This window comes from Streptomyces sp. NPDC057287 (assembly GCF_042667905.1).
In the GTDB taxonomy this organism is placed as follows: Bacteria; Actinomycetota; Actinomycetes; order Streptomycetales; family Streptomycetaceae; genus Streptomyces.
Genome location: NZ_JBHUYV010000008.1, coordinates 221,808 through 277,180 on the forward strand (window position 1 = coordinate 221,808; position 55,373 = coordinate 277,180).

Sequence of the window (55,373 nt, forward strand, 5' to 3'; positions counted from 1 at the left end):
CTCCGTGACTGCTCCCAGAGGCAGCGACCTACACCGTCCGTGCCGCGGTCTGATCGGGGCCGGGACGGGGTGTCCCACCCCGTTCGAGGCCGTAGGACCGCTGTCCGGCGCCACCCGGCCGCGCGGAGACTTGTGCCGGGTTCGCCGTGCTGGGTATAGGTGATCAGCCGGTGATACCCGGCAGCTGACACCGTCTTCCACGCAGCTGCGTAGAGGGCAGAGCAGGCGTTGGGGGTGCCGTCAGTGGCCACGCGGGTGACTTCCAAGGTGAAGCCGTCCCACAGGGCGCGCGCGACGGGTCGCCCCGCGGTCGCGACTCCGACTACTTGGCCGCCCGGAGTTGTAACACCCCATCCGAACTTCCAGCCCTGTGGACGGCTGTGGTGGCGGTGCAACCTGTCGATCACCGTGCACGCCTCATCGAATGACAGCGGAACAATGAACAGACGGGATTGAGGCATGGCTACCTCCTGTCAGTTGTGGAAGCGGCTGGATGTGGGGTGTTGGTCGCACCAGTCCTCGGCGCACACCTTGTGGACCGGTTCGCGGTCGTGGGAGCGCATGGGGGTGGGTTTGCCGCAGAGCGCGCACGGCAGGTTCCGGGAGGCGTCGAAGTGGCGGGCGTCGCGCCAGTCCAGGAGCGGCACGGCTGTCAGCCGTTGAAGCGGTTGCGCTTGAAGACGGCTTTCTTGATGTTCACCGTCGTCCCGGCCGACCCGGCTCCGCGGTTGCTGGGTCGGCCGGCCAGGAGCAGGGCGGCCAGGACGGCGAGGACTGCGATGGACATGGCGGCCTGGCCGAGTGCGGCGAGGATGTCGTCGATGGCGGCGAGGCCGGGGGCGGCGGCGCCGATGCCGTATCCGGCGAGCGCGATGAACCCGCCGGAGGACAGGGCCAGTGCCCCGTACTGCCACACCCACCCCGGCACTCCGGCCGAGGGAGCCTGCGGGGCGGGTGCCGTGGGGCCGGTGAAGGCGGCGGGCGCCGGCGCCGGGTGGGCGGCCGGGGTGGTGATGCCGGTGCGGGCTTCCTCTTCGCGGCGGATCAGGGACCAGACGCGGGCCATGTACAGCTCGTCGGAGAGCAGTTCGCGCGCCTCGGCCGGATCGATCGGCGTACGCGCGGCCACGGGCTGCGGGACCGCGGGGGCCGGGGTGATCGCGGTCTCGGTGGGGTGGGTCCAGTTGGTGGGGACGAAGTCGGAGTTGATGGTCATGGCGGGGCTCCTTCGAACGGGTCAGGCGGTGATCTGAGCGAGGAGGGAGGCGAGGCTGCGGATGGCGGAGTTGATGGTGGGCGCGATGCCGGTGGATGCGGCGAAGAAGCCGAGCAGGGCGGCGGCGAGCGCGGGGCCGATGCGGAGGTAGCCGGTGCGCAGCATGATGGCGACGATGATCAGGAGGAGGACGACAGCGGAGACGGTCACGGCCATGGGGCACCCTCGGGTCGAGTTTCGGTGACTGACTGTGGCGGTGCGGGCGGTGTCGTGTGGGACTCCCACGCCCCCAGCAGGAGAGCGCCCGGGGGCGCTTCTGGTGGGGCTGGGGGCGGGTTTCGTGGGGGTGTTCTGTGGGACTCCCACGCCCACCACGCGCAGGTCAGGGAGTCCCACAGGGCGTGTGGGACTCCCACAGGGCGTGGTGGGGTGTGTGGTGGGCTGGTTGTGGTGGGCCCACCACACCCGGGCTGTTTACTGTCCGTGGCGCAGGTTGTAGGCGCGCATCGCGGCAGCGAGAGTCTCGGCGGTGTATCCGGGCTTGGACTCGCTGTCCTTTCCGGCGCGGACGGTGCCCTTGCCGGGGCGCTCGATGCTCACCTCGCGCAGCAGCTTGCCGAGCTCGGTGCCCAGCACGAGCGGCTCCATCTGGAGCAGGGCGGCGAGGTCCGCGGTGTGCATGCGGCCCCCGGCGGCCACGACCGCGTTGTGCGCGTCGGCCAGGAGCTGGGGGACAGGGTTGGGGCGGTTCTGCGGTGTGCCGGCCTGCTGGATGACGCGCCCGAAGTCGGCCTGAATGACGGTGGAGTCGTCCAGGCTCGGAGCGGGTGCAGGGCGTGCGGCGTTGAGCATGGTCGCCAGGAGATCGCTGCCCACCCGCACCTGCGGCCCGTCCGATGCGGCCGGAGCGGTCGCGGTGCTGGCTGCGACGACGCGGGGTCCGCCGTTGCCGTCTTCGTCGTCCTCGGTGCTGCTGGTGATCGGGATGCCGGTGAACTCGTTGACCGGCGGATACAGGACGTCCATGTCGGTGTACGCGATCGTCGTGGGGGCGAGCTGCTTGGCTTTGTAGATGCGCGGCAGGATCCGGCCCCAGCGGCTGGCGTAGTAGAGCGCCGGTTCGGTGTCCAGGAACACCGGCTCCAGCTGCGGGCGCCGGTCGGCGTAGGCGACGCTCAGGGCCCGGATCTGCTTGGGCTTGATCCGGTATCCCTTGAACGCCGTGGGGTCGGATACGACGTCGTCCTCGTCGGGCGAGGAGTAGAACCCGCACCCCTTGTAGGGGGCCGACTTGGGGTTGATGCGCCCGCCACCTGTCGGGAACAGGTGGGAGAGCTCTTCAGGGTCGGAGACACGCATACCGACCCGCACCCGGGACTGCTTCTTCATCGCGGCGGTGATGACGTCCTGGGTGGCCCGCAGTCCGCAGACCAGCACCCGGACGCGAACGGCGCGGCCGGTGTTGACGATGGTGTCCAGCTTGCGCAGCAGACCCGGGGTGAGTTCGGCGATCTCGTCGACCGCGACCAGGATTTCGGGCAGGTCGTGGGTGACGGTGAGCTTGTCGTCCTCGGTGAGCAGGTCCTGGTGCCCGGCCTTGCGGGCGCCGATTCCGGCGATGACGGTGTCGCAGAGGATGTGGGCCTCTTCGATCGTGTCGGCGGTCCAGTCGATCAGCGGCACCCTCGCGGTGCCGTCGACGGCCCAGGAGTGCAGCCAGGGGAGGCTGATTCCGGCGCCGGTGACGTCGATGTGCATGACCACCGTGTTGTCCGTGCGAAGCGCCCCGGCGTTGGCGGTGTTGACCGTGTTTGTCTTGCCGGAGCCGGTCTGCCCGACGACCAGGGCGCACTCGTCGACGACTGCGATCCGGGCCTCTTCCCCGTCGGGCTTGAGGCCGAGCGGGAGACCGTCGTAGATGCTGGTGACGGTGGTGTCCTCCGGGGCGTCGGGCAGGTCGACGACCTTCGCGAGGACGTCGACAGCGGTGACCCGGATGAGGGTCTGTCCGTAGACCTCGCCGTCCATGATCTGAATGCCGCCGCCCTTGGGCAGGCGCAGGTCGACGGCGAGCTTGCGCACCGCATCGGCCGGGAGCTCCGGGGTGTCGGACGGCATCAGGACGCGGACGGTGTATCCGACGTCGCCCTTCCACGCCCGGACGCCCTGGACCTCGTGGCCTTCCAGGCGGAAGAGGCGCTCCAGGCGCTCGTGCCATTCACCGGCCTGCTTGTTCGCCCACTTCTGCAGGCGGCGCTCGGTGCGCTCGGTACGGGCGGTGGCCTCGGCCCGGACCAGGCCGCGGGCCAGGGTCATGCCGGCAGCGGTCCCGGCCGCCCACCATCCGGCGGCGCCCCACGTCAGGGCGGTGTGGCTTTCCAGCACGGTCGCGGTCCAGCCCCCGGCCGTGAGCCAGGCCGCGCACCGGGCGGCGGTGTGGCCGGTGGGGCGGTGCTGGTAGAGGTCGGCGCCGACCTGGGCGACGGCCCCGGCTCCGGCGACGAGCAGGGCGTACGAGGCGGGGAGGCCGGTGACGGTTCCGGCGGTCGCGACGGTGTAGGCGCCACCGGCGACCAGGGCGGCAGAGGTGGCGGGTGAGTGGTTCCAGCCCCAGTCCAGGGCAGAACCAGCGGACTTGGCAGCCATCAACGGCTCCTTCGTAAGCAGCAGAACTGGGCGGGACGGACGCGGGCCGCACACCGGGTGGGTGTGCGGCCCGCAGGGGCGGTCTGGGAGTGCTGGTCAGACGTCCCACATGCCTTCGGCTTCCTCGCCGTTGCGGGGGGCTTCGTGGCGGGAGATGTCCGGGGCGTGCAGACGCCGGAAGTTCGGCATCAGCTCCTGAGCGGCCGACGCGGCGGCCATCAGGAGCTGATGCACGTCGGCGATCGCGTCGACGATCTGCTTGTCGACGGGGTAGCGGTCGTTGGAACGGACCTGGAGCAGGTTGATCGCGGCGGCGACGTTCTCGATGCCGGCCGGAACACCCTCGTACTCGGCGGCGACCTGGTTCATGTGGCCGGGCTCGTACCGGGAGTAGACATGGGCGACGTCCTGAGCGACCGCGACGAACCGCGAGGGCTGACGCTGGTCGAACCCACCGTCCTGGCGGCGCTCAAGGATGTTCCACATGTGCTCGCCCGGCCGCGGCTCCTCGTAGCGGCGCAGGTCGTGCTCGTGGACCTTCGCGAACAGCGGCCCGACCTCGGCCGCCTTCTGGGATGCCTGGTGGAGCAGGGCGTAGACCTGGGCGACCAGGTCCGCCATCCTCGCGTCGGCCGGGTACTTGTCGGCGGTGTTCACCGCGAGCTGCCGCACCGCCTCCGCAGCCGACGTCAGCCCCTCAGGCAGGCCCCAGTACTCGGCCGCGACCGCGAGCATCATCGGCGGGTCGTACGTGGCGTACGCCTCGCGCACAGCCTCGGTCTCCTGCTGGAACACAGACACCAGGTTTCCTCCGAAATAGTCGGTGCCGAACCCGTCGTCCGCCTTGGCCGGGCGGGTGTGGCCGGGCTCGTCGAAGTCGGTCAGAACATCCGGGCGCGTGGCCTTGATCCACGCGTCCTTGGCCCGGCGCATCAGCCGCGAGTGCACGGCCTTGGCCGCTTGGATGCTCCAGCGGGTGAACCGGGCACCCCACTGGACACCGTTACGAGGCGCGAGCCGCAGGAACCGCAGAACGCCCCCGGCAGTCGCTGCGAGACCTCGCAGCAGCAGGCCGGGCACCAGGGCCAGGGCTCCGACTGCACCGGCGGCGACCTTGGCCGCAGCGCTGCGCAGCAGGTAGCGCATACCGGCCTTGCCCTTCTTCAACGCCTCACGGCGAGCCGTGCGGATCCGCTCCCGCATCGACTGCGTGGTGGGGGAATCGGCGACCTTGCGGCCCAGACCCCGGGCCGCAGCAACACCGCGCATGCCGGTGCGGGCGACCTTGCGGGTCCAGGCGGCGAGCGTCGAACGCGCACGCCCACCACCCTTGCCCTCCCGGCCGTTGGAGCCGTTCGGGCCCTGATTCCTCTCGGCCCTTCCGCTCCCGCCGGAGCTGCGGCGCTGGCGCAGGCGCTGCAATATCCCAGCGCGCCCACCAGCAGCCTCGCGGCCACCGGCCCCAGTACCCGCAGACCTCCCGGAAGCCGCACTCCGACCGGCAGACCCACCGCCCGTGGCGGTGGAAGCACTGGTGAACGGCTTCTTCGGCAGGGACCCGCCGCTTCCGTGTGCGGGCGAACGGCGGGGGTTGGTGCGGGGCGAGGACGCGCCGGAGCTGGTCGCACCGAGCCCGGAGGAACGACCGCGGCCACCACCAGAACGGCCGCTTCCACCTGCTCGCCCCAACCCGGAGCGGCCCCCGCCGGTGCTGCCGAGCGTCGAGCGGTGCCCGGAACCGCGAAGGGCCCGGCCGCCGGTTCCTGCTGCCTTGGACTTGCGTGCGCGGCGGGCTGCGGTGGCAACGGCGAGCACGCCGCCGCCGGCGGCGACACCGGCGGCGGTGAGCATCCCGGCCGTTCCGGTCGCGGCGTAGAGCGCGGACGCCCCGGTTGATGCGGCCTCGGTGCCGAACAGGGCCAGGGGCCACGCCCGCAGCGCACTGCTCGGCCCCTTGGTGGTCGCGGCGGTGTCGGCGCCGTCGGTGGTCTGGTTGAGGGTGATCTCGATCGGCAGGCTCTGCCCGTCCGGGCCATCGGCCACCGTGGTCACGGTCGTGGCTGCGGTGTCCGGTGATGCCTGCGGAGTTGTGGTGTCGGACACGGGTCTGACTCCTTGTTTCAGGCGGCTGATTCGGTCGGGTAGGCGCAGGTCACGCACATGCCGAGCGAGGTCGGGATGACGTATCCGGCGTCCCTCTGGCAGGTGGGGCAGGTGCGGCGGGCGAGCATCGCCAACGCCAGGGCGCCCCACTTCCGTGAGGTCATCGGGCGTACGGGCTTGGCCTGGTCGATGCGGTAGAGGTAGGCGACCTGGACGCCGCCGCGGCGGCGGTTGTTGCGCATGAGCTGGGCGGCGATCGGTTGCCCGCCCGGCCGCAGCCCGCGGGCCCGTAACTGTCGGCGGGTCGCGTGGCCGTCGGGGGCGAGGCGCCAGGGGAAGGTCGGTATCCCGTAGCGGGCACCGGAGGGGTCGAAGCACCGGCCGAAGGTGGGAGACATCAGCATCACCCACCCACGACGGACAGCGCGGGGCCGTCCTGCGGCGGGTTGGCGAGGCGGCCGTAGACCTTGTGGACGTAGGAGGTGGACCGGGTGGATTTCACCGCAGCCTCGGCGATCGTGTCCCCGTCTTCGAAGCACTGCCGGATGACCTCGGCGGCCTCTTCGGTACTCAGCCGGGACCCGGTCTGCTGCTCCTCGTCGTCCGGGGTGGACGCCGGGGGGACAGACAGGGGATGCACCCGCTGTGCACCGCAGATGACCAGCCGCTTCACGATCGGAGCGGGCAGCGCGGCCGGTCCCGGCTGAGCGACGGGGGCCGGGGTGAGCGTGGGGGTGGATGCGGGGTGGACGGCCGGGGCTTCCACCCGTTCCACCACCGGGTCCACCTGGTCACGCAGGACGGCGATTCGATCAAGGATCGCGCGCCGGTAGAAGGTGATCGCCTCAGCGAGAACGATCAGGAGGACCGGGGGGATGGAGTGGAGGACGAGACCGGCCGGGTCCACGTCCCGGGGGACACCGAACTCACTGCCGGCGGGCCACAGGGCGCTCCAGCAGTTCATCAGCCAGGTGCCCAGACCGGCGAACCAGCGGAGCCCAGTGGCCCAGCCGGACGGCTTCACCCCGTGCTCGGACAAGCGACCGTCCACGATCAGAACGGCCCCGAGGGCGACCGCGACCATCGGGTCGAGCAACCACGCGATCCAGGGGCTGATGTGGTGGTCGATGGCGAACAGGGTCACGTTCGTCGCGGTGAACGCCAACGCGACCACCGCAACTGTCACCAGCACTTTCGTGAGCCCGGACTGGAGGGACTGCAACGCTGCGATCTGCTGGTCAGGCCGCGCGGGGCGTTTCATTCCGCACCCCCACCGGGCGGACGTCGACTGCACCCAGCAGCCGCACCCTGTCCGTGGGCCCGGAGGGAAGTTCCTGCCACTCCCACTCCGCTCCGGTGGCCCGCTCGAAGCCGAGGGCGGCTAGGGCCTGCACCCGCTCGTCCAGAGTGGGCACGGGCATCGTTCGGTTGAAAAGGTGTTCCGGCCAGTCCGCGGTCGGCCCGTCCGTGACGATGTAGAGCTCCCACAGGTCGCCGAAGGCGTTGTTCAGACGCGCGCTGAGCGTCGGCAGGTCACTCATGCGGCCACCGCCGAACCGGCGCCGGCCGCCTTCGCCGGGCGGCGGACGGTGCGGCGGGGGCGCCAGCCACTCGTCTGCGTCCTCAGCGGGAGCGTCCGCAGCAGGCTGGCGGCGTAGGCCGCGGTCTCCGGGTCGCTCTCCCGCAGGTCCGCGAGGACCTCATGGGCGACGTCCAGGCGAGCGGCCCGCTCCATCGCGGACTCCGTGGCCGGACCGGTGAACAGCTCCAGGTCGATGCCCAGAGCCAGCTCAATGAACTCGGTCGCGGTAACAGGCTCGCGACCAGCAACGATGTTCTTCATGGGTCGTTTTCTCCTTGAACGGTGGGACGGCCCGAAGCACCCTCGGAGCGGCTACTCCGGGGGTGCGGCCGTTATTGGGGTGGATCAAGGGCGGGACAGGACGACAGCCGTCGTGGCGGTCAGTGCGTCGGCCGCGGCTACGGCCGACTCCCGAAACGACGCCAGCGCCTGCTCGTTCGCGGCGCCGCGCATCGCATACGCCGCACGACCGCCGCTTCAACCTCCAGGCGGACCTGGGGCAGCAGCACTGTCAGGGCCACCTGCGGGGCCGTGACAGCAGACCGGGTGACGTGGCTCGCCTCACGAGCCACGGCCACGTCGGCCGGGGCCGCACCGGACAAGCGCAGGTCTTCGCGGGACCACATCGCCCGGCGGTGGTCCGCGAGCGCGGTGCTCAGCTCGGACAAGGCAGTCAGGGCCCGATCACGCAGCGCCTGACGACGCTGGGAACGAGCCGCGTAGTACTGCTGAACGCCCACGACGCCGGCGCCCAGCAGCGTGCCGACGACCGCGACGACAGCGGCAGCGATCTCCATCGAACTCCCCCTTCGGGGCCGGGCTCTCCGGCTCCCCTCGGCCCCGCCCGTACGACCCGAGAGCCGGACGGGCGGGGGAGGCAACCGGCCGCAGCCTGAGCTGCGGAGTTGAGGTGGTGCGATATCTCCTTCGCGGGAGCAGCGCCCGTATCAGGTAGCGCTGCATGACCGCGTTGTAGGCGTATGGAGACGTGACCTTGCGGTCTAAGCCATCCGGTCAATGACAAGGCGCCGGTGCACCTCGGCCCGATCTGTCCCGGGCCCCTTGGCGACGCATCCGAAGACGTGACGCCCAGTCGTGCAGGTCGAAGCAGCCCAAAGGAGGGCCCTTCTCACCGCTCCTGCCGTGCAGCTGATGCGATACCTGTATTACAGGTTCTGCATGGTGGTGCCGTCAAGCAGGGCAGTGGACTTTCGTGTCTTCGCGCCGTGGACTTCCTGGCGCACCATCAGCATCGCTGCAGGCCAGGGGCGTTGGTTACCCCATCCGTGGACAGCTCAGATTCATCTCGCTACCTTCAAGAGGTCCCAAGACGTCCCACCGGGGGTTGCGATGTCCAACGAACGCTTACGGTCGGCCCTGCTCGCGCAGGGCATGACTGTGCAGGATCTGGCCGAGTCGATCGAGGTCAACCCGAAGACGGTCGAACGCTGGATCACTCAGGGCAAGGTTCCGTATCGGCGCCATCAGTACGCCACGGCGTCATTGCTCAAAGTGGATGTGACGACCCTGTGGGACGACTCCCGTGCAGTTGAGACCGCAGCTGACTTGAGCAAGGCAGAGATCGTCACGATCTACCCGCACCGCCACATGGTGCCCAACACCTTGTGGCGCGACATCTACGAACGGGCAGAGTCGCGCATCGACGTTCTCGTCTACTCCGGTCTGTGGCTGTCGGAGGACCCGCTCTTCCACGAGCTGCTGAAGAGGAAGGTGCAGGGGACGACTCAGGTCAGGATTCTGCTGGGAGATCCTGGCTGTGATGCTGTGCGACAACGTGGCATAGACGAGGGGCACCGCATCATGGACGGCAAGATTCGCAACGCCCTCGTGAACTACCGCCCGCTCTTCGCCAGCCATCCTGACATCGGCTTTCGCCTGCACGATGGGACGCTGTACAACTCCCTCTTCCGGTCCGACGACGAGATGCTCGTGAACACTCACGTCTACGGGATTGGGGCGTACATGGCGCCGGTCCTGCACCTGCGACGGCTCCCTGGAGGCGGGCTCTTCGACACCTACGCGAATAGCATCGAACAGACCTGGGGCAGTGCACGCCCGGTCGAGGATCACGACATCACGGGAGCTTGAGCATGGGACGCATCGACTACCTTCACGATCCCGCCGCCCCGCCGGCCAATTCGGTTCTTCCGTCTGTCGTGGCCTTTGTGCAGAACGACGCCGGGGCTGTCTTGCTGATCCAGCGTTCGGATAACGGTCGCTGGGCCCTGCCGGGTGGTGGCCACGACGTAGGCGAATCCATCAGCGACACCGTCGTGCGTGAGGTGTGGGAAGAGACGGGGATCAAAGCCGAGGTCATCAACATGTCGGGGATCTACACCGACCCCGGTCACGTGATGCTGTACGACGACGGTGAGGCCCGGCAGCAATTCAGCATCTGCTTCCGTGCACGACCGGTCGGTGGCGATGTCCGTACGAGCGACGAAACGACTCAGGTCCGCTGGGTGTCCCCAGCGGACCTGAACGATTTCGATGTCCACCCCACGATGCGGCTCAGGATCGAGCACGCGATGGACCAGGGACGGACAGCCCCCTACATCGGCTGACGTTTGGCGGCGGCGAGTCGCTCGATGACCCGCGCGGTACTGGCGAGGATCTCAGGCTCGGCACGGCGGATAAACGTACCGATCAGGCTGTCCGGTCCGTAGCGTCCAGCGATCTCATTCACCCGGTCCACCGGATTCGTCGGAGTGCCGTCCGGTGTCGTGTTCATGTCGCAGTAGCAGAGCGCATCTGCGAGGTGGGGGTGCGACCGCGGGAAGTCGTTCTCCAGCACCTCGCGCAGTCCACGCGCATCGGCTTCCATCCACGCGCACGAGTGGTGAGCAACGAGACGCACCACCCGTTCGTCGGCGTGGGCCATGTCCCGGAGGTACCGCGCCCCGTCCAGGGGATGAAAGCCGGTCTTGGCCAGGTCAGGCGCGTACCCAATGTCGTGCAGCACTGCCGCGGCCTCCATCAGGTCGGCATCCTTCCCTAGGATCGAGGCGATCGTGCGTGCCCGCTCCGCGACACCCTGGGAGTGGGCCCACCGGCGAGGCAGGGGCTCGGCAAGCAGTGACTCTGCGAGGGGGTAGGCCCACTCGGTTAGTTCCGTAGTGCTCAAGGCTTGGAACCCTCCTCTTGGTTCGGCAGGGCCAACACGGTTCGTTGCTTTCCCTGCTTCCCTTCCGAAAGCAATCCAGCGGCTTGCAACTTGTCGAGCGCCTTGCTGATCGTCGGCCGCGAGACGTCGAAGCGTGCGCTGAGCTTTGCCGCACTCGGGAAGGCTGCCCCGACGGAAAGTTCGTCGTCCGTGATCACGTCAGCGAGGCGTTCGGCCAATGGCCGGCGGTCGACCGACTGGCCACGTCGAATCACCCGCCAACGTCCACCGGGCACTGGTTCAGCGATGCCCTCCTTCTGGAGTGCACCGAACACCCGGAGCGCGACGCCACGAGAGACCCCGTGGTCGCGCATCAAGTTGGCGGCCGACGGGAGCTCAACCATCTCGTCGTTGGCTTCGATCTGTCCCCGAACAACATCAGCAATCCTCAGGAAGGTTCCTCGAGGGCTGGCCTGCTGCGACACCCGCACTTCCTCTCTCCGTAGGTGCCTCAAGCCTGCCATGTTCCTCTCGTCGACAACCCCGTCCGGCAGAGGTGCGATCGGTCCTCGAGGGACGGAAGCCCACACCAGGGGGCGCGCTCGGAGGTCAGCAGGCAAGCAGGTGAAGCCGCGTTGCCCCCATCTGCGGTGGCGGCGCTCCCCGGCACCCCAGTCCGGGCCGCAGGTGGCGCACGGACGGCTGGTCGGCCTGTAGTCCTCGGACGTTAAGCACACGTTCCGACTGGGCGGGTTTCTGTTTGTAAGCGCCCAGGCCCTCTCACCCACTCCAGCGGGGCAGCTGTGGCAGACACTGGGCGGCCTTGCGTGACTTACGGGAAGTCCAGGTAAAACCCACGGTGGATGCGGCATGATGATGCTGCGTGCGTCTATTCATGACTGAAAAGGGGTGTCTAAGAATGCGTCTCCATACGCTTACTTTGAATGGATACAAGAGGTTTCGCAAGCTCACTGAGATCCACTTGGATGAACCAGTGATCGCTCTAGTAGGGTCGAACGAAGCCGGAAAGACAACCATCCTTCAAGCCCTCCTTTCCCTAAATAACAATGATGCCTTGGATCCATCGCATTCCTCTCGGGGAGGTTATGCGCGAGCAGCTGACCCGATTTCTGCCAAGTATTTGCTAGAAGACAAGGACCTGAGCCTTGTTGAGGATATTGCACTACCGACCGAACCAAAATGGCTCACTATTTCCAAATCTTGGAAGGGATTGCTGACGGTAACCGTGATGCCCCCCATCACGCGGGATAGGTCCTATCTGGAAAAAGCGAACGCCAAGCTTGCCGAGTTCATGGATGGCCTACCAGAGCATTATCCTGTGGGTGACGCAGCGGTCTTGGATAGGTCCAAAAGATCTCAAGTCTTCCTCCGTGCAATTGAGAATATTCAGGACAGTGCAAAGTTTGACGCTGCGGCAACATCGAAGGATTTCGCAAGCGTTATTGGTGATCTGCAACGCTTCTTGAATCGATTCTTCCCGAAGGGAGGAGCGTCCACCGACGCAGAGTTCAAGGGAAACGCCATGGCCGCAAGAAGCGCACTGCAAGATCTCCTTGAGTACATGGAAAAGCCTCCTCTGGAAATCGAAGCGGCTCGAAGGCTTTACCCGTCCGTCCCCCGGTATCTATCGTTTAGCGAGGAGGCCAGGGAAGTCCCGGCGAGCCTAAATATCGCGGTCGAGGTGCCGGAGGTGCCGATTGGCCTTAGCAATCTGCTTGGGATGGCAGGATTGAACCTAATCTCCCTCCAAAGGGCTCTGAAGAGAGAGGACTGGGCCCAGTTGGAGTTCATGCTCGGCAGCGGCAACGATCGCCTGAGTGAGGTCATGTCGTCTTGGTCCCAAGAGCAGGTAGCTGTTCGCTTTAGAGTGGATAACGCAACCCTGCGCGTCTTCTTCTCCAGTTCCGGACAGAGCGCCTTTACGGAAATAGCTGAGAGGAGTGACGGGTTGCGCTCATACGTAGCACTGATGGGTAGCATTTACGCCAAGGTCAAGTCGGACGTCGATGAAAGCGCGCTCGGGCCGACTGGGGCGAAGACTCAGCAGGATCTACGTCAAGCGAAAGTCGCACCGCGTGTAAAGACGAAAAATGAACGCCCTGTGATTTTGCTCGTAGATGAGGCAGAGAATCATTTGCACTATGATGCTCAAGCTGACCTAGTAAATGTATTCACCTCGCAAAGGCTGGCCCAGCAAGTCATTTACTCCACCCACTCTGCCGGGTGTCTACCTGAAGATCTCGGCGCTGGGATCCGAGTGGTTAGCCCCATTCCCAAAACAGAGCAAAGCGAAGTGTCAAATTGGTTCTGGCAAGCAGGACCCGGGTTCAGTCCAATTCTCCTAGGGATGGGCGCTACGAGCTTGGCGTTCTCTTCTGTGCGTTCGGTGGCCATTACTGAAGGTGCGACCGAGCTCATTCTTCTCCCCACTCTAATTCGCGAAGCGATCCAGAATAAGAAAGTAGGATTCCAGGTAGCCCCTGGGCTTTCAGAGGTGCATTCAAAAAGAATCGGTGAACTCGAGTTGGAAGGAGCCAGAGTTTGCTACATCGTCGACGGCGATAAGGGGGGAGAAGCGATTGGCAAGAAGCTAGAGCGCGCCGGTATCCAGGGCGACCGCATCTTCTCGGTGTCAGGTGCTTTTGACGGCAAAGTAACCGAGGATCTACTTGATGAGCAGGTGTATCGTCGTGTGATCAATCGGCTGCTTGTTTCCTCGCACGGAGATCCAGCTGCCATTCCCGATTCGCATCACTTGGGTGATGTTAATAGGCCTAGTGGCGTGACCGCTTGGTGCGATAAAGTCGCTGTTTCCTCACCGAGTAAAAGAACGGTAGCGCAAGAGCTGGTCAGAGAGGCCCGGGTTTCGTCAATTTTGAGCACCGACGGAAATCTTCTGATCCAAAAACTGCACAAAGAGGTTCTGCGAGGATTCGAGCTCTAGCCTGAAGATCAGGGCGCGAGCAGCGAACTCAGGACAGTGTCCGAAGGGGTCCCGCCACCCTCGGGTTGTCCTGTTCTTTGTTCAGTTTGCTCGTGCCCGCCGGGGTTCGCCGCCATCCACCAGCCCTCGCTGAGCTGCCGAGTGGTCGTACACGAACGCTCGCCAACAGCCACTCGCACAGTTGGAAAGCGTGTTGGCGAAGTGGCGGCGAGGCCAGCCGGCGGCCAGGCGTGGGCCATGCGCGGGCCAGACCGTATGCCAGGGGAGAGATTTTAGGGGGAAGCGCAGGTCAGCGCGGTTTCCGTTGCTCGGGCAGCGCGGTCTTGAAAACCGTCGTGGCAGCGATGTCACCGTGGGTTCAAATCCCACACCCACCGCATGAGAACGGCCCCTGACCAGAACATCGGTCAGGGGCCGTTGTGCTGCTCATCGTCCGCAGGTCACCGTCGTTTCCCGGTGCTCCCCGCCCTGTCGGGCACGTGCACGGCTGCTTGCGCGGCAGGTCGGCAACCAGCGGCTCCGGGAGTGTCAGTGACGGGTGGCAGACTCCGTCGGCATGAGTGATCAGGTGCGCTTGAGAGACGTCGAAGCGGTCGATCTGGAGGAGTTCTTCGCGCAGGAGCACGATCCTGAGGCTGTGCGGCGGTCGAAGTTCCCGCCCCGGGAGCGGGAAGCCTTCATGACTCACTGGACGACGAAGGTGCTTGGGGATCCCGCCAACTTCGTGCAGGCCGTCACCGTCGACGGAGAACTGGCGGGCAACGTGGTGGCGTGGTGGGACGAGGGGCGACGCTTCATCGGGTACTGGCTCGGCAGGCAGTACTGGGGCCGGGGGATCGGCACGCGGGCGCTGGCGCTGTTCCTGGAGCGGGAAGAGGCCCGTCCCCTGCACGCCGACCCCTTCGTCGGGAACGCCGGCTCGGTGCGGCTGCTGGAGAAGCACGGCTTCCGGCGTACCGAGACGGTCCGGCATGGCGAGCATGAGCACATCATGCTGGTGCTCGACGACAACCCCGCCTGAGCCCGCCGGCCGCAGGGTCAGGGGTTCCGTCGCGGGCTGGTCAGGCGGGCGGCGGAGGCGATCGCGGCGCGGGCCTCCTGTTCGGTGAGGCCGGTGCCGATCGCCGCGTCGGTGAGGGCGTCCGCGAGGTCGTCGCCGAAGCCGTGCTCGTACGCACGGCAGGCCGCCCAGAACAGGCGGGTGTTGCGCTGGCCCTCGTGTGCGGCCCGTACGAACCGCACCAGACCCTGGCCCTGCCGGGCAGGCGAGGTCCGGCCGGCGGGGTGGTGGGGGCGCGGCGGTGGTGTGAGCAGGCGCAGGAGGGCGCGGGGGCAGGGAGCCGGTGCCAGGTGGGCCGTGCCGGGGGCGAGCCGGTACCTGCCGTGGGTGGTGACCGAGCCGGGTCCGACCAGGTAGCCGCCCGCTCCGCGTACGTCGATGCCGGGGGCGAGCCGGCCTGCGGAGTTGGGCACGGAGACCCCGGCCGGGCCGGTCAGCCAGAGGTGGCGGCCGCCGCTGGGCGTGAGCACCGTGACGGTGGCCGGAATGGTGAACAGGTGCTGGAGGGCCAGGTGCTGGAGCGCGGCGACGGAGTCGTTGCCGTGAGTGGTGTCGATGTCGAGGTCGATGCCCACGAGGCGGTGGGGCTGCCGCCCGCAGGCGATCCCGTACCCCGTGGCCCTGGGGGCGGCGGCGAAGAGCGCGCGGACGGCGGCCGGGTCGGTGGTGGCGTCGTGGACCCCGTGCCCGGGCAGTCCGCAGGCGCCCCGGCAGTGCACGGGTGGGGTGTCGTCGCGGTGGGGTGAGCGCAGGGCCGGGAGCTTGGTGGCGGACAGCGGGAAGACGGGGAGCCCGCGCTCGGCGGCGGAGAGCGCGTGGGCCAGGGCCAGGGTGGCGGACTGCCGGTCAGTGGTGGCCATGGAGCTATTTTCGTACATGCGTTCGAAGAAGGGAAGGGGGAGGTGTTCGCTCCGGACGGATGCTTCCTCCGGCGCGGGAGGTTTGACCGGTGTTCCTCATACGTGCGGGGGAATCGCGAACCCCGGGCGGTTCGCCGGGGGCGCGGTGGGCAGTTCTGCTCCCGCGACGTCGTGAACAGCACCGGGGTGGTCGGCCGACCGCTTCGGAACAGCCTCGTTTTCGGTTCCTGGAGGAAATTGACATGGCACGTATCCGCACTGCTCGCGCCCTCGCCGCCGTCGCCGCCCTGCCTCTGGCTGCCGCCCTGTTCGGAGGGGTCGCCGCAGCCGACAACGGTGCGTTCGCGAACGACGGATCGAACGCGGGGGTGGCGACCATCGGGTCGGGCGGTGTCGGCGGTGACAACTCCGGCAACTCGTCCACGTCGCAGCAGCAGGCCGTCGGCGCCGGTGCCTCCAACCACAGCAACACGGTCCAGGTGAGTGGATCGCCCTTCACGTACATCGACCAGTCCACGTACAACTTCTATGTGATCTTCCCGCCGCTCTGGGTGAACTGAGCGCGGGCCCGTGCGGCGGTGTCCCCGCCGCACGGGCCGCGTTCGCGGGTTCTCGCGGGTGAGGGGGAGGCCGTCCCGGGGGTGAGGACCCTGAGGGCGGGGGCCCTCCCCTCCACCTTCAGGAGGTGGAGCCCGCCCGGCCCCTACACCCTGAGGCGGACGTGGCTTCGGGACCTGGGGCCGATCCCCTCGTCGTCGCCCGCTCCTAGCGTGGAGTGATGACCACGCCAGTCTGCACCGGCGCCTCCAGGGCGGCCGCTGCCTCCGCCGGACACCGCCGTTATCCGTCGTTCTCGTCGTACGTGCGGGCCCGGGGGCCCGTGCTGCTGCGCACCGCGCGTTCCCTCACCGCGAACCCGAGCGATGCGGAGGACCTGCTGCAGACGGCCCTCACCAAGACGTACGTCGCCTGGGAGCGGATCGAGGACCACCGGGCGCTCGACGGGTACGTCCGCCGCGCCCTTGTGAACACCCGTACCTCGCAGTGGCGCAAGCGCAAGGTCGACGAGTTCGCCTGCGAGGAGCTGCCCGAGAAGGAGGCCGCGCCCGCGCCGGACCCGGCCGAGCAGCAGTCGCTGCACGACGCGATGTGGCGCGCCGTGCTCAAGCTCCCGGACCGGCAGCGGGCGATGGTCGTCCTGAGGTACTACGAGGACCTCAGCGAGACCCAGACCGCCGAGGTGATGGGGGTCTCCGTGGGCACGGTCAAGAGTGCCGTCTCCCGGGCGCTCGGGAAGCTCCGCGAAGATCCGGAGCTCGGTCCGGTCCGGTGACGTGGGTCACCTGTGCCCCTTTCCCGGCGCTCCCGGGTCCCGACCGACACCTGGGACGTACGTCGGTCCGGGCCCCGCGTGCGGGCGCCCGAGCCGTTTCCGCAGGCGATCCGGGCCACCCGTACGGCCCGAGCCGCTGACCGGTTCTGCCGGTCGGCACCGATTGATACTCCCGGAAGTAGTGACATACCGCGTGGTATGTGAGCAGAATCAGCGCACCCTTACTGCCGCGTAGCGCCCACCGGGAGGACGCCGTGCTGAGCACCATGCAGGACGTACCGCTGACTGTCACCCGCATCCTGACCCATGGGATGACCATCCACGGGAAGTCGCAGGTGACGACCTGGACCGGCGAGCCGGAGCCGCACCGGCGCAGTTTCGCCGACATCGGCAGGCGCGCCTCACAACTGGCGCACGCCCTGCGCGACGAGCTGGGCGTCGAGGGCGACCAGCGGGTCGCCACCCTCATGTGGAACAACGCCGAGCACGTCGAGGCGTATCTGGCGATCCCCTCGATGGGCGCCGTGCTGCACACGCTCAACCTGCGGCTCCCCGCCGAGCAGCTGGTCTGGATCGTCGGCCACGCCGACGACAAGGTCGTCATCGTCAACGGTTCGCTGCTGCCGCTGCTCGCCCCTCTGCTCCCCCACCTGCCCTCCATCGAGCACGTGGTGGTGTCCGGTCCCGGTGACCGCACGGTGCTCGACGGCGCCGTGCCCCGGGTGCACGAGTACGAGGAGCTGATCGCCGGCCGCCCCACCTCCTACGACTGGCCCGAGCTGGACGAACGCCAGGCCGCCGCCATGTGCTACACCTCCGGGACCACGGGCGACCCCAAGGGCGTCGTCTACTCCCACCGCTCCATCTACCTGCACTCCATGCAGGTCAACATGGCCGAGTCGATGGGGCTGACCGACAAGGACACGACCCTGGTCGTCGTGCCCCAGTTCCATGTGAACGCCTGGGGGCTTCCGCACGCGACGTTCATGACCGGCGTCAACATGCTCATGCCGGACCGCTTCCTGCAGCCCGCTCCGCTCGCCGACATGATCGAGCGGGAGCGGCCGTCCCACGCGGCGGCCGTCCCCACCATCTGGCAGGGGCTGCTGGCCGAGGTCACCGCCAAGCCGCGCGACCTCTCCTCCATGGCCAGCGTCACCATCGGCGGTGCCGCCTGTCCGCCTTCCCTGATGGAGGCGTACGACAAGCTCGGTGTCCGCCTCTGCCACGCCTGGGGCATGACGGAGACCTCGCCGCTCGGCACCATGTCCAACCCGCCCGCCGGACTGACCGACGAGCAGGAGTGGCCGTACCGCATCACCCAGGGCCGGTTCCCTGCCGGTGTCGAGGCGCGTCTGACCGGTCCCGGGGGCGAACACCTGCCGTGGGACGGCGAGTCCGCGGGTGAGCTGGAGGTCCGGGGCCCCTGGATCGCCGGTGCGTACTACGGCGGTGCGGAGGGCGGGGACCTGCGTCCCGACGACAAGTTCAGCGAGGACGGCTGGCTGAAGACCGGCGACGTCGGCGTGATCAGCGACGAGGGCTACCTCACGCTGACCGACCGGGCCAAGGACGTCATCAAGTCCGGCGGCGAGTGGATCTCCAGCGTGGACCTGGAGAATGCGATCATGGCGCACCCGGACGTGGCCGAGGCCGCGGTCGTCGCCGTCCCCGACGAGAAGTGGGGCGAGCGCCCCCTGGCGACCGTCGTCCTCAAGGAGGGCGCGACCGCGGACTACGCGGCGCTCAGGACCTTCCTCGCCCAGTCCGTCGCCAAGTGGCAGCTGCCCGAGCGCTGGACGATCGTGCCCGCGGTGCCGAAGACGAGCGTGGGCAAGTTCGACAAGAAGGTGATCCGCAGGCAGTACGCCGACGGCGAGCTGGACATCACACAGCTCTGAGGCGGGACGGTCCTGCGCCCGCAGGGCCGGACGTACGACGGGGGCGGTACGGGTCTTCCCGTGCCGCCCCCGTCGTACGCGTCCTGTGACGTCCGGCCGTCAGTTCGTCCCTATCTTCGCCAGCAGGTCGACGATCCGGGACTGCACCTCGTCGCTCGTCGAGCGCTCGGCGAGGAAGAGCACCGTCTCACCGGAGGCGAGCCCGGGCAGGTCGGCCTCGTCCATGCCGGCCGAGGTGTAGACGACCAGCGGGGTGTGGTTCAGCGAGCCGTTCGCCCGGAGCCAGTCGATGATCCCGGCACGCCGGCGGCGTACCTGCATCAGGTCCATCACCACCAGGTTCGGCCGCATCCGGGTGGCGAGGTCGACCGCCTCGCTGTCACCCGACGCCCGCGCGACCTGCATGCCGCGCCGCTCCAGCGTCTCCGTCAGCGCCAGCGCGATCTCCTCGTGCTCCTCGATCACCAGAACCCTCGGCGGATGCTGGTCGCTGTCGCGCGGGGCGAGCGCCTTGAGGAGCACGGCGGGGTCGGCACCGTAGGCGGCCTCCCGGGTCGCCTGCCCCAGGCCGGCCGTCACCAGCACCGGGACCTCCGCCGCCACGGCCGCCTGACGGAGCGACTGCAGCGCCGTACGGGTGATCGGACCGGTCAGCGGGTCGACGAACAGTGCGGCGGGGAACGCCGCGATCTGGGCGTCGACCTCCTCGCGGGAGTGCACGATCACCGGCCGGTAGCCACGGTCGCTGAGGGCCTGCTGCGTGGAGACGTCCGGAGCGGGCCAGACCAGCAGCCGGCGCGGGTTGTCCAGCGGCTCCGGGGGCAGTTCGTCGTCGACGGGCTGCGGCTGGGGGCGGTTGGCCACCTCTACGGCGCCACCGGGGCCGTCGAGCGGTTCCGGGCCCTCGGCGCCCTCGTCGGGTGCCCCTATCGCGTACGCGCGCCCCTCGGAAGCGGGCGAGGACATGAGCCGGCCCGAGCCGGAACCCTGCACGGTGCCGCCCTGGGTGCCGCCGGGCTGCGGCGGAACAGGGGCCGGGGCGGGCTGCGGCGGCACGGGTGCCACGGCGGGCGGGGCCGGACGCTCGGCCTCCGGCGGGGCGGCGAGCTTGCGGCGCCGTCCGGCACCGCCGAGCGTCTGGTTCTGCTGGTGCGCGAGGTGCTGCGCGAAGGGCACGCCCTGCCCCAGGGTCCGCACGCTGAACGCACGGCCCTGCGTCGAATCCGAGGACGCCGGCATCGGCGCCTCCGCGGGCAGCGGCTGGCGCCGTGCGTCCGGGACGGGGGCCGGAGCGTCGCCGTCGGCAGGATGCTGTTCCGGTGCCGGCGTGGGTTCCGGTGCCGGTGCGGGACCGGCCGGGGTTGCGGCGCCCGTGGTGTGCGTGGTGGTGCCGGGGCCCGCCCAGGGCTCGTCGCCGGCCGGGCTCACGTCGTCGTCCGGCACCGCCGCGATCTGCCCCAGGTCGCCGCTCTCCGCCCAGTCGGGCTGCGGCGGAACCGCGGGCAGTGGCTGCCCGGGAACCGGATGGCCGGGCCGCGCCTGCGGCTCCGGCGCCTCCGAGGCCCGAGCCCTCCGGCGGCCGGACGGCACGGGATGCGGCTGCGGCGGGGTGTGGTCCACGTCCGGCGCGGTGCGTACGGCGTCGTGGCGCTCGGGCAGCGGGCCGTCCTCGGCCGGGACCGGCTGTGCACCGGGCGCTGCCGGGCGGGGGGCGGCCGGGACCGGCTGCGGGGCATGGGAGGACGGAGAGACGACGGAAGGCGGTGCCAGGACGGGCGAGCCCGGGGCCGTCGGCGGGATCCGGTCCGCCGCGGCCGGGGGCAGCGCGAAGGCGGTGCGGGGGCCCGAGGGCTCGGCCGCCGCGGCGCGTTCCTGCGCCGCGGCGAGAGCCCGCCGGGCACGCCTGCCTCCGGGCTGCTGCGCCGACTGCTCCTGCCGTGACTGCTCCTGCTGGGAGGGGGCTTCGGACGAGGCGAGGGCCGGCAGAGCCGGCCGGCCGCTCCCCTGGCGCCCGGGAGCGTTCTGCGGCACGCCCTGGGGCGGCACCGTCTGCCCGCGCTGCGTGCGGCCGCCCCCCTGCGCGCCCTCGGCCGCCGTCACGACGGCTCCCTCCGAGGGAGCCGAGGCCCCCGCGGGGAGCGCCAGGGCCTGCCGGGGCCGGTCCGCCGCCGTCGCCGTGCCCGTCTCCGCGGGGCTGGGCCGGCCGCGCCTGCGACCCGAACCCTCACTCCGCTGAGGCGGGGTCAGCTCCTGCTCCTGCTGCTGCTCCTGCGGGCCTGTCGACTCACGGCGTGCCCTGCGCCGCCCCGTCGGCTCCGCGGCAGCGGTGTCACCGGACTCCGGACCGGCCGCCCCGCCGTCGACGGGACTGTCCAGGAAGGCATCCGTGGACGCCCTGCGCGCCCGGCGCCGGCCTCCCTGGGCCGACTGGGGCGCGGGCTCCGGTACGACGGCTTCCTCGGGCACCGGGAGCGGTTCGGGAGCGATGGCCCCGGCGCCCGTCCCGAGCGGCACCTCCAGGACGTACGCGCTGCCGCTCATCCCCGGCATCTCGTGCGTCTGGAGCACGCCGCCGTGCGCCTGCACGATCCCGCGCACGATCGGCACGTGCACCGGGTCGCCACCGGCGAACGGACCGCGCACCTCGATCCGTACGACGTCACCGCGTTGCGCCGCGGCCACGACCACCGTGGAGTCGACGTAGCCGCCGCCCGGCACCGGACGCGCCTTGCCGGTCGAGTCGACACCGGCCACGTCCGCGACGAGGTGGGCGAGCGCCGTGATCAGCCGGCCCGCGTCGACCTCGGCCTCGATCGGCGGCGCGTGGACCGCGAACTGCGCCCGTCCGGGACCGATCAGCTCGACCGCCCCGTCGATGCCGGCGGTCACCACGGCGTCGAGCAGCACCGGCTGCTTCACGAGCTCCTCGGCGCCGGTGTCCAGGCGCTGGTAGCTCAGTACGTTGTCGACGAGCGTCGTCATGCGGGCATAGCCCGCGGCGAGGTGGTGCAGGATCTGGTTGGCCTCGGGCCAGAGCTGGCCGGCCGGGTCGGCGGCGAGGCTCGAGAGCTCGCCCCGCAGCTCCTCCAGCGGACCGCGCAGGGACTCGCCCAGCACGGCGGTCAGCTGTGTGTGCCGTGCGCCGAGGCCCGTGAGGCGCTCCGCCTGCTCCTCCAGCTCGGAGGCGTACCGCTCGGTCCGGTCCGCGGACTCCGCCGCGTGCTGCTCGGTGAGCGCGGCGACCTCGGCGCGGCGGCTCTCGGTGAGCGCGGCGACCTCGGCACGGTGGCTCTCCGTGAGCTCGGCGATCTCCGCCGCGTGCCGTTCGGTCAGCCCGGACACCTCGTCGGTGTGCTGCTGCGTCAGTTCCTCGTAGGGCCTGCGGTCGGTGAACGTCATGACGGCGCCGACCAGCTGGTCCCCGTCGCGCACAGGCGCGGTGGTCAGATCGACCGGTACCTGCGCACCGCTCTTGGACCAGAGGACCTGTCCGCGCACCCGGTGCTTGCGCCCCGACTTCAGGGTGTCGGCGAGCGGAGACTCCTCGTACGGGAAGTCCCCGCCCTCCGCCCGCGAGTGCAGGATCAGCGGGTGGAGCTCCTTGCCGCCGAGGTCGCTGGCGCGGAATCCGAGGATCTGGGCGGCCGCGGGATTGACCAGGACGACCCGGCCGTCCGTGTCGGTGCCGACGACACCCTCGGAGGCGGCGCGCAGGATCATCTCGGTCTGCCGCTGCGAACGGGCCAGCTCGGCCTCGGTGTCGACGGTGCCCGAGAGGTCCCGCACGACGAGCATGAGCAGCTCGTCGCCCGTGTAGCTGGAGTGGATGTCGTTGTAACCGGCCTGGCCGCTGTCGAGGGAGGCGCTGGTGACCTCGACGGGGTAGTCGGTGCCGTCGGTCCGGCGCGCGGTCATCCGCGTCGGCTTGGTCCTGCCCTGCTCGTCCGCGGACTCCGGCCTGCGCATCGAACCCGGGATCAGCCTGGAGTCGAACTCCGGAAGCAGATCGAGCAGCCCGCGGCCCACGAGCGCGGTGCCCGGGGTCTCGAACATCTCGAGGGCGATGGTGTTGGCGTTGACGACCGTGCCGTTGCAGTTGACGAGCAGGAGCCCGTCCGGGAGGGCGTCGAGTATGGCTGCGAGGCGAGCAGCGCCTCGGGATGGCCTGCTGCTCACGAGACGCTTCCTCCCTGAATACCGCACCTTGCCGACAGCGGGCCCCATCCTGCCCCTCGGGCCTCAGGCTGTCACTGGAGGAGTCTAAAGGCAGGGAGCGCATGGCGGGCGGCGGATGAGGGGGAGCTCTCACCAAGGTTCTGTGCACACGGTGTACGCCGGTGCTTCATGACGTGACCGCGAGCGCCCCCTCTGACGTGCACCGATGCCGTCCGGTGTGGGTCCGGAGGCTGCCTGAAGTGCCCCCGGAACAGGGCCTTCAGGCCTTTCGAACGGCCGCCGCGCGCCCCTGCGCGCGCCCTCCCGCTCGGCCGGAGTCTCCCGGCGCACGCCCCGCCGAACCGGCTACCTCGCGGAGGGAAGCACCGGCACGAGGTTGTTCCAGCGCGAGATCTCGCACCCGTTGGCCCGGCTGAACCGCGCGTCGACGTCCTCCCCCTGCCAGGTGCCCTGGACCCGGGCGGCGGCCGGGCCGCCGGCCTGCTGGGTGCACATGGCGTTGCGGTCGGTCGCGACGAAGGGGTTGTCCCCCGACTCGGCGGCCTCGTCCAGCAGGTCGCAGGCCCGCTGGGCGGCGGGGTGGCTGCCGCCCGCCGGACCGCACTCCAGCTCGAAGACTCCGTCGGCCGACGGATTGCCGGACTCCGAGACCGTCACGGTGAGGCGGGTCCGCGTGTCCTGGGCCTCCGGCCAGTCCCCCTGGAGCAGGGGGAGCGGAGGCAGCGGGAAGAGGGGGGACGCGGCCGTGGCGGCGGGTGCGGCGGCGGACAGCGCGGCGAGGGACGCGACAGCGGCAAGGGTGAGACGGCGCAGCATGCGGGGCTCCTGATGTTCTGGCGCGCACGTGGGTGACGGACGGAGGGCGGAGCCCTCGTCCTCTCTAACGCTCCTTGCGCCCGCACGTTGCGCAACTCATGGGGGGCCGACCGGAACAACCGTCCGGACGGCCGACCCGCCCGCCCTCGGACGGTCGGCCCCCCGACACCCCCCGACGCGCTTTGCCTCGCCGCCCACCTGCCTAGTACCGTGGGCGGCGATTGGTGACAGCGCGCTCGACTGTGTCATCATCTGCACGCACCACTCGCGTTCGCGCGGGGTGTGCTGGAGGCGTCGCCTAGTCCGGTCTATGGCGCCGCACTGCTAATGCGGTTTGGGTCTTAAAGCCCATCGAGGGTTCAAATCCCTCCGCCTCCGCAGGAAACCGAAGCCCCGTGCCCCAGGCACGGGGCTTCGGTCGTATCCGGCTGCCGAAAATCCGCGTCGGAACGGTGTTTTCGCAGGTCAGATGCGGTTTGCCTAATGGATTTCGCGTCACGGCGCAGGTCATGTAATGTTGTTCTCGCAACGCCGACCGGGCAGAAAAGTCCGGGGAGCGGGACCGAGGCTCAGGCCGAGGACAAGCACTCGTAGCTTAACGGATAGAGCATCTGACTACGGATCAGAAGGTTGCAGGTTCGAATCCTGCCGAGTGCACAGCAGGCCAGAGGCCCCCAGGAGAGATCCTGGGGGCCTCTCGCGTTGGCCGGTACGGCAGCGAAGTACAGCAACGGGCTCGGAGCAGCCTGGTTCCCACCCCCTGGATACGGTGTCCGCTCATGTCGCGTCGGCTGTGATGCCAGGGCGGTGCGTGCGGCCGGAGGGGGCTATATGTGGTTCAGAGTTGGGGCAGCGGGCCTGACAGCTGTAGTGCTGGCGGCCATGGCGGGGTGTGGGACACGGGTAGCCCGAGGCTCGGATGACACGGAGAGACCGGCGTCGACGCGTACCGCTCCGGCGGCGGAGAACGGGAACATCCCTTCCGCGGAGCTACAGGGCCGATGGTGGACTTGGGCTGCCTCGGAGCCCGAGGCGACCAGCCCTGTCGCCGACACGGACGGGAGCAGGTGCGGACGCAATCAACCGCCCGACGTGTGGTTTCTGGCCGGCACCCATGGCGGTAGGGCTGTACGCGCGTGCGAAATTCCAAACGGTCGTCCGATCACTGTGCCTGTCATCAACCTTGTCGGAGACGACCAGAGCTGCGCGGCCTTCATGAGGAGCGCGCAAGGGACCGTGGCACTCGACGGTGAGCCGGTGGAACCGGAGACCTACGAAGGCGACTCGATCACAGTGGAAGGCGTTCAGGGCAACCAGGTCACCGGAGAGGAAGGGCGCTTCACAGCTACAGGGTGCGGTCTTTGGGTGCAGCTGCCGCCCTTGGCTCCCGGCGCGCACGCGCTGAAGATCCATGGGCAGTCAGGCGACTTCTCTGTCGACGTGGACTACGTGTTGACCGTCGGCGCCGCATCGGCCTGGACGAGCCGCATGGAGAAAGCCACTCCCTCCTCGCTCGCTGCTGCGGAGCGGGCCGGTCCGTCATGACCGCCATCGCGCGATACGTCAGCGGCTGACAGCGACACGACCGGTCCTTGGTGATCCCGGCGGAGGCAGTCGGCGGGCCGGCGCAGCGCGGTTCGGGGTGTTCCGTCGTGCCGGGTGTCCGTCCACCGACCTGATACGGATGAGGCCACAGGTCGAGGTCCTGTGCTCGACCTGCACCCGCATCCGGTGGCAGACACCGGGGCCTGTCAGGATCACGCTGTGAACGAGCCTTCGATGTCCGCGAGAGTGAACAGGGCCCTCGACTGGGCAGGGCTGCCCCTGTCTGTTCTTCTTCTTGCGATCGGCATCAGGGACTACCGCGATGGAGCCTCCATGGGGTGGCCGATCGGCGGAGTGGTGCTTGTCCTGGTCAGCCTCCGGGTGATCTACCGAGGGATGCGTCGCCGGAGCGGCAGGACCACCGAGTCGCCTCAGGGGTAGAGCAGTTCCGTACCGCGACCCCGGCAACCGCGCCGGCCGGTAGCGACCCTCCGGGGCCGAGAGGCGTCAGCCCGATCTCTCCGCACTGATGGGCACGCAGCCTGCCGGGGAGAGCCAAGCTCAGGTGATCCTCAGGCTTTGGCCCTCCGGGTTCCACGCGCACGGCCGGGGTGCCGTGTTCGTGCCACGCGGCACTCGGTCGAGTGCCGCGTGGGCTTATGCCATCGGGCTGTTGAGGAGGCGGACATGATCGGGACGCTGGACCTGGGTGGCGTGATCGGAGTGCTGGTCGAGTTCGCGGTCGGCGTGGGCGTCGTCGTGGCCGCTGCCAGACGGTTCTCGGCGCGAGGACGGTAGGCCCGGGGCCGGGCGCCCGGAGGGCGAGTTGGGCCCCCGGGCGCCGGAGGTGCGCCTCGCTCAGGCCGTCGCCCCGGCGGCCGAGCCCTCAGAGGCCCGGTCCTGCACGACGCGGCGGCGCCGGGCCGGTGCGCCGAGCGTCGGGTTGGTGACGCCCCAGGCCGCGCCCTTGCAGACCAGTTCCTTGTAGGCGGCGGCGAAGCGGCCGGTCAGGGCCGCCCGGACGGCGCGGTCGTCGGCGGTGACGTACTGGATCAGGCCTTCCCTGCGGCCCAGCGAGATGCACTGGTTGAAGTAGCGGAGCGGCGTGGTCGGGATCTTGCCGCCGGTCAGGCGTGCCGCGAGGGCGTCGGCGGCCTGCCACGCGGCGGGGGTGCCCGAGGCGCACGACATCCGCAGTGGCTTGTCGGCGGGGCCCATGGCCATGGCCGCGTCGCCGATGGCGTACACGTCCGGGTGCGAGACCGAGCGCATGGTCCGGTCGACCACGATCTGGCCCGTGGCGGTGACCTCCAGCGCGGTGGCCTTCGCGATCGGGTGGACCGCGAAGCCGGTGGTCCACACGGTGGCCGAGGCCGGGAGCGTCGTGCCGTCGGCGGTGGTGACCTGCTCCGCCTCCACGCCCGTCACGGCGGTGTGCTCGTGGACGGTGATGCCGAGCTTGTCGCACACCTTCCGCACGTGCGCGCGGCCCTTGGGCGAGAGCCAGTCGCCGAGTCCGCCCCGGGCGGCGAGGGCGACGTCGAGGTCCGGGCGGGCCTCGGCGATCTCGGTCGCGGCCTCCAGGCCGGTGAGCCCGCCACCGACGACGAGTACGGGCTGCCCGGCGTCCAGGGCGGCCAGGCGCTCCCGCAGCCGGAGTGCTCCGGGGCGGCCTGCGATGTCGTGGGCGTGCTCGGTGATGCCGGGCACGCCCTGGGTGTTCCAGCCGCTGCCGAGGGCGTACACGAGGCTGTCGTACTCCAGCTCCTCGGCGCCGTTCCCGTCGACGACGGCGACCGTCCCCCTGTCGACGTCGACACCGGTGACCTCCGCGAGCCTCAGCTCGACGCCGGTGCCCGCGAACATCTCGTCGAAGGGCCGGGGCGCGAGGTCCTGTCCGACCGCCAGCTGGTGCATCCGGACCCGCTCGACGAAGTCGGGTTCGGCGTTGACGAGGGTGATGGAGACGTCGTCGCGGTGCAGTCGCTTGGCGAGGCGGCCGGCTGCGACGGCTCCGGTGTATCCGGCTCCGAGGACGATGATTCGGTGCGGCATTTCCCTGCTCCTGTCTCGCGCGGCTTTGCCCCTTGAACCGGGCAGCCCGCCGTTTCCTGACAGGAACGCGATGTGAAGCACGTCACAGCGTGGTCAGAAGGCGTTGAGCAGGGGTTCCCCGTGGTCGGCGGCCGCCCATCGGCGGGTCGCGCGTTCGAGCTTGTCGGGGTTGACCTGGCTGCGGAACGCCGAGATGCCGTCCGCGGTGATCTCCAGGCACATGACCCCGATGACCCGGCCGTCGAGGACCACCACGAGGGCCGGGGTGTTGTTGGCGCTCGCCGGATAGACCCCGGGGGAGCCGCCCACGAGGGCGCGCTTGGCCTTGCCGGGCTTGAACAGGCCCCGCATGAACTTCGCGACCGCGAGGGCGCCCTCGAACGCCTTGGCGCGGGCCGGGACCTTCCCTCCGCCGTCGCCGATCGCGATGGCGTCGTCGGTGAGCAGCCGGACGAGCGGCTCGGTCCGGCCGCTGGTGGCGGCCGCGAGGAACTCGTCGACGATCCGCCGGGCGGCGGCCTCGTCGATCTCGGTGCGGGCCTTGCCCTCCGCGACGTGCTTCTTCGCGCGGTGGAGGATCTGCTGGCTGGCGGCCTCGGTGATGTCGAGGATCTCCGCGATCTGGCGGTGCGGGTAGTCGAAGGCCTCCCGCAGCACGTACACCGCCCGCTCGTTGGGGGAGAGGCGCTCCATGAGGGCGAGGACCGCGTACGAGACGGACTCGCGCTGCTCGGCGGTGTCGGCGGGGCCGAGCATCGGGTCTCCGGCGAGCAGCGGCTCGGGCAGCCACTGGCCCACGTACGACTCACGCCGGACGCGGGCCGAGGTGAGCTGGTTGAGGCACAGGTTGGTGAGGACCTTCGTCAGCCAGGCCTCAGGGACCTCGATACGGGCGATGTCGGCGGCCTGCCACCGCAGGAACGTGTCCTGCACGGCGTCCTCGGCGTCGCTCGCGGAGCCGAGGAGCCGGTAGGCGATGGCCTCCAGGCGGGGCATGGCCGCCTCGAACCGGTCCGTGTCGTTCATGGTCAGAGCCATGGCCCGGATCCTAGCCGTCACGGGCGGCGACAGCGGCTGCCGGAGCGTGGGGAAGCTGCGGGCGGAAGGGCGGCGACACGGCGACCGGGTCAGCCGGTGACTCCGCCCGCGCCGTGCCCCCTCCCGTGCCGTTTCATGGCGGCGACGCCGAGGGAGACGCCGGTCGTGACGACGAGGCTCCCCACGACGATCGCGCCCACGCCGACGGCGAAGAGACCGCTGGAGTCGTCGGACCAGTCGTAGGCCGCCGCGACGCCGAGGCCACCCGTGATGCCGACGACGGGGCTCACGACGTACTGACGGGACGCCGCCCAGCACAGGGGCACCAGCAGGGTCAGCACGAGTCCGATCACCTGCCACGCCTCGTAGGGGCCGGTGGTCGTGCCGTCGGGATGCACGTCGCGGTGCTGGTCCCAGCCGAGCCAGGCGGCCCACAGGGCGAGCGTCATGAGGAAGAGCAGCAGGGCGGCCCACAGCTGGTGGGTGGTTCTCGGAAGTCGTGATCGCATGGGTCGAGCATCCCGGCCCGCGTCGCCGCGGGCCGGAGCGCATGTACTCGACCGCACCTGAGTACTTCAGGCACGAACCGTGGTCCGTCGTGGCCGGCGGCACGTGGCAGGCGGACCGGGGCGGCGTCAGCGGGCGTACGAGCCGAGGCCGATCAGGCAGTACACGTACTCGTTGAGGGTCGCCCCGTTGAGGGTGTAGCGGTGCGAGAACGCGTACTGCGTGTTCGCCTCGGCGTCGCACCGGCTCATGTCCGACGTGGCGGGGATCGTCCGGATCACCTGGTAGTGGGCGTCGGAGGCGGAGCAGGAGACCTCGTCGACACCGCTGACCTCCTGCGCCGTGGTGGAGTCCGGCAGCGTCCCGTTGAGGCAGGTGCCGGACTCGTAGGGGTCGGGCTCCTCCGCACCGGTGTCGTACGGGGCTTCGAACGGATCCTCGGCATAGGCGTCCCCCGAGTCCCCCGAGTCCTCTGTCTCCTCCGTCTCCTCGGCGGGGGGTTCTTCGGTCTCGTCGGTGGTGGGCTCCTCGGTGTACGGGTCCTCGGTCTCCGTTTCCTCCGCGTACGGGTCTGCGCTGGGAGAGCTGTACGCGGGCGAGGAGCTGGAGGGAGTGCTGTCGTCGAGTCCGGTGGTCAGGAAGACGGCGAAGGCGACGACAGCGGCGATCCCGAGCAGCCCCAGCCACGCGGGCCCGTTCGCCGTCGCACTTCTGGTGACCCTGATGCGCAGGAGCACTTCCCGGCCGTCCACCCGGGCCCTGACGAGGTCGCCGTCGTCGGCGGGCGGGATGCGGATGCGGGTGGCGCCGGTCGGGAGGGGGACGGTGACCACGGCGCCGTCGGCGGCCTGCCGCGCTGTGAGTGAGAGCGGAATCTCCGGTGAGGACACGGGGGCCAGTGTGGGCCGCCGGCAGCTCGATTGAAGGTTTTTCTAGAAATTCACTCTAGAAATACGCATGCCGACGAGGTGGCTCCCGCACGGGGACGAGGCGGCCTGCCGAGGGCCCCACTTCGTTAGGGTTTCTCCGGGCCCACGGCCGCGGAGCACGGCCCCCTGCTCGCGCGACACTGCCCCGAGCGAGCCCGTCCCGGGCCGACCGTCCCCGAGGAGACCGACATGAACACACGCCTCCTCACCCCCTGTCCGGGCTGAGCATGGGCGGCTGGAGGTGCACCGGGCTGCGCTGGCCCCACCACGGCGAGCCCGTGCTCGGATGGGCGCGGAGCGACCGGTCCGGGCGGGGGCGGGTCAGCGTCCTGGCGTACGGGACGGAGCTCGGGTTCCGGGCCGTCGGGGAGCGGCACTGCGTGGGGGCGCGGGGGAACCCGTGTCCGGTGGGGGCCGTGGTGACCGTACGGAGCACGGGGGCGCGGTGCGAGGAGTGCGCGCGGCTGGACCGGGCCCATTCCGTGGCCGCCGACACGATCGCCGACGACCCGCGTCCGTACCGCGTCTACCTGGCCTGGTTCGGGCCGGGCATGGTCAAGGTCGGGATCACCGGTGAGGCGCGGGAGGCCGCACGGCTGCGGGAGCAGGGGGCCGTGGTGTTCAGCTGGCTGGGGCGCGGCCCGCTGATGGCCGCGCGGCGTACGGAGGAGCTGCTGCGTACGGCGCTCGGGGTGCCCGACCGGATCCCGTACGCGCGCAAGCGGGCGGTGCGCGGCGGGCTTCTGGGGGCGGCGGACCGGGCTGCCGAGATCGAAGCGCTGTACCGGCGGGCCGCGGCGCTGGAGGGCGCCGGGTGGCCGGAGGCGCTGGAGCGGCTGCCGTTCGAGGCGGTCGACCACGCGGGGGTGTTCGGGCTGGCGGGAGCGGGGCCGGCGGCGCGGGTCGTGACAGGGCTCGCGGACGGCGGGGTGGTGGCCGGTCGGCTGGTGGCGGCCGCCGGACCCGATCTCCACCTGGAGACCGCGGGCGACGGGATCGTCGTGCTGGACACGCGGCTCGTCACCGGATGGGATCTGGTGGGTGCCGGCGCCCGGGAGGGGACCAGCGTGCCGACCGTGTCCGTGGGGGGCGGTGGTGTGCAGGACGGGCTGTTCTGAGATCGTCGCCGGGATCGTTCCTGGCGACGCACGAGGCAGATGGGGCGGATGGGGCGGATGAGCAACGACGACCGTGACCGCGATGACGTGCTGCGATTCTGGAAGCGGCTCGGGCTGCCCGGGATCATCGACGTGCACACCCACTTCATGCCGGAGCGGGTGCTCAGCAAGGTGTGGGCGTACTTCGACTCGGTGGGCTCGCTGACCGGCCTGGAGTGGCCCATCACCTACCGGCAGGACGAGGACGAACGGCTGGCGCTGCTGCGGTCGTTCGGCGTACTCCGGTTCACCTCGATGCTCTACCCGCACAAGGCCGGGATGGCGGCCTGGCTGAACGGCTGGGCGGCCGGGTTCGCGGACCGGGTGCCGGACTGTCTGCACACCGCGACCTTCTTCCCGGAGGAGGGCGCGGAGACCTACGTGCGCGAGGCGGTCGAGGCAGGGGCCCGCGTCTTCAAGTCGCACCTCCAGGTGGGGGGCTACGACCCGAACGATCCGCTGCTGGAGCCCGTGTGGGGGCTGCTGGCGGAGGCGGGGATCCCGGTGGTGACGCACTGCGGCTCCGGCCCGGCGCCCGGCGCGTTCACCGGCCCCGGGCCCATCGGCCGGCTGCTCTCCCGCCACCCCCGGCTGAAGCTGGTGGTGGCGCACATGGGGATGCCGGAGTACGTGGATTTCCTGGAGCTGGCGGCGGCGTACCCCGGGGTTCGGCTCGACACGACGATGGCGTTCACCGACTTCACCGAGGACTTCATGCCGTTCCCGGCCGCGGAGCGCGGACGCCTCGCGGATCTGGGGGACCGGATCCTGCTGGGCACGGACTTCCCGAACATCCCGTATCCGTACGTCCACCAACTGCACGCCCTGGAGCGGCTGGGGCTGGGCGACGCCTGGTTGCGGGCGGTCTGCCACGGGAACGCGAGCGAGCTGTTCGGGCAGGTGTGAGGCGAGCTGTCCGGGCAGGTGTGAGGCACGCGGCTCAGGCAGGCGTGAGGCGCGTTTCTCAGGAGATTCACAGGTAGGCGAAAGCTCCCTCTCACGGCCGTCTCACAGGCTTGAGCCATGACGACGACCTCGCCCCAGGGGCGGACAGAACTGCTCAGGCCCGACCGCAACCCCGTCCGCGTACTGGTCGTGGACGACGAGGCCCCGCTCGCCGAGCTGCTCTCCATGGCCCTGCGCTACGAGGGGTGGGAGGTGCGCAGCGCCGGGGACGGTGCGGGCGCCCTGCGTACGGCGCGCGACTTCCGCCCGGACGCGGTGGTCCTCGATGTCATGCTCCCCGACATGGACGGGCTTGCCGTGCTCGGCCGGCTCCGGCGCGAACTCTCCGACGTGCCGGTGCTGTTCCTGACCGCGCGGGACTCGGTCGAGGACCGGATCGCAGGGCTCACGGCGGGCGGCGACGACTACGTGACCAAGCCGTTCAGCCTGGAGGAGGTCGTGGCGCGGCTGCGCGGGCTGATCCGCCGGTCCGGTACGGCCTCGGCGCGCAGCGAGTCGACGCTCGTCGTCGGCGACCTGGTGCTGGACGAGGACAGCCACGAGGTGAGCCGGGGCGACGACTCGATCCATCTCACGGCGACCGAGTTCGAGCTGCTCCGCTTCCTGATGCGAAATCCGCGCCGGGTGCTGAGCAAGGCGCAGATCCTGGACCGCGTCTGGAACTACGACTTCGGGGGCCAGGCCAACGTCGTCGAGCTGTACATCTCCTACCTGCGCAAGAAGATCGACGCGGGGCGCACCCCGATGATCCACACCCGGCGCGGGGCGGGATACCTCATCAAGCCGGGTGAGTAACCCTGTGAGCAGGAAGAACGCGCGCCGCCCCTGGACGCTGCGGACCCGGCTCGTCGTGTACGCGGTGACGCTCATCGCGGTCGTCGCGGCTGTGATCGGCTCGGTGACGGCCATCGCCTTCCACGAGTACATGTACGGGAAGCTGAACGCCCAGCTGCGCGACGTCTCCATGCGTGTGTCCGGACCCGCGCCGGGCAAGGGCGCGCCTGACCCCGGCGGCCCCGGGACCGACGACCCGCTGGACTTCATCGGCATGGCCGGCCAGCCCCTCAAGACGTTCGGCGCCGTCTCCGTGGACGGTTCGATCACCCTGTCGAAGGTCCCTAAGGACAAGGGGCCGGGCACGCGGCCGACCTCGGAACCGCTGACCGACGCCCAGGAGAAGGCCCTGGAGGCAGCGGAACTCCCCGCGGACGGCGAGGCGCGTGACGTCGAGCTGCCCGGGCTCGGCGGCTATCTCGTCGAGGCCGTGGAGGCGCGCGACGGCTCGACCGTGCTCGTCGGACTCCCCACGGCTGAGGTGGACAAGGCCGTCAACACCCTTATCCTCGTCGAGGTCTGTGTCACCGGGGCCGGACTCATCGCCGCCGGGATCGCCGGTGCCGCCATGGTCGGTGTCGCCCTGCGCCCGCTGCGCAGGGTGGCGGCCACCGCGACCCGGGTGTCCGAACTCCCGCTGCACAGTGGCGAGGTCGCCCTGCTCGAACGGGTCCCGGAGGCCGAGGCAGATCCGCGTACCGAGGTCGGCCAGGTCGGCGCGGCCCTCAACCGGATGCTGGGCCATGTCGGTTCGGCTCTCGACGCCCGGCAGAAGAGCGAGACACGGGTCCGGCAGTTCGTCGCGGACGCCAGTCACGAGCTGCGCACCCCGCTCGCCTCGATCCGCGGCTACGCCGAACTCACCCGGCGCGGGAGGGAGGACGCCGGGCCCGACACCCGGCACGCCCTGGGACGGATCGAGTCCGAGGCGGAGCGGATGACAGGCATGGTCGAGGACCTGCTGCTCCTGGCACGCCTCGACGCCGGACGGCCGCTCTCGTACCAGAGCACCGATCTCTCGCCGCTCGTCATCGACGCGGTGAGCGACGCCCGTGTCGCGGACCGCGCCCCCGGTGGTGCTGCCGGATACGGACACCACTGGCGTCTGGAGCTGCCCGAGGTGCCCGCGACGGTGCCGGCCGATCCGACCCGGATCCAGCAGGTGCTGGTCAACCTGCTGGCGAACGCCCGTACGCACACGCCGCCCGGGACCACCGTCACGGTCCGCGTGCGCGAGGCGCGCAGGGAGGTGCCCTGGGTGACCCTGGAGGTCCAGGACGACGGGCCGGGCATTCCGGCCGAGCTGCAGCCGCGGGTCTTCGAACGGTTCGCGCGCGGCGACGCCTCGCGCTCCCGCCACGCCGGGTCGACGGGTCTCGGGCTCGCCATCGTGCAGGCCGTCGTCGCCGCGCACGGAGGGCTGGCCGAGGTCCGCTCCGTGCCCGGGAACACGGTGTTCGCCGTCCATCTGCCGGCCGACGAGGTGTACGCGGGAGACGCGGCGAACGGCTCGGGGAGCGCCCCCGCGGCGGCTCCGGACGGCGTTCCGTACGCCCCCGCGGCGGCTCGGGACGGCGTTCCGTACGCTCCCGCGGCGGCTCCGGACGGCTTTCCGTACGCCCCTGCGCCGGCACCTGGACATGCTCCGTACGCCTCCGTGGCGCACTCACAGGCGGGCCACAGGCTCAGCACACGGATGTGACAGCGCGGTTGGCGAGTGTCTGTGTCATGCGAACCGACACTCCTTGGAGCACCCTGCCGGCCCGGGAACATCTCCTGGCCGCAGCGGTCGGCGCTCCCGCACCCGTACCCGTACTCGACGTGGTGATCCCCGTGTACAACGAGGAGAAGGACCTCGAAACGTGTGTGCTGCGCCTGCACGACCACCTGGCGCGGACGTTCCCCTACGGCTTCCGGATCACCATGGCGGACAACGCGAGCACCGACCGGACGCCCGAGGTGGCGGCACGGCTCGCGGAGCTCATCCCCGAGGTGCGGTCGTACCGGCTGGAGGAGAAGGGCCGGGGCCGGGCGCTGCGGACCGTCTGGACCCACTCGGACTCCCCGGTCCTCGCCTACATGGACGTCGACCTCTCGACGGACCTCAACGCGCTCCTGCCCCTGGTCGCCCCGCTGATCTCCGGTCACTCCGACCTCGCCATCGGCTCGCGCCTGGCCCGCAGTTCGCGGGTGGTGCGGGGGTCGAAGCGGGAGTTCATCTCGCGGGCCTACAACCTGATCCTGCGTTCTTCGCTGGCCGCCGGGTTCAGCGACGCCCAGTGCGGCTTCAAGGCCATACGGCGTGAGGTCGCGCAGCGGCTGCTGCCGATGGTCGAGGACACCGGCTGGTTCTTCGACACGGAGATGCTGGTGCTCGCCGAGCGGGCCGGGCTGCGCATCCACGAGGTTCCCGTCGACTGGGTCGACGATCCCGACTCCACCGTGCACATCGTGAGGACCGCGACCGACGACCTCAAGGGGGTCTGGCGGGTGGGCCGCGCCCTGGCCACCGGGACGCTGTCGCTGGACCGGCTGGCGCGGCCCTTCGGGGACGACCCGCGCGACCGGGCCGTGCCCGGGGTGCCGCGCGGACTCGCCCGGCAGCTGGTCGGCTTCTGCGTCGTGGGGGCGCTCTCCACCCTCGTCTACCTCGCGCTCTACTCCCTCTTCCGGCTGGGCGCCGGCCCGCAGATCGCCAACGCGGCGGCGCTGCTGGTGTCCGCCGTCGCCAATACGGCGGCGAACCGGAGGCTCACCTTCGGCGTACGCGGCCGGGGCGGCGCCGTGCGCCACCAGGCGCAGGGGCTCGTCGTCTTCGCGATCGGGCTCGCTCTCACGAGCGGTTCGCTGGCCGCCCTGAACACGGCGTCCGGATCGGCGTCGCACAGCACGGAACTGGCCGTGCTGATCGCTGCCAACCTCGCGGCGACGGTGCTGCGGTTTCTGCTCTTCCGTGCCTGGGTCTTCCCCGACCGGCGCACCGACCACCAGGACGCCCGCAAGGGTGCCGCACACGAACTGAGGAACGTCCGATGACCGCGGCCACGCACTCCGACCACCTCCAGGCCCCGCCCGGCACCCCAGGGCCGCCCGCGCACGCCGCGGGCAGGAGGGGACCGCTGTCGCGGCGCATCCTCCGGGGCAGGCCCGAGGACCCGCGCTGGGCCAGGCCCGCCTTCCTCGGCCTGCTGCTGGTCGTCGCGCTCGCGTACATGTGGGACCTCGGGGCGTCGGGATACGCCAACTCCTTCTACTCCGCGGCCGTACAGGCCGGAAGCCGGAGCTGGAAGGCCTTCTTCTTCGGCTCGCTGGACTCCGCGAACGCGATCACGGTCGACAAGCCGCCGGCCACGCTCTGGCCGATGGCCCTGTCGGTGAGGATCTTCGGCCTGAGCTCCTGGGCGATCCTGGCACCGCAGGTGCTGATGGGCGTCGCGACGGCCGGCGTCCTCTACGCGGCCGTACGCCGCCGCTTCAGCGCCGCCGCCGGGCTGATCACGATGGCGGTCTTCGCGCTGACCCCGGTCGCCGCGCTGATGTTCCGCTTCAACAACCCGGACGCGCTGCTCGCGCTCCTGATGACCGTCACCGTCTACTGCGTGCTGCGCGCCCTGGAGGGCGGCCGGACGAAGTGGCTGGTCTGGGCGGGCGTCGCGGTGGGCCTCGCGTTCCTGTCGAAGACCTTGCAGGCTTTCCTGATCCTCCCGCCGCTCGCCGTGCTGTACGCGGTGTTCGCGCCGGTCCCCGTGCGGAAGCGCTTCGGCCAACTGAGCCTGGCCGCACTGGCGATGGTCGTCTCCGGCGGCTGGTGGGTGGCGATCGTCGAGCTGTGGCCCGCCTCCTCGCGCCCGTACATCGGCGGCTCGCAGAGCAACTCCTTCCTGGAGCTGACCTTCGGCTACAACGGACTGGGCCGGATCAACGGCGAGGAGACCGGCAGCGTCGGCGGCGGAGGTGGCGGCGGCCAGGGCGGAGGCTGGGGCGAGACCGGCATCGGCCGGATGTTCAACTCCGAGATCGGCGGCCAGATCTCGTGGCTGCTGCCCGCCGCGCTGATCCTGCTGGTCGCGGGCGTCCGGCTGACCTGGCGGGCGAAGCGGACCGACACGGCCCGCGCGGCGTTCCTCGCCTGGGGCGGCTCGCTGCTGATGACGGCCCTCGTCTTCAGCTTCATGGCCGGCATCTTCCACCAGTACTACACCGTGGCTCTGGCCCCCTTCATCGCGGCGCTGGCCGGCATGGGCGCCACGGTCCTCTGGGAGGAACGGGCCGAGTGGTGGGCGCGTGCCGCGCTCGGAGTGACCGTCGCGGTGACGGCCGTCTGGTCCTACGTCCTGCTGGGGCGCACCCCGGACTACGTCCCGTGGCTGCGCTGGGCCGTCCTGACAGGCGGAACGGTGGGCGCTGTGGGGTTGCTGTTCGCCGCACGGCTGGGCCGGGGGCTCGCGCTGGGGGCGGTGGGGCTTGCCCTCGCGGCGGCGCTGGCCGGGCCGACGGCGTACACGATCAGCACGCTGAACACTGGGCACCAGGGGTCGATCGTCACCGCCGGTCCGTCGGGCGCGAGCACGGGCGGTCCTGGTGGCGGCCGGGGCGGCGGTCCCGGTGGCGGTGAGGGACCCGGCGGCGGGATGCAGCCTCCCGGGCAGGGAACGCAGCAGGGCACGCGACAAGGAGCGCAGCAGGGCGCCGGCCAGACGCAGGGCGGCGGCTTCCCCGGCGGCGGAATGCCGGGGCAGGGCCAGGCTCCCGGGGGCCGGCAGGGCGGCATGCCCGGCGGCGGCACGGGTGAAGGCGGCATGGGCGGCGGCGGCATGGGCGGTCTGCTCAACGGCGCCTCCGTCGACTCCGAGGCCAAGACGCTCCTGAAGCAGAACGCCGACGCCTACACCTGGGCCGCCGCGGCGATCGGTTCGCAGAACGCCGCGAGCTACCAGCTCGCGACCGGTGACCCGGTCATGGCGATCGGCGGATTCAACGGCAGCGACCCGTCCCCGACGCTCGCCCGGTTCAAGAAGTACGTGGAGGACGGAGAGATCCACTACTTCATCTCGGGCGGCACGGGCGGCACGGGCGGCGGCGCCGGTGGCGAAGGGACCTCGTCCCGGATCTCGGCGTGGGTGGAGGAGAACTTCACGGAGGTCACGGCGGGCAGCGCGACCTTCTACGACCTCACCCGGCCGACGGGCTGAGGGCCGCGACGGCAGAGCGGTGACGACAGGGCGGTGACGACAGGGCGGTGGCCCCGGGGCAGAGGCTCCGGGCCCACCGCCCTGTCGCGTGGGCGGTGGGAGCCGACTTCCGGAAAGAGTTGTACGGCGTAAAGGAAGTGCCTTACGGTGTAAGTCGACGCTAGCTCTACACCGTACAACTGCACCGGAACCAGGAGCCCGCATGACGGCGACCGCCACCGAGCAGAACGACCTCACCCCCCGGGACACCCACGCGCGGCGTTGGCTGATCCTCGGGGTCATCTGCCTCGCCCAGCTCACGGTGCTGCTCGACAACACCGTGCTGAACGTCGCGATCCCCTCCCTCACCACCGAGCTGAACGCGTCCACGGCCGATGTGCAGTGGATGATCAACGCCTACTCGCTCGTCCAGTCCGGACTCCTGCTCACGGCAGGCAGCGCCTCCGACCGCTACGGCCGAAAGAAGATGCTGGTCACGGGCCTTCTGGTGTTCGGCATCGGTTCCCTGGCGGCCGGACTCGCGCAGTCCTCCGGACAGCTGATCGCCGCCCGCGCGGGGATGGGCGTCGGTGGCGCGCTACTGATCACGACCACCCTGTCCGTCGTGGTCCAGATCTTCGACGACACCGAACGCGTCAAGGCCATCGGAATCTGGTCCACCGTCAACTCCCTGGGATTCGCGGCAGGTCCGCTGCTCGGCGGGGCCATGCTCGACCACTTCTGGTGGGGCGCGATCTTCCTGATCAACATTCCTGTGGCGGTCGTCGGCGTGATCGCGGTCGTCCGGCTCGTGCCGGAGTCCAGGAACCCGAGCGGGGACCGCCCCGACCTGATCGGGGCATTGCTCTCGACCCTGGGCATGGCGGCCGTCGTGTACGCGATCATCTCCGGCCCGGAGCACGGCTGGAGCTCGGGGCCGGTCCTGCTGACGGCGTTCGCCGGGATCGCCGTCCTCACCGGATTCGTGCTGTGGGAGCTCCACGTCCCGTATCCGATGCTGGACATGCACTTCTTCCGCGACCAGCGGTTCACCGGCGCGGTGGCCGGCGCGATCCTCGTCGCCTTCGGGATGACGGGCTCGCTCTTCCTGCTCACCCAGCACCTGCAGTTCGTGCTGGGCTACGAGCCGCTGGAGGCCGGGCTGCGCACCGCCCCGCTCGCCCTCACCGTCGTCGCGCTCAACCTCACCGGGCTCGGTGCCCGGCTCGTGGGGAAGTGGGGGACGCCCGCCGTCATCGGCGCCGGGATGACCCTGCTGGCCGCCGGGCTCACGGCGATCGCGCTGCTGGGCGGGCGGGACTACGGCGGCATGCTGCTGGGCCTGATCGTCATGGGGGCGGGTGTCGCGCTGGCGATGCCCGCCATGGCCAACGCCATCATGAGCTCCATCCCGCGGGAGAAGGCGGGGGTGGGCGCCGGAGTGAACGGCACGCTCGCCGAGTTCGGCAACGGGCTCGGGGTCGCCGTGCTCGGCGCCGTGCTCAACTCGCGGTTCGCCGCGCTCGTGCCGGGTGCCGCCGGGGCGGCCTCGCTCCCCGCCGTGCTCGCCTCGGCGGACGGTCCGGCGGCACGGGAGCGCGTCACGGACGCCTTCGCCTCCGGTCTGGAGACCAGCCAACTCGTCGGGGCCGCGGCGGTCCTGGCGGGCGGGCTGCTGGCCGCGGTCCTGCTGCGGAGGGCGGAGCGTGCGGAAGCGGACTGAGCGTCCCAGGTGGCGGGCATAGCATCGGGGCAGGGGTGCCGGTACGCAGGAGTGCCACCGCGAGACAAGGAGCGTGTGCCATGGGGTCCGCGGCAGACCGTGGGAACAGCCCTTCGCGGGTCAGCGTGTGGCTGGACCGGCGGACACCCTCACGCACCCGGAAGGCTGATCAGCCGACCGGCCTCGACCGGGACAGGATCACGGCGGCGAGCGTGCGGCTGCTCGACGCCGACGGCCTCGCGAAGTTCTCCATGCGGCGCCTCGCCGCCGAGCTCGACGTCACTGCGATGTCCCTCTACTGGTACGTCGACACCAAGGACGATCTGCTGGAGCTCGCCCTGGACACCGTCTTCGGCGAGATCCCGGCGACGCCCGAGGACGCCGACTGGCACGACCGGCTGCGCGAACTGGCCACCCTCTACCGCACGATGCTGGTGCGCCACCCCTGGGTGTCGGCCCTGATCGGCAGCTTCCTCAACATCGGCCCGCACTCGATGCTGTTCTCGTACGCCGTCCAGGACGTCGTCCGGGCCACCGGCCTGCCCCTGGAGCGGCAGACGGGCGCGACGGCGGCCGTCTTCCAGTTCGTCTACGGATTCGGCACCACCGAGGGCCATTTCGTGCAGCGCACGAGGGAAGCGGGCCTCACCCAGGACGAGTACGTCGAGCGCGCGATGGGCACGATCCGCGCGGACCCGCGGCTCCGGCAGGTCATGCGGCCCTCGGAGGAGCTGATGGAGGCGCGCGGCGGGGGCACGGTGGAGGAGATGCGTGAGCGGGACTTCACGTTCGCGCTCGACCTGCTGATCGCGGGCATCGAGGCGACGTGCGCCCGGACGGCGCACCCGTCGTAGTCCGGTCGCACGACGGGTGGCCGGGAGGCGCACCCGTCGTAGCCCGGGCGCCCCGCGCGACACGGGCCTCCGGACGTCAGTAGCCGCGCCGGGTGTCCACGGCCAGCGGGGGCGTGCGCCCCTCGGCGACCGCCTCCCAGCACGCCTCGAAGTCGGCGACGACGTCCTCGTGCGCCGTGATGCCGGCCGAGTGCGACGTGATCACCGTGCGCGGCAGCCGCCAGGCGGGGGCTTCGGGCCCCGCGGGCTCGTCGGGAAGCACGTCGAGGACGGCCCGGCGCACGGTCCCGCTGCGCAGCGCCGCCTCCAGGGCCGCCATGTCCACCGTGGCGCCACGGCCCACGTTGATGAAGGCGGCGCCCCGCATCGCGCTGAACCGGGACTCGTCGAAGAAGCGCTCCGTGGCGCCGGTGAGCGGCAGCGCGGACACGACCCACCGGGCGTCCGCCAGTGCCGCGGCCTCCTCCTCGGAGCCGGCGGGGACCACCCGGTCGAAGCCCTCGGGGACCGCGCGGGCGGTCCGGCCCACGCCCACGGTGCGCACGGAACAGGCTCGCAGCAGACCGGCGACGGCGGAGCCGATGCGCCCGGTGCCGTGGACGACGGCGGTCCGCCCGGCGACGAGTTCGGACGGGAGCCGGCGCCATTCCGCCCGGGCGTGCTGGGCGGTGTGCTCCGGGACGGACTGGCACTCGGCGAGCACCCAGGCCAGCGTGTACTGGGCGATGCGCTCGCCCATCCGCCCCACGGTCCGCGTCAGCAGGGCCCCTGCGGGCCAGGGACCCGCGGCGAGCAGCGCGTCCGTGCCCGCGTTGACGCTGTGGAACCACAGGAGCAGCGGACTCCGCAGCTCTGCGGGCAGCGTGTCCCCCACGTACACGAACGGCCCGTCGGGCGCGGTGGCGTACGCGGGTTCGGCCGGTCGCCCGGTGATCCGTTCCAGCTCACGCACCACGGCCGGGTCGACGGAGGGGGAGGTCAGCAGTCGGGCCCGCGCGAGCGGGTCCCGGTGGGGCGGCGTCATCGGTACGGTCAGCTGCCGCCGGCCAGGTGGGCGGGGAAGCCTCCGGTGGCGACCGGGCTCCAGCGCTCCGGGGTGATCCGGATGATGGACTTCCCCTGCCTGGTCATCGCTGCCCTGTACTCGTCCCAGTCCGGGTGCTCCCCGGAGATGTTGCGGAAGTACTCGACGAGGGGCTCGACCGAATCCGGTGAGTCGATCACCTCGGCCGACCCGTCGATCTGGACCCACGGGCCGTTCCAGTCGTCCGACAGGACGATCACGCTCACCCGCTCGTCACGCTTCGCGTTACGGGTCTTGGCCCGTTCGGGGTAGGTCGAGACGACGATCCGCCCCGCGTCGTCGACGCCGCAGGTGAGCGGGGAGCCCTGGGGGCGGCCGTCGGACCGGGTGGTCAGCAGGATCGCCCGGTGCCTCGGCCGCACGAAGTCCAGCAGTTCCCCGAGCTCCACGGCGGTGTTGGTCGCGATGTTGGGTGCCATACGGCCAACCCTAGGGCCTCCGCCGGGTCCTATCCCGGGACGGAGTCGCCCTGGACCGCCTGGATGTCGAGCTCCACGCGCAGGGTCGTGCCGATCGCGGAGATGCCCGCCTGCAGCACCTGGTTGTAGTTCATGGCGAAGTCGTCGCGGCGCAGCTCGGCGGTGGCGTTGAAGGCCGCCCGCACCCCGCCCCACGGGTCGGGCCCGGTGCCCAGGTAGCTGAGGTCGAGGTCGACGTCGCGCGCGATGCCGTGCATCGTGAGCACGCCGTGCACCGTCCAGCGGTCGGGTCCGGCCGGGGTGAGCGCCCGGGAGCGGTAGGTGAGCTCGGGGAACGTCTCCACGTCCAGGAAGTCCGCCGAGCGCAGGTGCTTGTCCCGCATGGCGTTGCCCGTGTCGATGCTGCCGGAGGCGATGAAGGCCTCCACCCGGGAGTGCTGGACGTCCTCGGCGATCTCGATCCGGCCGCCGAACTCGGTGAACCGGCCGTGCACGCTGGAGATCCCCAGGTGCTGCGCGACCGCGGCCACCGAGGAGTGCACCGGGTCCAGCGACCAGGCGCCCGGAGGCGGCAGTTCCACGCCGCCCTGCCGGGCCAGCACCACGGTCCCGGCCTCGACCCGGCCGCTGGCCGTGACGAGCGCGGTGGAGGCTGCGGGGGCGTAACCCACCGCGGTGACGATCACCGTGTACGCGCCGGCCTGCAGGTGGTCGTCGGTGCGGACGGCCCCGTTCTCGTCGGCGGCGGCCCGGAGCACCTGGGTGCCCGTCATGTCGGTCACCGTGACGACCGCGTGCTGTACCGCCCAGCCGTCCCGCGTCCGTACCTGTGCGCGAAGTCCCATCCCGTGTTCTCTCCTTGCTCAAATCACTCGTGAAGCAGCGACTCAATGAGTCGGGCCCCGGGCGGGATCGGCAGGCCGTCCCCTGCCTGCCGTTCCCGCCCGGGGCCCATTTCCGCCGGCGCCACAGCCTCTCCGCTCGAAGCGCTGTTCCGCCAGGGGTCTTTGTGGATCTTCCGTGTGCCTACTCGCCCGGGTGGGCGAGCTCGATGTCGTGACCGTCGACTCCGCCGCCGCTCACGGTCAGCGAGCCGGCCACCGGCGGGTAGCCGGTCGCGATCACGGAGTACTCACCGGCGTCCAGGTCGGTGAAGGCGTACACGCCGTCGTCCCCGGTCGTCGACGAGGCGACCACGTTGCCGGCCGCGTCGATCAGCGTGACGCGGGCGTCGTTCAGCGGTGCCCGGCCGGAGCCGGCCCTGACGACACCACGCACCAGCGCACCGGACCTCAGGGCCACCTCGACCCGGGTGACACCCTGGCCGCCGACCTCCACCGGCAGGGCCAGCGGGCGGAAGCCCGCGGCCGTGACGGCGACGGTCACCGAGCCGGGGATCAGCTCACCGAAGGTGAACTCGCCCGCGTCGCCGGAGACGCCCGTGGCCAGCACGTCGCCGCGCACATCGGTCACGAGGACCATGGCGCCCTGGACGGGGGTGCCGCCCTCGGAGGTCCGCACGGTCCCGGAGAGACCGCTCGTCCCGGCGAGCAGGATGTCGTAGGCCAGCGACTCGTCGCCGACGACCACGGTGGACGCCTGCGGCTGGAAGCCGTCGGCGGAGGCGATCAGGACGTACGAGCCGGAGCCCGGGGCGTCCAGTGCGTAACCGCCGTCGGCCTGGGCGACGGAGCGCCCCAGCTGCCGGCCGCCCAGCGAGATCAGGGTGACGGCGGCACGGGCGACGGGTGCGCCCTCGGCGCCCCGCACCACACCGCGGACGGGAGTGCCCTGAATGGTGAGCTCCTTCGTGGCCACGGCGCCCTCCGAGGCGCCGGCCGAGGTGACCCCGGCGGTGCCCTCGGCGGCCGGCGCGGTGCCGGTGACGGCCTCGACGGACTCCGTGGCGGCGGACGCCTCGGCGGACGCGTTGTCGTCGTTGCCCGCCCGGCTCTTCAGAGCGACCTCCTTGATGAAGATCGTCAGGATGAACGCGACCAGTGCGGCAGGCGCGGCGTACAGGAAGACGTCGGCGACACCGTGGCCGTAGGCGACCTCCATGACCGTGCGGAGCGGACCGGGCAGGGCGTCCAGGTCGGGGATGCCCCCGCCGCCGGTACCGCCGTGGCCGAACGCGGCGCCCTCGGGGCCGAGGTCGGCGAGGCCGTCCTTGACGTAGTGGGTGACGCGGTTGCCCAGGACCGCGCCCAGCGCCGAGACGCCGATCGCACCACCGAGGGAACGGAAGAACGTGACGACGGAGCTGGCTGCGCCGAGGTCGGAGGGCGCCACCTGGTTCTGCGTGGCGAGCACCAGGTTCTGCATCATCATGCCGATACCGAGACCCATGACGAACATGAAGATCGCGATCTGCCAGTACTCGGTGTCGTACCGGATGGTGCCCAGCATCCCGAGACCCGCGGTGAGCAGGAAGCCACCGGAGACCAGCCAGGCCTTCCAGCGGCCCGTCTTGGTGATGATCTGGCCCGACACGGTCGAGGACAGGAACAGCCCGGCGATCATCGGGATCGTCATGACGCCGGACATCGTCGGCGACTTGTCCCGCGCCAGCTGGAAGTACTGGCTGAAGAAGACGGTGCCCGCGAACATTCCGATACCGACGAACAGCGAGGCCGCGGAGGCCAGCGTGATGGTGCGGTTACGGAAGAGGCGCAGCGGGATGATCGGCTCGCTGGCCTTCGACTCGATCAGCAGGAAGAGCGCCGCGAGGACGACGGTGCCGCCGAGCATCGTGTAGGTCTGCCAGGAGACCCAGTCGTACTTGTCGCCCGCGAAGGTCACCCAGAGCAGCAGCAGCGAGACCGCGGAGCTGATGAAGAACGCGCCCGCCCAGTCGACCTTGACACCCTCGCGCTTGACCACGGGGAGCTTCAGGGTCTTCTGGAGAACGATCAGAGCGATGATCGCGAACGGCACACCCACGTAGAAGCACCAGCGCCAGCCCATCCAGCTGGTGTCGGTGATGACACCGCCGAGGAGCGGACCGCCCACGGTGGCGACGGCGAAGACCGCGCCGAGGTAGCCGCTGTAACGCCCGCGCTCGCGCGGGGAGATCATCGCGGCCATCACGATCTGGGCGAGGGCCGAGAGACCGCCGACGCCGATGCCCTGCACCACACGGCAGGCGATCAGCATGCCGCTGCTGGTCGACAGGCCGGCGACTATGGAGCCGCCCACGTAGATGACCAGGGCGATCTGGACCAGCAGCTTCTTGCTGAACAGGTCCGCGAGCTTGCCCCACAGCGGGGTGGTCGCGGTCATGGCCAGCAGCGAGGCCGTCACGACCCAGGTGTAGGCGCTCTGGCCGCCGCCGAGGTCGGAGATGATCTCCGGCAGGGCGTTGGAGACGACCGTGGAAGACAGAATGGCGACGAACATGCCGAGCAGCAGCCCGGTCAGCGCTTCCATGATCTGCCGGTGTGTCATCGGCGTGCCGGCGGGGGCCTCTGGAGCCCCGTGCTTGGCGTGGCCGCCCCGCACACCTGATGGTGTGGTCGTAGCCATTTAAATCCTCGTCTTTGCTTCTGTTACACGGGTGTACGGGTGTGCGAATCGTCGGAGTGCCCGGCGCGGCAGTCGCCGCTGTGCTTCCCGGGAGGACATCCTCCGGAGCCGCGGCAGGAGAAGCTGTCGCGCAGCCGGGCCAACAACGAGTTGAGCTGTCCGACTTCTTCGTCGGACCAGTCGATGAGGTTGTGGGCGAACATTTCGGTGGTCCGCCGGGTCAGCTCGTCGAGCAGTTCGTCTCCCGCGGGGGTCAGCCGCAGGATGCGGGACCGCTTGTCCGCCGGGTCCGGGGACCGCTCGATCCAGCCGTTCTCCACCGCGTGGGTCACGTGTCGGCTGGTCACCGACATGTTCACGGCCAGGAGTTCGGCAAGCCGGGAGATCCGCATCTCTCCGTACTTGGCCAGCAGCGTCAGCACACCGGCGGTGCCACCGGGGCACTCGGAGGGCAGGATGCGGACGAGCCCCCGTTTGACGGCTCCGACGGCGCTGAGCTGCCGGGCCAGTTCTTCGTACTGGCTCCGTGCCGCCACCGGCCCTCCAGACGTCGCATGAGGTCATCTTGTTGCTTAGGGCAACGATAGAAGCAGATGGTTGCCACAGGCAAACGAAAGTGGGCTTGCAGAAGTAAAGGAACGCAAAAGCCTGTGTAGGGGCCGGGTCAAGCGTGCAGCGCACAGGGGGTGGGGTGCGACCGGATGTGTTCCTCACCACACGCGGATCCCCTGGTGGGAACCCATGGAGGCGGTGCGGAGCGCTCCGGGGGGCGGGTGAAGGGGCCGTGCCCGCGAGGAAGGGGCATCGGCCCCCGTGGACCCGGGGGTTGGGCGGAAGGCCTTCGTTCGCTAGGGTCCTGGGCCATGGCACACAACCCCCACGCCCCGCAGCCGGGCCCCGAGGGCTCTCACGACCCGGCGGGCAGCACGCAGATGTTCCGCGCGTTTGTCGACGACGGCGAGCCGCAGCGCAGGCAGCAGCCGGCTCCGGCCTCGTCCGGCTCGAGGACCGGGGTGATCGCGGTCGTCGTCGCGGTCGTCGTCGTCCTCGGCGCGGTCGCCTGGCTCGCGCTCGGCTGACCGGACCCCCCGTCCCCTTCACGGCCGGCCCGCCGCCCCTCTCCAGGGGTTGAGGGCCTGCCCGGCGCCCACGTGCGTGTGCGCGCCACCCTTCCGTACCGCTCCCGCTCCGCCCGTCGGCGCGGGAGCGTCTGCGTTGTGCCGAGAGGGCGGGCGCCTGGCGCCCCGGCGACGCGGTCGGGGCCGTCCGGCCACGCGGGCGGGCCCGTGCCCCGGCCGACGCGGGGGCCTGGACGCGGCGAAGCCGCCGGGGCGACGGTCGTGACGCCCCGGCGGCTTCGTGAGCCGTACCGTACGGACCCCGCCGGGGGTCAGTCGGCGATGAGCCCCTCCCTGAGCTGGGTGAGCGTCCGGGTCAGCAGCCGGGAGACGTGCATCTGCGAGATCCCGACCTCCTCGCCGATCTGCGACTGGGTCATGTTGGCGAAGAAGCGCAGCATGATGATCTGCCGCTCGCGCGGGGCGAGCTTGGCCAGCAGCGGCTTCAGCGACTCGCGGTATTCGACGCCTTCCAGCGCCGTGTCCTCGTACCCCAGGCGGTCCGCCAGCGAGCCCTCGCCGCCGTCGTCCTCGGGGGACGGGGAGTCCAGCGAGGAGGCCGTGTACGCGTTGCCCACGGCCAGGCCGTCGACCACGTCCTCCTCGGAGACCCCGAGCGCCTTGGCCAGCTCCGGCACCGTGGGCGAGCGGTCGAGCTTCTGGGCGAGCTCGTCGCTGGTCTTGGTGAGGGCGAGCCGCAGCTCCTGGAGCCGGCGCGGCACCCGCACCGACCACGAGGTGTCGCGGAAGAAGCGCTTGATCTCCCCGACGACGGTCGGCATCGCGAACGTGGGGAATTCGACGCCCCGTTCGCAGTCGAAGCGGTCGATCGCCTTGATCAGGCCGATCGTCCCGACCTGGACGATGTCCTCCATGGGTTCGTTACGGCTCCGGAACCGCGCCGCCGCGTACCGCACGAGCGGGAGGTTGAGCTCGATGAGTGTGTCCCGCACATAGGCCCGCTCCGGGCTGTCCGTTCCGTCGGGGCCCGGTGCGGGGCCCAGCGCGGCGAGCCGCAGGAACAGGGAGCGGGACAGGGTGCGGGTGTCGATGGCTTCCGGCGAGCTGGTGAGCACGGCAGGTGCCGGCACGCTCTTCGTGAGCGTGAGCACCTTCGAGCTGCCCTGTTCTGTGGACATGCCACCCCCTTGAGGTCGCGGACGGTCGCGGTGGCCACGACCATCGGAGGAACGCAGCCTCCACCTGAATACCGGAGGTAGGGCTGCGGCAAACGCGGTTCCAGCAGAATGTCACATGTCGGCAACACGCTGTAGTGACATGTCGACAAGAAAGCGCTGAAAGTGCGCAGGAAACTGGGGGTGTGAGGCTTTTGTGCCCCCGGATCCTGTCCTCTCGGGGTCTACCCGTTCTGGTTACGCTTCGATCCTGTTTGCGGACCGCAGTCGGGCGAAACTTCTGGCCAGAAGCCTTGACACATGCATCTGGGAGACGCCCAGTTCGGCGCTGATCTGTGACTGCGTCAGGTTGTTGTAGTAGCGCAGCAGCAGGATCCGCTGCTCCCGCTCGGGCAGCTGGACGAGCAGGTGCCGCACCAGGTCCCGGTGTTCGACGCCGGCCAGTGCCGGGTCCTCGTAGCCGAGCCGGTCCAGGAGCCCGGGCAGCCCGTCACCCTCCTGTGCCGCCTCCAGTGAGGTCGCGTGGTACGAGCGGCCCGCCTCGATGCAGGCGAGGACCTCGTCCTCGGAGATCTTCAGGTGCTCGGCGATCTCTCCGGTGGTGGGTGAGCGGCCGTGAGCGGTCGTCAGGTCCTCCGTGGCGCCGGTGACCTGGACCCAGAGCTCGTGCAGCCGCCGCGGCACGTGCACGGTCCGGACGTTGTCCCGGAAGTAGCGCTTGATCTCACCGACCACGGTGGGCATGGCGAACGTGGGGAACTGGACGCCGCGTTCCGGGTCGAAGCGGTCGATGGCGTTGATCAGGCCGATGGTGCCGACCTGGACGACGTCCTCCATCGGCTCGTTCCGGCTGCGGAAACGTGCCGCCGCGTAGCGCACGAGCGGCAGGTTCGCCTCGATCAGGGCGGTGCGCACCCTGTGGTGCTCGGAGGTGCCGGGTTCGAGGTCCTTGAGCCGGCCGAACAGCACCTGGGTCAGCGCCCTGGTGTCCGCGCCCCGGGTCCTGGCGGGCGTGGTCGGATCGGGGGTCTCGGTCTGGATGTCGTCCGTCTGGACGTTCTGGGGCGGGACTTGAGGCGCTGTACTGGCCGGCACGGTGTCGCCACCCCTTTGCGGTCAACTACGGTCAACTCATCCGTCAAAAGCGGTCATAGCATCACAAGACATGTCCACTGTGTGCAAGCACCGCATAGAGTCGTGTTGAGGGTGTTTTGGTTTAAACATGCCGAAAAGCCCCTCTCCTGTAGGGGAGGGGCCGGCGGGGCCGGGGGGCCGAAAGGCTCAGAAGGGGTAGTCGGCGATCACCCAAGTGGCGAACTCGCGCCACTGGCCGGCCGCGGCCTGGTGCTCCGGGTGCTCGACGTACCGCTTGAGCGCGCCCTCGTCGGCGACCGCCGAGTTGATGGCGAAGTCGTAGGCGATCGGCCGGTCGGTGATGTTCCAGGCGCACTCCCAGAACTCCAGCTCGGGGATCTTCCCGCCGAGCTCCCGGAAGGCCTCCGCGCCCGCGACGACCCGCGGATCGTCCCGCTCGACGCCGTCGTTCAGCTTGAACAGGACCAGGTGGCGGATCATGGGGGTTCTCCTACTTCACGAGCTCGGACATGAAGTCTCCGACGCCCTGCGCGGCGCTCGAAACACCCTCGAACCCTACTTCGACGAGGTCGGCGGCCCGCTTGGGCGAGGTGATGATCGTGTACAGCACGAAGACCACCAGCATGTAGAGCGCGATCTTCCTCGCTTGCGCCACGGTCGGCCCCGCCTCTCCCCTTCGATCACCTGTGCAGTCGGGTGATTCTAGCCGCACGCATGGCCGTATTCGCTGGTCGTTTCCGATCACTCGAGCGGATTTCAGGGCCGAAAGGCCCGTCGATTCGGGCCCTTTGTCGGCGGCTGCGGCTTACGGCATGGAGGAGCATGGGAAGTGAGCCCGTCGCACCCACAGGAATGCGCGGGCCGAGGAACGGGACCTCCACGAGGTCCCCACCGCGTGACTTCCCCCCGACCGCGGCGAGGGCCTACGGTCCCCGTTCTCATCGGGGGAAGCGGCTTGTCCCCCCGATGCCGCTTCCCCCGACCTGACGTCCGAAGGGCCCGGCGCACCGCGCCGGGCCCTTCGTGTCGTGCTGTCCGCGGGTCAGTCCTTGTTCGGCCCGCCCGTGCCGGGGGCGGTGTCCCGGACCCCGTCGTCCGCACCGCTACGGGGAGCCGGCACGGTGACGGCGGTGACCACGGCGGCCTCCTCGGCGGCGAGGCGTTCCATGCCGCTCGTCGTCTTGAGGGGCTTCTCCTTGATGAAGAGCACCACGAGGAGTCCGAGGAAGGCGAACGGGGTGGCGATGAGGAAGAGGTCGCCGGTCGCCACGCCGTACGCGTGCTCGACGATGTCCCTCATCGGCTCGGGCAGCGTGGTCATGTCGGGCACGGCGCTGCCGTGCCCGCCGCCGGCCACGGGCATCCCGCTCTCCGCGAGGCCCTTGGCCATCTCACTGGCCACCCGGTTGGCGAGGATCGCGCCGAGCACACTGGTGCCGATGGTGCCGCCGAGGCTGCGGAAGAAGGACAGCACGGAGGTCGCGGCGCCCAGCTCGTGCGCGGGCACGTCGTTCTGCGCGGCGAGCACGAGGTTCTGCATCAGCATGCCGACGCCGATCCCCATGAAGGCCATGTAGACGCTGAGCAGGCCGAAGTGGGTGTCCGCGTCGATGGTCGAGAGCAGGCCGAGGCCGGCCGTCATGACGACGGAACCCGAGACGAGGTAGATCTTCCACTTGCCGGTCGCGGAGATGATCTGTCCGGCGACGGTCGAGGAGACCAGCAGACCGCCGATCAGCGGAAGGCTCATGAGCCCGGCGACGGTCGGGGACTTGCCCAGCGAGATCTGGAAGTACTGGGACAGGAACACGGTCCCGGCGAACATCGCGATCCCGACGAAGAAGCTCGCCAGGGTCGTGAGCGTGACCGTGCGGTTGCGGAAGATGTCCAGCGGGATGATCGGCTCCGCGGCCCTGGACTCGACGTAGACCGCCGCCGACAGCAGCACCACGCCGGCGGTCACCAGGACGGCCGTCTGCCAGGAGGCCCAGTCGAAGCTGTTGCCCGCGAGAGAGGTCCAGATCAGCAGCGCGCAGACGCCGGCCACGATCAGGAAGGCTCCCAGCCAGTCGATCCTGACCTGACGGCGCACGGTGGGCAGCTTCAGGGTGCGCTGGAGCAGCACGATCCCGGCCAGCGCGAACGGCACGCCGACGAAGAAGCACCAGCGCCAGCCGAGCCACGAGGTGTCCACGAGGACACCGCCGATCAGCGGCCCCGCCACCGTGCCCACGGCGAAGACCGCGCCGAAGATTCCGGCGTACTTGCCGAGGCGGCGCGGCGGGATGATCGCGGCCATCACGATCTGGGCCAGCGCGGTGAGGCCACCGGCGCCGATGCCCTGGATGACCCGGCTGATGATCAGGGTGACGACGTCCTGGGAGAAGCCGGCCACCAGGGAACCGACCACGAACAGGCCGAGTGACAGCTGGAGCAGCAGCTTCTGGTTGAACAGGTCGGCGAGCTTGCCCCAGAGCGGCACGGTGGCCGTCATGGCGAGCAGCTCCGAGGTCACGACCCAGGTGTACGAGGACTGGCTCGCGCCGAGGTCGGCGATGATCCGCGGCAGGGCGTTGGCGACGACGGTGCCCGCGAGGATGGCGACGAACATGCCCGCCATCAGGCCGGACATCGCCTGGAGTATCTGACGGTTGGACATGGAGGTGGGCGCCTGCTCGGGCGCCTCGGTAGCGGTCACTGTGTCCTTCTTCGGTACTGGAGCAGAACTCCGGAGCAGAACTCTGGGTCGGTGGTGTGCGGGGCGAGCCCGCCGCGGGCGGGGCTACTCGGTGGGCCGCGGGAGGCCCTGGGCCAGCTGGGCGAAGACCTCCTGGAACGCGTCCGCGAGTACGATCTCGCCGGCGCGCTCGCACCAGTGCTCGAGGGCGACCCGCAGGGCCGTCTGGGTGACGGCGGCGAGGAGCCGCGCGAAGAGGCGGGCGTCGGGGGCCCCTTCCCCGTCCGGCCGCGTGCCCTGGAGCCAGTCGGTGATGGCGACGGCGAGCGCCCGCTCGTCCGCGACGTGTGCCTGGAGGCCGCGGTGGATGAGGTGCGGTGACCGCTTGAGCACCTTGGACTGCAGGGCCCACAGCTCCTGGCGGCTCTCGAACCCGTCGAGCTCGGTGACGAGGGCGTCGCGCACGACGTCGAGCGGCGCCCGGTCGGCGGGAGCTCCGCGCACGGACTCCCTGATCCGCTCGCCCACCTCGTCGTCGATCAGGACGAAGGCGTCGTCGTGGCTGGGGAAGTAGTTGAAGAACGTTCTGGGCGAGACACCTGCGGCCTCGCTGATGGCCTCGACGGTGACGTGCTCGACGCCGTGCTCGGCGGCGAGCCGTACGGCCGCCTCCGCGATGGCTCTGCGCGTGGCCTGCTTCTTGCGCTCCCGCAGCCCGGGTGCGGATGTCCTCGTCTTCGGCACAATGTGCATGCTAGGCAAAGATGCACATCCTGCAAAATTATTTCATGGTGGTCCTGAGAGCGCGTTCACGGGCCGGGCCCGCTGCGGGAGCGGACGCCCTCACCCGCCCGGCGTCCTCGTGGCCCCCCGGACGGGGTCCGGCCGGTACCGGCCGGACGACCGCCTCCCGTCGGGCTTCCGGATCCGGGGCGCCGACGTCGCCGCCCCGGATTCGGTACGGAGAGTGAGGGTCCCCCGGGTTCATCCGTTGCGTGATGCCCGCGTGTGCCCCCATATGGTGATTGCGCCGTCACCGAGGGTCATGCCGTGGTGTGCGTCGCTACGGTCGGGCGCCCGTCGCATGCCGGGTGCCCCTCGACTACTCGGAAGGAAATGAGTGTGAGTACTCGCTCTCGCGTCACCCGGGGGAAGGCCCTCGCGGTCGCGGTACTGGCCGCGGTCGTCGCCTCGACGTTCTCCGGATCGGTGTCCGCCGTCGCGGACGGGAACGACGGGGACCCCGCGCGCCGCCCGGACCACTGGGGCGTGATCGCCCGCAACACGATCGGCTCCCCCGTGGCCGATCTGCGGAACGGCCCGTTCGGCTCGTTCGACGTCACGGGCCCCGCCGCCCGGCCGCCCTACGGACGGGGCAGCCTGGGCATCGCGGTGGCGGACGACTCCACCTCGCTGACCCCTCCCAGCGAGAAGGTGGACTTCGGCAACGAGGTCGACTTCTTCGGCGACCCGGTCCAGGGCCTGCGGGAGGTCGGGTTCCACGTCTTCCAGACCGGGGAGAACGTGTCCTACGGGGGCGACGAGAACATGCCGAACATCAGGTTCGAGATCGATCCGAACCTGAACGCGTCCAACGACCACTACTCCACACTGGTGTGGGTGCCGGACGCCTCTCCGGTGGTGAACGGCTGGAGCGGGTACATCGACGCCACCTCGACCGGCTACTGGTACCTCACGGGCAACGAGGTCCCCGCGTGCGCCCCGGCCGCCCGGTGCTCCCTCGCACAACTGCAGGAGCTGCTCGACGACGGCGGACCGCGCGCGACCGTCCTCACGGCCGCGGTGGGCAAGGGCCGCGACCACATGTGGATCGGCGCCGTCGACGGCCTCCGCATCAATCAGGACGTCTACGACTTCGAGCTCCACGGCGTCAGGACGCTCCGGGCCGGCTGACGCGGCCCACCGGGCACCGGGCCGGAACGCAGTGAAGGGACCGACCCCCAAGAGGGTCGGTCCCTTCGTTCACCAGCGGTAGCGGTGGGATTTGAACCCACGGTGACGGGTTACGCCACACTCGCTTTCGAGGCGAGCTCCTTCGGCCGCTCGGACACGCTACCGAGAGAGAGCTTAGACCATGCCGGGCCTGGTTCGAAATCCGATTCCCGGCGCCGGGCCGGTGTGTCCGCCGGCAGGCCTCAGCGCTCCCGGAAGAACGTGGTCAGCAGGTCCGCGCAGGCCTCCTCCAGGACACCGTGGATCACCTCGGGGCGGTGGTTGAGCCTGCGGTCGCGTACGACGTCCCAGAGCGAACCCGCGGCGCCGGCCTTCTCGTCCCGTGCCCCGTAGACCACCCGGCCGATCCGGGACTGGACGAGGGCGCCCGCGCACATCGTGCAGGGCTCCAGGGTGACCACGAGCGTGCAGCCGGTCAGCCGCCAGGAGCCGAGGACGGCGGCGGCACGGCGCAGGGCCAGCACCTCGGCGTGCGCCGTGGGGTCGCCGGTGGCCTCGCGCTCGTTGTGGCCGGTGGACAGCAGCGCGCCGTCCGGGCCCAGGACGACGGCGCCGACCGGCACATCGCCGGCCGACGCCGCCTGCGCGGCCTCGTCCAGGGCTTGGCGCATGGATGCCTGCCACGGGTCCCGTACGGGATCGGCGGGAGGCGGTGAGGAGGGTGTGGGTGGTGGGGCGTTCACCCGCGGACCCTAACGGACGGCCTCCAGGACCTCGGCCGCTCCCAGCGCGTCCGCGATCTCGGCCAGTGCGTCGGTGCGCAGGGTCAGCAGGTCCTTCTCGGACAGTCCGAGGTCGGCGAGGACCCCGAGATCGCCCAGCGGCCCCGCCGGTACGGCGTCGGGGTCGTCATCCAGGTCGGGTTCGGTGACAGCGGCGCCGGCCCGGCCGTCGGCGCTGTCCTGGGTCTCGTCCGGCTCGCCGTCCTCCGTACCGTCGAGGTCGACTAGCTCCTCGAGTGCGGCGATCTCGTCCTCGGCCCCCGGTTCGCGGCCGAGCAGTTCATCGGTGAGCAGGATCTCCCCGTACGAGGAGCGGGCGGCGGCGGACGCGTCCGAGATGTAGATACGGGGGTCCTCCTCACCGTCCACCCGGAGGATGCCGAACCAGGCGTCCTCCTGCTCGATGTAGACGAGGACCGTGTCCTCGTCCACCGAGGCCTCACGGGCCAGATCCGTCAGGTCGGACAGGGTTTCCACATCGTCGAGCTCAGTATCGCTCGCTTCCCACCCGTCTTCGGTGCGCGCGAGCAGTGCGGCGAAGTACACCGTGACTCTCCCACTGGTCATAGGTGAATCGGTCCGACGGGAGGGCAGACGGTCATCCGGCTGCTCTGGGCCCCGCCCAATCGGCATCGTGGCAGAAACGAGCGCGATGCGAGACCTCTTCGACCGTTGCGTCGGCCATCAGTTCCTGGAGCGGGTGACGGCTGACACTGTTCACCCGCGTCCCGCCGGCGCTGCCGAGTGGTCTCCGTCGGACGCCCTCACCAGCGGAACGTACGCATCCGCATCTGTTGGCGCATACGGGCCGCGCGGGCCCGGCGCGGCTGAACCCGGTCGCGCAGCTGCTTCGCCTCGTGGAGCTCACGGAGGAACTGCGCCCTGCGCCTCCGGCGTGCCGCGTCACTCTCCTGCGCGTCCGGCACCTTCTCCTGAGCGTCGGGCAGGTCGCGCGCGTCGCGTCCGCCCTGCCGCTGATCCCGCTGCTCCCCGTCGCGCAATCGACACACCACCCCAAGCCCGGGTCCGTATGCCCCCACCTTCCCCCCGAACAGGTGCTTG

Annotated in this window: 52 protein-coding genes and 4 tRNA genes (1 of these 56 only partly in view); 21 read left to right on the forward strand and 35 right to left on the reverse strand. The window is 70.4% G+C overall.

Annotated features, from left to right (window positions below; translation table 11 throughout):
• The 11 genes from ACFUNE_RS17955 to ACFUNE_RS18005 all read right to left on the reverse strand — a co-directional run.
• Nucleotides 1–461: the 5' portion of an XF1762 family protein gene (locus ACFUNE_RS17955; protein ID WP_383568299.1), read on the reverse strand. 178 nt of this gene lie to the left of the window's left edge; only the first 461 of its 639 coding nucleotides appear in the window; it begins with the start codon at nt 459–461; its stop codon lies off the left edge, out of view.
• 12 nt (nt 462–473) lie between these two features.
• Entirely contained in the window at nt 474–647 is a 174-nt protein-coding gene (locus ACFUNE_RS17960) for a hypothetical protein (RefSeq protein WP_383568302.1), read from the reverse strand.
• 5 nt (nt 648–652) lie between these two features.
• A complete protein-coding gene (locus ACFUNE_RS17965) occupies nt 653–1,216 on the reverse strand; it encodes a hypothetical protein (protein ID WP_383568305.1) in 564 nt (187 codons plus the stop codon).
• A gap of 21 nt (nt 1,217–1,237) precedes the next feature.
• On the reverse strand, nt 1,238–1,432 hold the full coding sequence (locus ACFUNE_RS17970) for a hypothetical protein (protein ID WP_383568307.1): 195 nt from the start codon (nt 1,430–1,432) through the stop codon (nt 1,238–1,240).
• 258 nt (nt 1,433–1,690) lie between these two features.
• Entirely contained in the window at nt 1,691–3,862 is a 2,172-nt protein-coding gene (locus ACFUNE_RS17975) for a hypothetical protein (protein WP_383568310.1), read from the reverse strand.
• A 96-nt stretch (nt 3,863–3,958) separates the two neighbouring features.
• A complete protein-coding gene (locus ACFUNE_RS17980) occupies nt 3,959–5,965 on the reverse strand; it encodes a hypothetical protein (RefSeq protein ID WP_383568313.1) in 2,007 nt (668 codons plus the stop codon).
• Between the two features lie 17 nt (nt 5,966–5,982).
• The gene (locus ACFUNE_RS17985; RefSeq protein ID WP_383568316.1) at nt 5,983–6,363 is read right to left on the reverse strand and encodes an RRQRL motif-containing zinc-binding protein; all 381 of its coding nucleotides are present in this window, start codon (nt 6,361–6,363) and stop codon (nt 5,983–5,985) included.
• 5 nt (nt 6,364–6,368) lie between these two features.
• On the reverse strand, nt 6,369–7,151 hold the full coding sequence (locus tag ACFUNE_RS17990; RefSeq protein WP_383568319.1) for a hypothetical protein: 783 nt from the start codon (nt 7,149–7,151) through the stop codon (nt 6,369–6,371).
• Between the two features lie 52 nt (nt 7,152–7,203).
• Nucleotides 7,204–7,506: a DUF6303 family protein gene (locus ACFUNE_RS17995; RefSeq protein ID WP_383568322.1), complete on the reverse strand. Its 303-nt coding sequence runs from the start codon at nt 7,504–7,506 to the stop codon at nt 7,204–7,206.
• Nucleotides 7,503–7,808 (reverse strand): hypothetical protein, encoded by a 306-nt coding sequence (locus tag ACFUNE_RS18000; protein ID WP_383568325.1) that lies wholly within the window; start codon nt 7,806–7,808, stop codon nt 7,503–7,505. Before ACFUNE_RS18000 ends, ACFUNE_RS17995 begins: the two co-directional genes overlap by 4 nt.
• Nucleotides 7,809–7,945: 137 nt before the next feature.
• Nucleotides 7,946–8,344 carry a protein kilB gene (locus ACFUNE_RS18005; protein WP_383568328.1) on the reverse strand — a complete coding sequence of 133 codons (399 nt, stop codon included), beginning with the start codon at nt 8,342–8,344 and terminating at the stop codon, nt 7,946–7,948.
• A 553-nt stretch (nt 8,345–8,897) separates the two neighbouring features.
• On the opposite strand from ACFUNE_RS18005, the gene ACFUNE_RS18010 reads away from it, so the two are divergent.
• Nucleotides 8,898–9,656 (forward strand): helix-turn-helix domain-containing protein, encoded by a 759-nt coding sequence (locus ACFUNE_RS18010; protein WP_383568331.1) that lies wholly within the window; start codon nt 8,898–8,900, stop codon nt 9,654–9,656.
• A gap of 2 nt (nt 9,657–9,658) precedes the next feature.
• Nucleotides 9,659–10,132: an NUDIX domain-containing protein gene (locus ACFUNE_RS18015; RefSeq protein WP_383568333.1), complete on the forward strand. Its 474-nt coding sequence runs from the start codon at nt 9,659–9,661 to the stop codon at nt 10,130–10,132.
• On the opposite strand, the gene ACFUNE_RS18020 is transcribed toward ACFUNE_RS18015, so the two are convergent.
• Both ACFUNE_RS18020 and ACFUNE_RS18025 read right to left on the reverse strand, forming a co-directional pair.
• Nucleotides 10,120–10,692: an HD domain-containing protein gene (locus tag ACFUNE_RS18020; RefSeq protein WP_383568336.1), complete on the reverse strand. Its 573-nt coding sequence runs from the start codon at nt 10,690–10,692 to the stop codon at nt 10,120–10,122. The genes ACFUNE_RS18015 and ACFUNE_RS18020 overlap by 13 nt on opposite strands.
• On the reverse strand, nt 10,689–11,156 hold the full coding sequence (locus tag ACFUNE_RS18025; RefSeq protein WP_383568339.1) for a GntR family transcriptional regulator: 468 nt from the start codon (nt 11,154–11,156) through the stop codon (nt 10,689–10,691). The genes ACFUNE_RS18020 and ACFUNE_RS18025 overlap by 4 nt, the downstream gene beginning before the upstream one ends.
• Nucleotides 11,157–11,590: 434 nt before the next feature.
• On the opposite strand from ACFUNE_RS18025, the gene ACFUNE_RS18030 reads away from it, so the two are divergent.
• From ACFUNE_RS18030 to ACFUNE_RS18040, 3 genes are all read left to right on the forward strand, one after another.
• A complete protein-coding gene (locus tag ACFUNE_RS18030; RefSeq protein WP_383568342.1) occupies nt 11,591–13,636 on the forward strand; it encodes an AAA family ATPase in 2,046 nt (681 codons plus the stop codon).
• Nucleotides 13,637–13,930: 294 nt separating this feature from the next.
• Nucleotides 13,931–14,015 (forward strand) — tRNA-Ser (locus tag ACFUNE_RS18035).
• Nucleotides 14,016–14,192: 177 nt separating this feature from the next.
• Nucleotides 14,193–14,657, forward strand: coding sequence for a GNAT family N-acetyltransferase (locus tag ACFUNE_RS18040; RefSeq protein WP_383568344.1), 465 nt, complete (start codon nt 14,193–14,195; stop codon nt 14,655–14,657).
• A gap of 17 nt (nt 14,658–14,674) precedes the next feature.
• Here the strand turns inward: ACFUNE_RS18040 and ACFUNE_RS18045 are convergent, their stop codons facing one another.
• Nucleotides 14,675–15,556: a bifunctional DNA primase/polymerase gene (locus ACFUNE_RS18045; RefSeq protein ID WP_383568347.1), complete on the reverse strand. Its 882-nt coding sequence runs from the start codon at nt 15,554–15,556 to the stop codon at nt 14,675–14,677.
• A gap of 242 nt (nt 15,557–15,798) precedes the next feature.
• Between ACFUNE_RS18045 and ACFUNE_RS18050 the strand changes: the two genes are divergently transcribed.
• From ACFUNE_RS18050 to ACFUNE_RS18060, 3 genes are all read left to right on the forward strand, one after another.
• Entirely contained in the window at nt 15,799–16,116 is a 318-nt protein-coding gene (locus ACFUNE_RS18050; RefSeq protein ID WP_383568350.1) for a hypothetical protein, read from the forward strand.
• Nucleotides 16,117–16,334: 218 nt separating this feature from the next.
• On the forward strand, nt 16,335–16,889 hold the full coding sequence (locus ACFUNE_RS18055; RefSeq protein WP_383568353.1) for a SigE family RNA polymerase sigma factor: 555 nt from the start codon (nt 16,335–16,337) through the stop codon (nt 16,887–16,889).
• Nucleotides 16,890–17,143: 254 nt separating this feature from the next.
• Nucleotides 17,144–18,790, forward strand: coding sequence for a long-chain fatty acid--CoA ligase (locus ACFUNE_RS18060; protein WP_383568356.1), 1,647 nt, complete (start codon nt 17,144–17,146; stop codon nt 18,788–18,790).
• A gap of 99 nt (nt 18,791–18,889) precedes the next feature.
• Here the strand turns inward: ACFUNE_RS18060 and ACFUNE_RS18065 are convergent, their stop codons facing one another.
• Nucleotides 18,890–22,966 carry a PAS domain-containing protein gene (locus tag ACFUNE_RS18065; protein ID WP_383568359.1) on the reverse strand — a complete coding sequence of 1,359 codons (4,077 nt, stop codon included), beginning with the start codon at nt 22,964–22,966 and terminating at the stop codon, nt 18,890–18,892.
• Nucleotides 22,967–23,311: 345 nt separating this feature from the next.
• Nucleotides 23,312–23,782, reverse strand: coding sequence for an SSI family serine proteinase inhibitor (locus ACFUNE_RS18070; protein ID WP_383568362.1), 471 nt, complete (start codon nt 23,780–23,782; stop codon nt 23,312–23,314).
• A 287-nt stretch (nt 23,783–24,069) separates the two neighbouring features.
• On the opposite strand from ACFUNE_RS18070, the gene ACFUNE_RS18075 reads away from it, so the two are divergent.
• From ACFUNE_RS18075 to ACFUNE_RS18085, 3 genes are all read left to right on the forward strand, one after another.
• Nucleotides 24,070–24,160: transfer RNA gene (locus ACFUNE_RS18075), tRNA-Ser, on the forward strand.
• Between the two features lie 206 nt (nt 24,161–24,366).
• Nucleotides 24,367–24,439 (forward strand) — tRNA-Arg (locus ACFUNE_RS18080).
• Between the two features lie 579 nt (nt 24,440–25,018).
• Nucleotides 25,019–25,327 (forward strand): hypothetical protein, encoded by a 309-nt coding sequence (locus ACFUNE_RS18085; RefSeq protein WP_383568365.1) that lies wholly within the window; start codon nt 25,019–25,021, stop codon nt 25,325–25,327.
• 858 nt (nt 25,328–26,185) lie between these two features.
• On the opposite strand, the gene ACFUNE_RS18090 is transcribed toward ACFUNE_RS18085, so the two are convergent.
• The 4 genes from ACFUNE_RS18090 to ACFUNE_RS18105 form a co-directional block, all read right to left on the reverse strand.
• Nucleotides 26,186–27,382 (reverse strand): NAD(P)/FAD-dependent oxidoreductase, encoded by a 1,197-nt coding sequence (locus ACFUNE_RS18090; RefSeq protein WP_383568368.1) that lies wholly within the window; start codon nt 27,380–27,382, stop codon nt 26,186–26,188.
• 93 nt (nt 27,383–27,475) lie between these two features.
• Nucleotides 27,476–28,420: an RNA polymerase sigma factor SigJ gene (gene sigJ / locus ACFUNE_RS18095; RefSeq protein ID WP_383568371.1), complete on the reverse strand. Its 945-nt coding sequence runs from the start codon at nt 28,418–28,420 to the stop codon at nt 27,476–27,478.
• A gap of 89 nt (nt 28,421–28,509) precedes the next feature.
• Nucleotides 28,510–28,929 carry a hypothetical protein gene (locus tag ACFUNE_RS18100; protein ID WP_383568374.1) on the reverse strand — a complete coding sequence of 140 codons (420 nt, stop codon included), beginning with the start codon at nt 28,927–28,929 and terminating at the stop codon, nt 28,510–28,512.
• A gap of 126 nt (nt 28,930–29,055) precedes the next feature.
• The gene (locus tag ACFUNE_RS18105; RefSeq protein ID WP_383568377.1) at nt 29,056–29,817 is read right to left on the reverse strand and encodes a hypothetical protein; all 762 of its coding nucleotides are present in this window, start codon (nt 29,815–29,817) and stop codon (nt 29,056–29,058) included.
• A gap of 266 nt (nt 29,818–30,083) precedes the next feature.
• Between ACFUNE_RS18105 and ACFUNE_RS18110 the strand changes: the two genes are divergently transcribed.
• The 8 genes from ACFUNE_RS18110 to ACFUNE_RS18145 all read left to right on the forward strand — a co-directional run bounded on the left by ACFUNE_RS18110 (nt 30,084) and on the right by ACFUNE_RS18145 (nt 40,561).
• Nucleotides 30,084–30,974, forward strand: coding sequence for a DUF2797 domain-containing protein (locus ACFUNE_RS18110; RefSeq protein ID WP_383568380.1), 891 nt, complete (start codon nt 30,084–30,086; stop codon nt 30,972–30,974).
• A 57-nt stretch (nt 30,975–31,031) separates the two neighbouring features.
• A complete protein-coding gene (locus tag ACFUNE_RS18115) occupies nt 31,032–31,919 on the forward strand; it encodes an amidohydrolase family protein (RefSeq protein WP_383568383.1) in 888 nt (295 codons plus the stop codon).
• 117 nt (nt 31,920–32,036) lie between these two features.
• Nucleotides 32,037–32,774: a response regulator transcription factor gene (locus ACFUNE_RS18120; RefSeq protein ID WP_383568386.1), complete on the forward strand. Its 738-nt coding sequence runs from the start codon at nt 32,037–32,039 to the stop codon at nt 32,772–32,774.
• A gap of 4 nt (nt 32,775–32,778) precedes the next feature.
• The gene (locus ACFUNE_RS18125) at nt 32,779–34,515 is read left to right on the forward strand and encodes an ATP-binding protein (protein WP_383568388.1); all 1,737 of its coding nucleotides are present in this window, start codon (nt 32,779–32,781) and stop codon (nt 34,513–34,515) included.
• A gap of 26 nt (nt 34,516–34,541) precedes the next feature.
• Nucleotides 34,542–35,849 carry a glycosyltransferase gene (locus ACFUNE_RS18130; RefSeq protein WP_383568391.1) on the forward strand — a complete coding sequence of 436 codons (1,308 nt, stop codon included), beginning with the start codon at nt 34,542–34,544 and terminating at the stop codon, nt 35,847–35,849.
• Nucleotides 35,846–38,005 (forward strand): ArnT family glycosyltransferase, encoded by a 2,160-nt coding sequence (locus ACFUNE_RS18135; RefSeq protein ID WP_383568394.1) that lies wholly within the window; start codon nt 35,846–35,848, stop codon nt 38,003–38,005. Before ACFUNE_RS18130 ends, ACFUNE_RS18135 begins: the two co-directional genes overlap by 4 nt.
• Before the next feature lie 202 nt (nt 38,006–38,207).
• On the forward strand, nt 38,208–39,707 hold the full coding sequence (locus ACFUNE_RS18140) for an MFS transporter (protein ID WP_383568397.1): 1,500 nt from the start codon (nt 38,208–38,210) through the stop codon (nt 39,705–39,707).
• Between the two features lie 80 nt (nt 39,708–39,787).
• Nucleotides 39,788–40,561, forward strand: a complete 774-nt coding sequence (locus tag ACFUNE_RS18145; RefSeq protein ID WP_383568400.1) for a TetR/AcrR family transcriptional regulator — start codon at nt 39,788–39,790, stop codon at nt 40,559–40,561.
• 76 nt (nt 40,562–40,637) lie between these two features.
• Here ACFUNE_RS18145 and ACFUNE_RS18150 read toward each other — a convergent pair whose 3' ends face one another.
• From ACFUNE_RS18150 to ACFUNE_RS18170, 5 genes are all read right to left on the reverse strand, one after another.
• Nucleotides 40,638–41,585 (reverse strand): NAD(P)-dependent oxidoreductase, encoded by a 948-nt coding sequence (locus tag ACFUNE_RS18150; protein WP_383568403.1) that lies wholly within the window; start codon nt 41,583–41,585, stop codon nt 40,638–40,640.
• An 8-nt stretch (nt 41,586–41,593) separates the two neighbouring features.
• The gene (locus tag ACFUNE_RS18155; protein ID WP_383568406.1) at nt 41,594–42,064 is read right to left on the reverse strand and encodes a PPOX class F420-dependent oxidoreductase; all 471 of its coding nucleotides are present in this window, start codon (nt 42,062–42,064) and stop codon (nt 41,594–41,596) included.
• Nucleotides 42,065–42,093: 29 nt separating this feature from the next.
• The gene (locus ACFUNE_RS18160; protein WP_383568409.1) at nt 42,094–42,909 is read right to left on the reverse strand and encodes a YceI family protein; all 816 of its coding nucleotides are present in this window, start codon (nt 42,907–42,909) and stop codon (nt 42,094–42,096) included.
• 181 nt (nt 42,910–43,090) lie between these two features.
• Nucleotides 43,091–45,589 (reverse strand): MFS transporter, encoded by a 2,499-nt coding sequence (locus ACFUNE_RS18165; RefSeq protein WP_383568411.1) that lies wholly within the window; start codon nt 45,587–45,589, stop codon nt 43,091–43,093.
• A 23-nt stretch (nt 45,590–45,612) separates the two neighbouring features.
• Nucleotides 45,613–46,125, reverse strand: a complete 513-nt coding sequence (locus tag ACFUNE_RS18170) for a MarR family winged helix-turn-helix transcriptional regulator (protein WP_383568414.1) — start codon at nt 46,123–46,125, stop codon at nt 45,613–45,615.
• A 327-nt stretch (nt 46,126–46,452) separates the two neighbouring features.
• Between ACFUNE_RS18170 and ACFUNE_RS18175 the strand changes: the two genes are divergently transcribed.
• Complete coding sequence (locus ACFUNE_RS18175) at nt 46,453–46,668, forward strand: hypothetical protein (RefSeq protein ID WP_383568417.1); 216 nt, start codon at nt 46,453–46,455, stop codon at nt 46,666–46,668.
• 311 nt (nt 46,669–46,979) lie between these two features.
• On the opposite strand, the gene ACFUNE_RS18180 is transcribed toward ACFUNE_RS18175, so the two are convergent.
• The 6 genes from ACFUNE_RS18180 to ACFUNE_RS18205 form a co-directional block, all read right to left on the reverse strand.
• Nucleotides 46,980–47,846 carry an RNA polymerase sigma factor SigF gene (locus ACFUNE_RS18180; protein WP_383568420.1) on the reverse strand — a complete coding sequence of 289 codons (867 nt, stop codon included), beginning with the start codon at nt 47,844–47,846 and terminating at the stop codon, nt 46,980–46,982.
• Nucleotides 47,847–48,080: 234 nt separating this feature from the next.
• Nucleotides 48,081–48,938 (reverse strand): RNA polymerase sigma factor SigF, encoded by an 858-nt coding sequence (locus ACFUNE_RS18185; RefSeq protein ID WP_383568423.1) that lies wholly within the window; start codon nt 48,936–48,938, stop codon nt 48,081–48,083.
• A gap of 186 nt (nt 48,939–49,124) precedes the next feature.
• On the reverse strand, nt 49,125–49,418 hold the full coding sequence (locus ACFUNE_RS18190; protein ID WP_376530807.1) for a Dabb family protein: 294 nt from the start codon (nt 49,416–49,418) through the stop codon (nt 49,125–49,127).
• 10 nt (nt 49,419–49,428) lie between these two features.
• Nucleotides 49,429–49,593 (reverse strand): hypothetical protein, encoded by a 165-nt coding sequence (locus ACFUNE_RS18195; protein WP_383568426.1) that lies wholly within the window; start codon nt 49,591–49,593, stop codon nt 49,429–49,431.
• Between the two features lie 387 nt (nt 49,594–49,980).
• Nucleotides 49,981–51,597, reverse strand: coding sequence for an MDR family MFS transporter (locus ACFUNE_RS18200; RefSeq protein WP_383568673.1), 1,617 nt, complete (start codon nt 51,595–51,597; stop codon nt 49,981–49,983).
• 123 nt (nt 51,598–51,720) lie between these two features.
• A complete protein-coding gene (locus tag ACFUNE_RS18205; RefSeq protein WP_383568429.1) occupies nt 51,721–52,368 on the reverse strand; it encodes a TetR/AcrR family transcriptional regulator in 648 nt (215 codons plus the stop codon).
• 369 nt (nt 52,369–52,737) lie between these two features.
• Between ACFUNE_RS18205 and ACFUNE_RS18210 the strand changes: the two genes are divergently transcribed.
• Complete coding sequence (locus tag ACFUNE_RS18210) at nt 52,738–53,529, forward strand: hypothetical protein (protein WP_383568432.1); 792 nt, start codon at nt 52,738–52,740, stop codon at nt 53,527–53,529.
• A 76-nt stretch (nt 53,530–53,605) separates the two neighbouring features.
• On the opposite strand, the gene ACFUNE_RS18215 is transcribed toward ACFUNE_RS18210, so the two are convergent.
• The 4 genes from ACFUNE_RS18215 to ACFUNE_RS18230 all read right to left on the reverse strand — a co-directional run bounded on the left by ACFUNE_RS18215 (nt 53,606) and on the right by ACFUNE_RS18230 (nt 55,312).
• A tRNA-Ser gene (locus ACFUNE_RS18215) sits at nt 53,606–53,693 on the reverse strand.
• Between the two features lie 78 nt (nt 53,694–53,771).
• Nucleotides 53,772–54,200 (reverse strand): tRNA adenosine(34) deaminase TadA, encoded by a 429-nt coding sequence (tadA, locus tag ACFUNE_RS18220; RefSeq protein ID WP_383568677.1) that lies wholly within the window; start codon nt 54,198–54,200, stop codon nt 53,772–53,774.
• 81 nt (nt 54,201–54,281) lie between these two features.
• Nucleotides 54,282–54,857: a hypothetical protein gene (locus ACFUNE_RS18225; RefSeq protein WP_383568680.1), complete on the reverse strand. Its 576-nt coding sequence runs from the start codon at nt 54,855–54,857 to the stop codon at nt 54,282–54,284.
• A 218-nt stretch (nt 54,858–55,075) separates the two neighbouring features.
• Nucleotides 55,076–55,312 carry a hypothetical protein gene (locus ACFUNE_RS18230; protein ID WP_383568435.1) on the reverse strand — a complete coding sequence of 79 codons (237 nt, stop codon included), beginning with the start codon at nt 55,310–55,312 and terminating at the stop codon, nt 55,076–55,078.
• Nucleotides 55,313–55,373 lie beyond the last annotated feature (61 nt).

Excerpts from the sequence above, each read along its gene's own strand:
- ACFUNE_RS17965 (WP_383568305.1), bottom strand. The coding sequence starts at position 1,216 with ATGACCATCAACTCCGACTTCGTCCCCACCAACTGGACCCACCCCACC.
- ACFUNE_RS17970 (WP_383568307.1), bottom strand. The coding sequence starts at position 1,432 with ATGGCCGTGACCGTCTCCGCTGTCGTCCTCCTCCTGATCATCGTCGCC.
- ACFUNE_RS17975 (WP_383568310.1), bottom strand. The coding sequence starts at position 3,862 with ATGGCTGCCAAGTCCGCTGGTTCTGCCCTGGACTGGGGCTGGAACCAC.
- ACFUNE_RS17985 (WP_383568316.1), bottom strand. The coding sequence starts at position 6,363 with ATGTCTCCCACCTTCGGCCGGTGCTTCGACCCCTCCGGTGCCCGCTAC.
- ACFUNE_RS17995 (WP_383568322.1), bottom strand. The coding sequence starts at position 7,506 with ATGAGTGACCTGCCGACGCTCAGCGCGCGTCTGAACAACGCCTTCGGC.
- ACFUNE_RS18000 (WP_383568325.1), bottom strand. The coding sequence starts at position 7,808 with ATGAAGAACATCGTTGCTGGTCGCGAGCCTGTTACCGCGACCGAGTTC.
- ACFUNE_RS18005 (WP_383568328.1), bottom strand. The coding sequence starts at position 8,344 with ATGGAGATCGCTGCCGCTGTCGTCGCGGTCGTCGGCACGCTGCTGGGC.
- ACFUNE_RS18010 (WP_383568331.1), top strand. The coding sequence starts at position 8,898 with ATGTCCAACGAACGCTTACGGTCGGCCCTGCTCGCGCAGGGCATGACT.
- ACFUNE_RS18015 (WP_383568333.1), top strand. The coding sequence starts at position 9,659 with ATGGGACGCATCGACTACCTTCACGATCCCGCCGCCCCGCCGGCCAAT.
- ACFUNE_RS18030 (WP_383568342.1), top strand. The coding sequence starts at position 11,591 with ATGCGTCTCCATACGCTTACTTTGAATGGATACAAGAGGTTTCGCAAG.
- ACFUNE_RS18040 (WP_383568344.1), top strand. The coding sequence starts at position 14,193 with ATGAGTGATCAGGTGCGCTTGAGAGACGTCGAAGCGGTCGATCTGGAG.
- ACFUNE_RS18045 (WP_383568347.1), bottom strand. The coding sequence starts at position 15,556 with ATGGCCACCACTGACCGGCAGTCCGCCACCCTGGCCCTGGCCCACGCG.
- ACFUNE_RS18050 (WP_383568350.1), top strand. The coding sequence starts at position 15,799 with ATGGCACGTATCCGCACTGCTCGCGCCCTCGCCGCCGTCGCCGCCCTG.
- ACFUNE_RS18055 (WP_383568353.1), top strand. The coding sequence starts at position 16,335 with ATGACCACGCCAGTCTGCACCGGCGCCTCCAGGGCGGCCGCTGCCTCC.
- ACFUNE_RS18070 (WP_383568362.1), bottom strand. The coding sequence starts at position 23,782 with ATGCTGCGCCGTCTCACCCTTGCCGCTGTCGCGTCCCTCGCCGCGCTG.
- ACFUNE_RS18090 (WP_383568368.1), bottom strand. The coding sequence starts at position 27,382 with ATGCCGCACCGAATCATCGTCCTCGGAGCCGGATACACCGGAGCCGTC.
- sigJ (WP_383568371.1), bottom strand. The coding sequence starts at position 28,420 with ATGGCTCTGACCATGAACGACACGGACCGGTTCGAGGCGGCCATGCCC.
- ACFUNE_RS18100 (WP_383568374.1), bottom strand. The coding sequence starts at position 28,929 with ATGCGATCACGACTTCCGAGAACCACCCACCAGCTGTGGGCCGCCCTG.
- ACFUNE_RS18110 (WP_383568380.1), top strand. The coding sequence starts at position 30,084 with ATGGGCGGCTGGAGGTGCACCGGGCTGCGCTGGCCCCACCACGGCGAG.
- ACFUNE_RS18115 (WP_383568383.1), top strand. The coding sequence starts at position 31,032 with ATGAGCAACGACGACCGTGACCGCGATGACGTGCTGCGATTCTGGAAG.
- ACFUNE_RS18120 (WP_383568386.1), top strand. The coding sequence starts at position 32,037 with ATGACGACGACCTCGCCCCAGGGGCGGACAGAACTGCTCAGGCCCGAC.
- ACFUNE_RS18130 (WP_383568391.1), top strand. The coding sequence starts at position 34,542 with ATGCGAACCGACACTCCTTGGAGCACCCTGCCGGCCCGGGAACATCTC.
- ACFUNE_RS18135 (WP_383568394.1), top strand. The coding sequence starts at position 35,846 with ATGACCGCGGCCACGCACTCCGACCACCTCCAGGCCCCGCCCGGCACC.
- ACFUNE_RS18140 (WP_383568397.1), top strand. The coding sequence starts at position 38,208 with ATGACGGCGACCGCCACCGAGCAGAACGACCTCACCCCCCGGGACACC.
- ACFUNE_RS18145 (WP_383568400.1), top strand. The coding sequence starts at position 39,788 with ATGGGGTCCGCGGCAGACCGTGGGAACAGCCCTTCGCGGGTCAGCGTG.
- ACFUNE_RS18150 (WP_383568403.1), bottom strand. The coding sequence starts at position 41,585 with ATGACGCCGCCCCACCGGGACCCGCTCGCGCGGGCCCGACTGCTGACC.
- ACFUNE_RS18155 (WP_383568406.1), bottom strand. The coding sequence starts at position 42,064 with ATGGCACCCAACATCGCGACCAACACCGCCGTGGAGCTCGGGGAACTG.
- ACFUNE_RS18160 (WP_383568409.1), bottom strand. The coding sequence starts at position 42,909 with ATGGGACTTCGCGCACAGGTACGGACGCGGGACGGCTGGGCGGTACAG.
- ACFUNE_RS18165 (WP_383568411.1), bottom strand. The coding sequence starts at position 45,589 with ATGGCTACGACCACACCATCAGGTGTGCGGGGCGGCCACGCCAAGCAC.
- ACFUNE_RS18175 (WP_383568417.1), top strand. The coding sequence starts at position 46,453 with ATGGCACACAACCCCCACGCCCCGCAGCCGGGCCCCGAGGGCTCTCAC.
- ACFUNE_RS18180 (WP_383568420.1), bottom strand. The coding sequence starts at position 47,846 with ATGTCCACAGAACAGGGCAGCTCGAAGGTGCTCACGCTCACGAAGAGC.
- ACFUNE_RS18190 (WP_376530807.1), bottom strand. The coding sequence starts at position 49,418 with ATGATCCGCCACCTGGTCCTGTTCAAGCTGAACGACGGCGTCGAGCGG.
- ACFUNE_RS18200 (WP_383568673.1), bottom strand. The coding sequence starts at position 51,597 with ATGTCCAACCGTCAGATACTCCAGGCGATGTCCGGCCTGATGGCGGGC.
- ACFUNE_RS18205 (WP_383568429.1), bottom strand. The coding sequence starts at position 52,368 with ATGCACATTGTGCCGAAGACGAGGACATCCGCACCCGGGCTGCGGGAG.
- tadA (WP_383568677.1), bottom strand. The coding sequence starts at position 54,200 with ATGCGCCAAGCCCTGGACGAGGCCGCGCAGGCGGCGTCGGCCGGCGAT.